Source organism: Sphingomonas sp. TX0543 (genome assembly GCF_048565505.1).
Lineage (GTDB): Bacteria > Pseudomonadota > Alphaproteobacteria > Sphingomonadales > Sphingomonadaceae > Sphingomonas.
Genome location: NZ_JBLZUS010000002.1, coordinates 500012 through 555698 on the forward strand (window position 1 = coordinate 500012; position 55687 = coordinate 555698).

59 protein-coding genes and 1 pseudogene (2 of these 60 cut by a window edge) are annotated in these 55687 nt (G+C 66.0%); 37 read left to right on the forward strand and 23 right to left on the reverse strand.

Translation table 11 applies throughout. The features are described from left to right. The 3 genes from sucC to ACM61V_RS03040 all read left to right on the forward strand — a co-directional run. Positions 1-65: the 3' portion of an ADP-forming succinate--CoA ligase subunit beta gene (sucC, locus tag ACM61V_RS03030; protein WP_137787048.1), read on the forward strand. The gene continues 1135 nt to the left of window position 1, outside the view; 65 of the gene's 1200 nt are visible here — the last part of the coding sequence; the start codon falls outside the window, past its left edge; it ends in the stop codon at positions 63-65. Between the two features lie 297 nt (positions 66-362). Then, positions 363-1112, forward strand: a complete 750-nt coding sequence (locus ACM61V_RS03035; RefSeq protein WP_137787047.1) for an electron transfer flavoprotein subunit beta/FixA family protein — start codon at positions 363-365, stop codon at positions 1110-1112. Next, positions 1109-2038 (forward strand): electron transfer flavoprotein subunit alpha/FixB family protein, encoded by a 930-nt coding sequence (locus ACM61V_RS03040; protein ID WP_137787046.1) that lies wholly within the window; start codon positions 1109-1111, stop codon positions 2036-2038. The genes ACM61V_RS03035 and ACM61V_RS03040 overlap by 4 nt, the downstream gene beginning before the upstream one ends. 179 nt (positions 2039-2217) lie before the next feature. On the opposite strand, the gene ACM61V_RS03045 is transcribed toward ACM61V_RS03040, so the two are convergent. Beyond that, positions 2218-2847 (reverse strand): TetR/AcrR family transcriptional regulator, encoded by a 630-nt coding sequence (locus ACM61V_RS03045; RefSeq protein WP_137787045.1) that lies wholly within the window; start codon positions 2845-2847, stop codon positions 2218-2220. A 119-nt stretch (positions 2848-2966) separates the two neighbouring features. On the opposite strand from ACM61V_RS03045, the gene ACM61V_RS03050 reads away from it, so the two are divergent. Then, entirely contained in the window at positions 2967-5348 is a 2382-nt protein-coding gene (locus ACM61V_RS03050) for a TonB-dependent receptor (protein ID WP_137787097.1), read from the forward strand. 79 nt (positions 5349-5427) lie between these two features. Further along, positions 5428-6687, forward strand: a complete 1260-nt coding sequence (locus ACM61V_RS03055) for a spinster family MFS transporter (protein WP_137787044.1) — start codon at positions 5428-5430, stop codon at positions 6685-6687. Positions 6688-6690: 3 nt separating this feature from the next. On the opposite strand, the gene ACM61V_RS03060 is transcribed toward ACM61V_RS03055, so the two are convergent. From ACM61V_RS03060 to ACM61V_RS03095, 8 genes are all read right to left on the reverse strand, one after another. Continuing rightward, a complete protein-coding gene (locus ACM61V_RS03060) occupies positions 6691-8217 on the reverse strand; it encodes a peptide chain release factor 3 (protein ID WP_419713797.1) in 1527 nt (508 codons plus the stop codon). Positions 8218-8269: 52 nt separating this feature from the next. Next, positions 8270-9151: an aldose 1-epimerase family protein gene (locus ACM61V_RS03065; RefSeq protein ID WP_419713798.1), complete on the reverse strand. Its 882-nt coding sequence runs from the start codon at positions 9149-9151 to the stop codon at positions 8270-8272. Next, a complete protein-coding gene (gene pheT / locus ACM61V_RS03070) occupies positions 9144-11531 on the reverse strand; it encodes a phenylalanine--tRNA ligase subunit beta (RefSeq protein WP_137787041.1) in 2388 nt (795 codons plus the stop codon). The genes ACM61V_RS03065 and pheT overlap by 8 nt, the downstream gene beginning before the upstream one ends. Next, the gene (gene pheS, locus ACM61V_RS03075; protein WP_137787040.1) at positions 11528-12610 is read right to left on the reverse strand and encodes a phenylalanine--tRNA ligase subunit alpha; all 1083 of its coding nucleotides are present in this window, start codon (positions 12608-12610) and stop codon (positions 11528-11530) included. The genes pheT and pheS overlap by 4 nt, the downstream gene beginning before the upstream one ends. Positions 12611-12724: 114 nt before the next feature. After that, on the reverse strand, positions 12725-13090 hold the full coding sequence (rplT, locus tag ACM61V_RS03080) for a 50S ribosomal protein L20 (RefSeq protein ID WP_137787039.1): 366 nt from the start codon (positions 13088-13090) through the stop codon (positions 12725-12727). A gap of 13 nt (positions 13091-13103) precedes the next feature. Beyond that, positions 13104-13307: a 50S ribosomal protein L35 gene (rpmI, locus tag ACM61V_RS03085; protein ID WP_066489358.1), complete on the reverse strand. Its 204-nt coding sequence runs from the start codon at positions 13305-13307 to the stop codon at positions 13104-13106. Positions 13308-13380: 73 nt separating this feature from the next. Further along, complete coding sequence (locus ACM61V_RS03090) at positions 13381-13635, reverse strand: hypothetical protein (RefSeq protein ID WP_137787038.1); 255 nt, start codon at positions 13633-13635, stop codon at positions 13381-13383. A gap of 2 nt (positions 13636-13637) precedes the next feature. After that, the gene (locus ACM61V_RS03095; RefSeq protein WP_137787037.1) at positions 13638-14741 is read right to left on the reverse strand and encodes a DUF2332 domain-containing protein; all 1104 of its coding nucleotides are present in this window, start codon (positions 14739-14741) and stop codon (positions 13638-13640) included. A 60-nt stretch (positions 14742-14801) separates the two neighbouring features. Here ACM61V_RS03095 and hisG point away from each other — a divergent pair, with 60 nt between their 5' ends. The 4 genes from hisG to ACM61V_RS03115 are packed head-to-tail and all read left to right on the forward strand — an operon-like array spanning position 14802 to position 17404. Beyond that, on the forward strand, positions 14802-15452 hold the full coding sequence (gene hisG, locus ACM61V_RS03100) for an ATP phosphoribosyltransferase (protein ID WP_137787036.1): 651 nt from the start codon (positions 14802-14804) through the stop codon (positions 15450-15452). Beyond that, positions 15449-16741 carry a histidinol dehydrogenase gene (hisD, locus tag ACM61V_RS03105; protein ID WP_137787035.1) on the forward strand — a complete coding sequence of 431 codons (1293 nt, stop codon included), beginning with the start codon at positions 15449-15451 and terminating at the stop codon, positions 16739-16741. The genes hisG and hisD overlap by 4 nt, the downstream gene beginning before the upstream one ends. A 34-nt stretch (positions 16742-16775) precedes the next feature. After that, entirely contained in the window at positions 16776-17228 is a 453-nt protein-coding gene (nusB, locus tag ACM61V_RS03110) for a transcription antitermination factor NusB (RefSeq protein WP_137787034.1), read from the forward strand. Beyond that, positions 17228-17404, forward strand: coding sequence for a DUF4169 family protein (locus ACM61V_RS03115; RefSeq protein WP_137787033.1), 177 nt, complete (start codon positions 17228-17230; stop codon positions 17402-17404). Before nusB ends, ACM61V_RS03115 begins: the two co-directional genes overlap by 1 nt. A 10-nt stretch (positions 17405-17414) precedes the next feature. On the opposite strand, the gene ACM61V_RS03120 is transcribed toward ACM61V_RS03115, so the two are convergent. Further along, positions 17415-18338, reverse strand: a complete 924-nt coding sequence (locus tag ACM61V_RS03120) for an ABC transporter ATP-binding protein (protein ID WP_137787032.1) — start codon at positions 18336-18338, stop codon at positions 17415-17417. 70 nt (positions 18339-18408) lie between these two features. Here ACM61V_RS03120 and ACM61V_RS03125 point away from each other — a divergent pair, with 70 nt between their 5' ends. From ACM61V_RS03125 to ACM61V_RS03150, 6 genes are all read left to right on the forward strand, one after another. Then, positions 18409-18639, forward strand: a complete 231-nt coding sequence (locus tag ACM61V_RS03125) for a zinc-finger domain-containing protein (protein ID WP_137787031.1) — start codon at positions 18409-18411, stop codon at positions 18637-18639. Positions 18640-18685: 46 nt separating this feature from the next. Then, entirely contained in the window at positions 18686-20110 is a 1425-nt protein-coding gene (tldD, locus tag ACM61V_RS03130) for a metalloprotease TldD (protein ID WP_419713799.1), read from the forward strand. Positions 20111-20199: 89 nt separating this feature from the next. Beyond that, positions 20200-20760 carry a pyridoxamine 5'-phosphate oxidase family protein gene (locus ACM61V_RS03135; RefSeq protein ID WP_137787029.1) on the forward strand — a complete coding sequence of 187 codons (561 nt, stop codon included), beginning with the start codon at positions 20200-20202 and terminating at the stop codon, positions 20758-20760. Then, entirely contained in the window at positions 20757-20957 is a 201-nt protein-coding gene (locus ACM61V_RS03140) for a DUF2007 domain-containing protein (RefSeq protein WP_419713800.1), read from the forward strand. The genes ACM61V_RS03135 and ACM61V_RS03140 overlap by 4 nt, the downstream gene beginning before the upstream one ends. Before the next feature lie 146 nt (positions 20958-21103). Continuing rightward, positions 21104-21442, forward strand: a complete 339-nt coding sequence (locus ACM61V_RS03145; protein WP_137787028.1) for a P-II family nitrogen regulator — start codon at positions 21104-21106, stop codon at positions 21440-21442. A gap of 11 nt (positions 21443-21453) precedes the next feature. Further along, positions 21454-22902: an ammonium transporter gene (locus tag ACM61V_RS03150; RefSeq protein WP_137787027.1), complete on the forward strand. Its 1449-nt coding sequence runs from the start codon at positions 21454-21456 to the stop codon at positions 22900-22902. Between the two features lie 54 nt (positions 22903-22956). Here the strand turns inward: ACM61V_RS03150 and ACM61V_RS03155 are convergent, their stop codons facing one another. The 4 genes from ACM61V_RS03155 to ACM61V_RS03170 all read right to left on the reverse strand — a co-directional run bounded on the left by ACM61V_RS03155 (position 22957) and on the right by ACM61V_RS03170 (position 25156). Next, a complete protein-coding gene (locus tag ACM61V_RS03155; protein WP_137787026.1) occupies positions 22957-23172 on the reverse strand; it encodes a hypothetical protein in 216 nt (71 codons plus the stop codon). Further along, entirely contained in the window at positions 23169-23312 is a 144-nt protein-coding gene (locus ACM61V_RS03160; protein WP_171007590.1) for a hypothetical protein, read from the reverse strand. Before ACM61V_RS03160 ends, ACM61V_RS03155 begins: the two co-directional genes overlap by 4 nt. A 116-nt stretch (positions 23313-23428) precedes the next feature. Continuing rightward, positions 23429-24202 carry a glutaminyl-peptide cyclotransferase gene (locus tag ACM61V_RS03165; RefSeq protein WP_137787025.1) on the reverse strand — a complete coding sequence of 258 codons (774 nt, stop codon included), beginning with the start codon at positions 24200-24202 and terminating at the stop codon, positions 23429-23431. Between the two features lie 138 nt (positions 24203-24340). Further along, positions 24341-25156: a cold-shock protein gene (locus ACM61V_RS03170; RefSeq protein ID WP_137787024.1), complete on the reverse strand. Its 816-nt coding sequence runs from the start codon at positions 25154-25156 to the stop codon at positions 24341-24343. Between the two features lie 379 nt (positions 25157-25535). Between ACM61V_RS03170 and ACM61V_RS03175 the strand changes: the two genes are divergently transcribed. The 5 genes from ACM61V_RS03175 (at position 25536) to rpoN (ending at position 29756) form a co-directional block, all read left to right on the forward strand. Further along, positions 25536-26156 carry a ribonuclease D gene (locus tag ACM61V_RS03175; RefSeq protein ID WP_137787023.1) on the forward strand — a complete coding sequence of 207 codons (621 nt, stop codon included), beginning with the start codon at positions 25536-25538 and terminating at the stop codon, positions 26154-26156. Beyond that, positions 26149-26787 (forward strand): LPS export ABC transporter periplasmic protein LptC, encoded by a 639-nt coding sequence (lptC, locus tag ACM61V_RS03180; protein WP_137787022.1) that lies wholly within the window; start codon positions 26149-26151, stop codon positions 26785-26787. The genes ACM61V_RS03175 and lptC overlap by 8 nt, the downstream gene beginning before the upstream one ends. 7 nt (positions 26788-26794) lie before the next feature. Next, on the forward strand, positions 26795-27355 hold the full coding sequence (locus ACM61V_RS03185; protein WP_137787021.1) for an LptA/OstA family protein: 561 nt from the start codon (positions 26795-26797) through the stop codon (positions 27353-27355). Positions 27356-27471: 116 nt separating this feature from the next. Beyond that, positions 27472-28248 carry an LPS export ABC transporter ATP-binding protein gene (gene lptB, locus ACM61V_RS03190; protein ID WP_137787020.1) on the forward strand — a complete coding sequence of 259 codons (777 nt, stop codon included), beginning with the start codon at positions 27472-27474 and terminating at the stop codon, positions 28246-28248. 29 nt (positions 28249-28277) lie between these two features. Continuing rightward, positions 28278-29756, forward strand: coding sequence for an RNA polymerase factor sigma-54 (gene rpoN, locus ACM61V_RS03195; protein WP_419713801.1), 1479 nt, complete (start codon positions 28278-28280; stop codon positions 29754-29756). A 3-nt stretch (positions 29757-29759) separates the two neighbouring features. Here the strand turns inward: rpoN and ACM61V_RS03200 are convergent, their stop codons facing one another. Then, a complete protein-coding gene (locus ACM61V_RS03200) occupies positions 29760-30623 on the reverse strand; it encodes a LysR family transcriptional regulator (protein WP_137787018.1) in 864 nt (287 codons plus the stop codon). Positions 30624-30740: 117 nt separating this feature from the next. Here ACM61V_RS03200 and ACM61V_RS03205 point away from each other — a divergent pair, with 117 nt between their 5' ends. The 9 genes from ACM61V_RS03205 (at position 30741) to ACM61V_RS03245 (ending at position 39154) form a co-directional block, all read left to right on the forward strand. After that, positions 30741-32237, forward strand: a complete 1497-nt coding sequence (locus ACM61V_RS03205; protein ID WP_137787017.1) for a CoA-acylating methylmalonate-semialdehyde dehydrogenase — start codon at positions 30741-30743, stop codon at positions 32235-32237. A gap of 34 nt (positions 32238-32271) precedes the next feature. Further along, entirely contained in the window at positions 32272-32733 is a 462-nt protein-coding gene (locus ACM61V_RS03210; RefSeq protein ID WP_137787016.1) for a hypothetical protein, read from the forward strand. 8 nt (positions 32734-32741) lie between these two features. Next, the gene (locus ACM61V_RS03215) at positions 32742-33887 is read left to right on the forward strand and encodes an acyl-CoA dehydrogenase family protein (protein ID WP_137787015.1); all 1146 of its coding nucleotides are present in this window, start codon (positions 32742-32744) and stop codon (positions 33885-33887) included. Next, the gene (locus ACM61V_RS03220) at positions 33884-34918 is read left to right on the forward strand and encodes an enoyl-CoA hydratase/isomerase family protein (RefSeq protein ID WP_137787014.1); all 1035 of its coding nucleotides are present in this window, start codon (positions 33884-33886) and stop codon (positions 34916-34918) included. Before ACM61V_RS03215 ends, ACM61V_RS03220 begins: the two co-directional genes overlap by 4 nt. 25 nt (positions 34919-34943) lie before the next feature. Then, positions 34944-35726 (forward strand): enoyl-CoA hydratase-related protein, encoded by a 783-nt coding sequence (locus ACM61V_RS03225; RefSeq protein WP_137787013.1) that lies wholly within the window; start codon positions 34944-34946, stop codon positions 35724-35726. A gap of 45 nt (positions 35727-35771) precedes the next feature. After that, on the forward strand, positions 35772-36656 hold the full coding sequence (mmsB, locus tag ACM61V_RS03230; protein WP_137787012.1) for a 3-hydroxyisobutyrate dehydrogenase: 885 nt from the start codon (positions 35772-35774) through the stop codon (positions 36654-36656). Beyond that, positions 36653-37120: a GreA/GreB family elongation factor gene (locus tag ACM61V_RS03235; RefSeq protein WP_137787011.1), complete on the forward strand. Its 468-nt coding sequence runs from the start codon at positions 36653-36655 to the stop codon at positions 37118-37120. The genes mmsB and ACM61V_RS03235 overlap by 4 nt, the downstream gene beginning before the upstream one ends. Before the next feature lie 80 nt (positions 37121-37200). Beyond that, entirely contained in the window at positions 37201-38814 is a 1614-nt protein-coding gene (locus ACM61V_RS03240; protein ID WP_137787010.1) for an MFS transporter, read from the forward strand. Positions 38815-38980: 166 nt separating this feature from the next. Further along, positions 38981-39154 (forward strand): hypothetical protein, encoded by a 174-nt coding sequence (locus ACM61V_RS03245; RefSeq protein ID WP_419713802.1) that lies wholly within the window; start codon positions 38981-38983, stop codon positions 39152-39154. Positions 39155-39221: 67 nt separating this feature from the next. Here ACM61V_RS03245 and ACM61V_RS03250 read toward each other — a convergent pair whose 3' ends face one another. Then, positions 39222-40394 (reverse strand): acetyl-CoA C-acetyltransferase, encoded by a 1173-nt coding sequence (locus ACM61V_RS03250; RefSeq protein ID WP_137787008.1) that lies wholly within the window; start codon positions 40392-40394, stop codon positions 39222-39224. A gap of 29 nt (positions 40395-40423) precedes the next feature. Next, complete coding sequence (locus ACM61V_RS03255; RefSeq protein WP_249341561.1) at positions 40424-41485, reverse strand: alpha/beta fold hydrolase; 1062 nt, start codon at positions 41483-41485, stop codon at positions 40424-40426. 14 nt (positions 41486-41499) lie between these two features. Between ACM61V_RS03255 and phaR the strand changes: the two genes are divergently transcribed. Beyond that, positions 41500-42060, forward strand: coding sequence for a polyhydroxyalkanoate synthesis repressor PhaR (phaR, locus tag ACM61V_RS03260; protein ID WP_137787007.1), 561 nt, complete (start codon positions 41500-41502; stop codon positions 42058-42060). Positions 42061-42085: 25 nt separating this feature from the next. Here phaR and ACM61V_RS03265 read toward each other — a convergent pair whose 3' ends face one another. The 3 genes from ACM61V_RS03265 to ada form a co-directional block, all read right to left on the reverse strand. Continuing rightward, positions 42086-43291, reverse strand: a complete 1206-nt coding sequence (locus ACM61V_RS03265) for an aspartyl protease family protein (RefSeq protein WP_137787006.1) — start codon at positions 43289-43291, stop codon at positions 42086-42088. A 100-nt stretch (positions 43292-43391) separates the two neighbouring features. Beyond that, complete coding sequence (locus ACM61V_RS03270) at positions 43392-44906, reverse strand: CpaF family protein (protein ID WP_419713803.1); 1515 nt, start codon at positions 44904-44906, stop codon at positions 43392-43394. A gap of 59 nt (positions 44907-44965) precedes the next feature. Beyond that, positions 44966-46021 carry a bifunctional DNA-binding transcriptional regulator/O6-methylguanine-DNA methyltransferase Ada gene (ada, locus tag ACM61V_RS03275; RefSeq protein ID WP_137787004.1) on the reverse strand — a complete coding sequence of 352 codons (1056 nt, stop codon included), beginning with the start codon at positions 46019-46021 and terminating at the stop codon, positions 44966-44968. Between the two features lie 68 nt (positions 46022-46089). Here ada and ACM61V_RS03280 point away from each other — a divergent pair, with 68 nt between their 5' ends. Next, complete coding sequence (locus ACM61V_RS03280) at positions 46090-46869, forward strand: enoyl-CoA hydratase (protein ID WP_137787003.1); 780 nt, start codon at positions 46090-46092, stop codon at positions 46867-46869. A gap of 21 nt (positions 46870-46890) precedes the next feature. Here the strand turns inward: ACM61V_RS03280 and ACM61V_RS03285 are convergent, their stop codons facing one another. Next, a complete protein-coding gene (locus ACM61V_RS03285; RefSeq protein ID WP_137787002.1) occupies positions 46891-47565 on the reverse strand; it encodes a dienelactone hydrolase family protein in 675 nt (224 codons plus the stop codon). Positions 47566-47725: 160 nt separating this feature from the next. Between ACM61V_RS03285 and ACM61V_RS03290 the strand changes: the two genes are divergently transcribed. The 5 genes from ACM61V_RS03290 to ACM61V_RS03310 are packed head-to-tail and all read left to right on the forward strand — an operon-like array spanning position 47726 to position 52558. Then, positions 47726-48295, forward strand: a complete 570-nt coding sequence (locus ACM61V_RS03290; protein WP_137787001.1) for a F0F1 ATP synthase subunit delta — start codon at positions 47726-47728, stop codon at positions 48293-48295. Positions 48296-48299: 4 nt separating this feature from the next. Then, positions 48300-49829 (forward strand): F0F1 ATP synthase subunit alpha, encoded by a 1530-nt coding sequence (atpA, locus tag ACM61V_RS03295; RefSeq protein ID WP_137787000.1) that lies wholly within the window; start codon positions 48300-48302, stop codon positions 49827-49829. 49 nt (positions 49830-49878) lie between these two features. Beyond that, positions 49879-50757, forward strand: coding sequence for a F0F1 ATP synthase subunit gamma (locus tag ACM61V_RS03300; protein WP_137786999.1), 879 nt, complete (start codon positions 49879-49881; stop codon positions 50755-50757). Positions 50758-50781: 24 nt separating this feature from the next. After that, on the forward strand, positions 50782-52251 hold the full coding sequence (gene atpD, locus ACM61V_RS03305) for a F0F1 ATP synthase subunit beta (protein WP_137786998.1): 1470 nt from the start codon (positions 50782-50784) through the stop codon (positions 52249-52251). A gap of 55 nt (positions 52252-52306) precedes the next feature. Next, on the forward strand, positions 52307-52558 hold the full coding sequence (locus ACM61V_RS03310; RefSeq protein WP_137786997.1) for an ATP synthase F1 subunit epsilon: 252 nt from the start codon (positions 52307-52309) through the stop codon (positions 52556-52558). Between the two features lie 324 nt (positions 52559-52882). On the opposite strand, the gene cas5 is transcribed toward ACM61V_RS03310, so the two are convergent. Beyond that, positions 52883-53236 carry a CRISPR-associated protein Cas5 gene (cas5, locus tag ACM61V_RS03315; RefSeq protein ID WP_137786996.1) on the reverse strand — a complete coding sequence of 118 codons (354 nt, stop codon included), beginning with the start codon at positions 53234-53236 and terminating at the stop codon, positions 52883-52885. 87 nt (positions 53237-53323) lie between these two features. Beyond that, positions 53324-55494, reverse strand: a pseudogene (locus ACM61V_RS03320) (primosomal protein N'). 81 nt (positions 55495-55575) lie between these two features. Between ACM61V_RS03320 and ACM61V_RS03325 the strand changes: the two are divergent. Further along, positions 55576-55687, forward strand: the 5' portion of a protein-coding gene (locus ACM61V_RS03325) for a tyrosine recombinase XerC (RefSeq protein WP_137786994.1). 773 nt of this gene lie beyond the right edge of the window; only the first 112 of its 885 coding nucleotides appear in the window; the start codon lies at positions 55576-55578; the stop codon falls past the right edge of the window.

A 55687-nucleotide genomic window follows, 5' to 3' on the forward strand; every position in this document is an offset into this window, starting at 1 on the left:
TGCCGGCGAACGATCTGGGCGATGCCGCAAAGAAGATCGTCGCCGAGGTCAAGCAGGTAGCCTGACCGGCGACATCGCGCCGCCCCGAATCCCGCGGCGCGGGGCTCGAGGCAGCGTACCGGAAGAAGGATTCGGCGGCGGATGCGCTTTCCGCCGCCGTTTTTGTGCCCGCCCGTATCGCGACGCGCCGCCAGCAATCGATCGTGCGGCAAGTCGCGCTTTCCGTAGCGATATTGTCGATGCGACAACCAGCGGGATAGCTGAACCACGGGTCGGCTAAAGGCGTTTGGGCTGGACTTGCGCGGATTCTCCGGCATTAGCGAACCCACTGTTCGAAGATAGCGCCAATGGAGATGTTGCCGATGAAGGTGCTGGTTCCGGTCAAGCGGGTGCTTGACTACAACGTGAAGCCTCGCGTGAAGGCGGACGGGTCGGGCGTCGACCTCGCCAACGTGAAGATGTCGATGAACCCGTTCGACGAAATCGCCGTCGAGGAAGCGATCCGCCTGAAGGAAAAGGGCGTCGTGACCGAGATCGTCGCGGTCTCGATCGGCGAGGCCAAGGCGCAGGAAACGCTGCGTACGGCGCTGGCGATGGGCGCGGATCGCGCGATCCTCGTCACCGCCGAGGACAAGGTGGAGCCGCTCGGCGTCGCCAAGATCCTCGCGAAGATCGCCGCCGAGGAGCAGCCCGGCCTCATCATCCTGGGCAAGCAGGCGATCGACGACGACAACAACCAGACCGGCCAGATGCTCGCGGGCCTGCTCGGCTGGGGCCAGGGCACGTTTGCATCGAAGGTGGAGGTGTCCGGCGAGACGGTGAAGGTCACGCGCGAGGTGGACGGCGGGCTCGAGACGGACAGCTTCAAGCTGCCCGCGATCGTCACCACCGATCTGCGGCTCAACGAGCCGCGCTATGCGTCCCTGCCGAACATCATGAAAGCGAAGTCGAAGCCGCTCGCGACGAAGACGCCCGCCGATTACGGCGTCGACGTCACCCCGCGGCTCAAGACCCTCAAGGTCGTCGAGCCGGCGAAGCGCACCGCTGGCGTCAAGGTCGCCGATGTCGACGAACTGGTCGCGAAACTCAAGGCGATGGGAGTTGCCAAGTGAAGACGCTCGTCTGGGTCGAACATGACGGTCAGGCCGTCAAGGACGCCACGCTTTCCGCGGTGACCGCCGCGTCGAAGCTTGGCGAAGTGCATCTGCTCGTCGCCGGTCAGGGCGTCGGCGGCGTGGCCGAGCAGGCCGCGAAGATCGCCGGCGTCGGCAAGGTGCATGTCGCGGACGACGCGGCCTATGCCCATGCGCTGGCCGAGAATGTCGCGCCGCTCGTCGCGGAGCTGATGGGACATCACGACGCCTTCGTCGTGCCCGCCACCAGCAATGGCAAGAATGTTGCCCCGCGCGTCGCCGCGCTGCTTGATGTGATGCAGATCAGCGACATCCTGTCCGTCGAGGGCGAGGACACGTTCACGCGCCCGATCTACGCCGGCAATGCGATCGCCACGGTGCAGACGTCGGATGCGAAGAAGGTGCTCACGGTGCGCGGCACCGCGTTCGAGAAGGCCGCGGCCGAGGGCGGTTCGGGCGCCATCGAGGCGGTCGGCGCGACCGGCGACAAGGGCCTCTCCACCTTCGAGGGGCAGGAGATCGCCAAGTCCGAACGGCCGGAGCTGACCTCGGCCAAGATCATCGTGTCGGGCGGCCGCGCGCTGCAGAACAGCGAGAACTTCCACACGATCATCGAGCCGCTTGCCGACAAGCTCGGCGCCGGCGTCGGGGCGAGCCGCGCGGCGGTGGATGCCGGCTATGTGCCTAACGATTATCAGGTCGGCCAGACCGGCAAGATCGTCGCCCCGGAAGTCTATATCGCGGTCGGCATTTCCGGCGCGATCCAGCACCTTGCGGGCATGAAGGACAGCAAGACCATCATCGCCATCAACAAGGACGAGGATGCCCCGATCTTCCAGGTGGCGGACATCGGCCTGGTCGGCGATCTGTTCAAGATCGTGCCGGAGCTTACCGAAAAGCTGTGATTCTCCGGGGCGCACTCCGTTCGCTGCCTGGCGTAGCGTGCGGGGTGCCCCGGTTCGGGTTGACTGTAAGGGCGGCTCCTCGCCTCGGGGGGCCGCCTTTCCTGTGCTGGCGTGGCCGATGAATCGCTGCGCTATCGCGACGGGCGGGCGATCGGCCGCGCACCGTCCGCAGCGCGCCGCTAGCGCTGCAAGCCGCGCGCCAGCATGGTCGCGATCTGGTCCGCGATCTCCGCGGTCGGCGCATCGTCCGCCCACACGCCGAAGCGCAGGCCGAGGAACACGTTCATCCCCATGATCGCCCAGGCATGTACCTCGCCCACCTCGTCGATCAACTCTCCCCGCGCCGCTGCCGCCTGAAGCCGTTCGCGGATGCGCTCCGCCGTGGTCGAATAATGCAGGCGGAAGCTTTCCGGGTCGACGAACTCAGCCTCGTCGATGATGCGATAGATCTCCTTGTGCCCGCGCACGAACGTCAGGAAATGCTCCAGCCCCGCGCGCTCCGCCGCGATCTGCGTGGGCGCGGCGCGGATCGCCGGGCCTACCTGATCGCGCACTTGATCGGACATATCGCGCACCAGCGCACGGAACACCGCGTCCTTGGAATCGAACCAGGTGTAGAAGCTTCCCAGCGCCACGCCCGCGCGCCGGGTGATCCCGCTGATCGAAGCAGCGTGGAAGCCGTGCTCGCCGAATTCCAGCGCCGCCGCGTCGAGAATCGCACGCTGCGTGCGCTCCCCCCGCGCCGTCCGCGGGCGCTTTGCGGCATTCTCCGACGTGGCGGTCGGCTCCTTCACCCCCGGCTGATCCATCCGACCCCCATATCCAAGTTGAATCCTGGTTCAAGTTTCATTATTGCGGTTCCGTTCGGCGCACAAGTTCGCAGGCAAGCGACGCGCCGCAAAGGGGAGGATTCGACTTGTTCACGTTCATCCGTTCGCATGCCGCGCTGCGCAGCGGCGCCGCCGCCATCGCGCTCGTGGCCGGAGCGCCTGCGCTCGCGCAGGAAGCGCCACAGGCGGCTTCCGATGCGCCCGCGGCATCCAGTGACGATATCGTCGTCACCGCGCGTCGCCGCGAGGAAACGCTGCAATCCGTGCCGGTCGCCGTCACCGCGTTTACCGCCGACAAGCTGGCGAAGAGCGGTGCGATCGACCTGACCGACATCCAGAACACCACGCCGAACACCACGCTGAAGGTATCGCGCGGCACCAATTCCACGCTCTCCGCCTTTATCCGTGGTGTCGGCCAGCAGGATCCGGTGCCGGGCTTCGAGGCGGGCGTGGGCGTATATCTCGACGACGTGTACCTGAACCGGCCGCAGGCTGCGGTGCTCGACGTGTACGATGTGGAGCGGATCGAGGTGCTGCGCGGTCCGCAGGGCACCCTCTATGGCCGCAACACGATCGGTGGCGCGGTGAAATACGTCACCAGGAAGCTGGCCGACGTGCCGAGCGCCACGTTCAAGGCCACCTACGGCAGCTATAACCAGGCCGATGGCGTCATCAGTCTCTCCACCCCGATCGGCGACATGTTCAAGGTCGGCGTTTCCGGCGCGCGGCTGACGCGCGACGGGTTCGGCCGCAACCTCAATCTCGGCATCGACAATTACAACAAGAAACTGTGGGCGGGCCGTGGAACGGTGGAGTTCGAATCTCCCGACAAGCGCCTCTTCATCCGCATCACCGGCGATTACACGCACGACACGTCCAACCCGCGCAACGGCCACCGCCTGATTCCCGGCCTGCAATCCGGCGCGCCGGTGCTACCGGATGTGTTCGATACGCGCGCGGGCCTGAACAGTCCGAAGCAGGATATCCAGGGCGGCGGGCTCTCGATGACGGTCAACGCCGAGCTGTCGGATCACTTCACGCTGCGCAGCATCAGCGCGTGGCGCAAGGATCGCTCCTTCACGCCGATCGATTTCGATTCGCTCCCGGCGGTGGATGTCGACGTGCCGGCAGTCTATCGGAACGAGCAGACCAGCCAGGAATTCCAGCTTCTCTACAAGAGCGAGCGGCTGAACGGCCTGATCGGCTATTATTATCTCGGCGCGAAAGCCTCCACCGGCTTCGATGTCCTGCTGTACACCACGGGTGGCACGGTGTTGCCGCGGCTGGACGGATATACCGCGGGTGATGTGCGGACCGAAACCAGTTCGATCTACGGCGATTTCACCTTCGATTTCACCGATCAACTCAGCCTGTCGGTAGGTGGCCGCTACACCTGGGACGAGCGCAGATCATACATCTTCAAGGCCAATTACCTGAACGGTCCAACGGCCGAATTCGGCGGCAACCCGATCCTGCTCGGCGCCCCCGCGACCAATTTCCGCGGCACGGCGAATTTCAAGAAATTCACTCCGCGCGCCTCGCTGAGCTACAAGATCACGCCGGATCACATGATCTATGCCTCCTATTCGGAAGGCTTCAAGGGCGGCGGCTTCGATCCGCGTGGCGCCGGCTCCAGCGCACCGATCACTCCGCCGGCAACCACCCCGACCTACAACCAGATCTACAACTACCTGCTGTTCAAGCCCGAAACGGTGACGAGTTACGAAGTCGGCTACAAGGGATCGCTGTTCGATCGCCGCTGGACCTACGCGCTGGACGCTTTCTATTCGAACTACACCGACGTGCAGGTGCCCGGATCGTCGGCGTGCACCGTCAATGGCGTCTCGAGCTTCTGCGGCATCACCACCAACGCTGCCAAGGCGACGATCAAGGGCGTCGAGGCCGAGACCAATATTCAGCTTGCACGGGATTTCGCGGGGGTGGGCTCGTCGTTCAATCTCGCCGGCACGCTTGGCTATATCGATGCGAAGTACAACCGCTTCCTGGCGAGCATCGCCGCCGGTCAGGCGCCGGTGGATATCTCGGGCGTCCGCGTGTTTCAGAACACTCCGCACTGGACGGCCTCCGGCACCGCAACGCTCAACCTGCCGGCAGGCGAAAGCCTGTTCACCGCGAACACCACGCTGTCATACCGCAGCCTGACGCACCAGTTCGAAACGGCGAGCCCGTTTCTCGATCAGCCCGGTTACGCGCTGCTCGACGCGGGCGTGACCTATGCGTTCGGCTCGAACCGGCGGTTCTCGCTCGGTGTCTACGGCCGCAATCTGACCGACAAGCGGTACAAGACCGCCGGCTATCAGTACATCAAGACCGATATCGCCGGTAACCCGCTGAACGCCGCCGGCCAGATCATCACCAACGGGCAGGGCTATGTCGCGACGCTGGGCAAGGAGGGTGTCGCCACCGCCTTTTATGGAAATCCCCGCCAGGTATTCGCTACCTTCACCGCGAAGTTCTGATCCGTTAGGTTGATGCAAACCGGGGCCGGCGTCCGCACTGGCGGGCGACCGGCCCCGCACATTTTCGGGAGGGCGAGGAATGATCGATCGCGAACGGCCGGGCTATCGGCGTCTGGTGCTGGCGATGCTGCTGCTGGTCTATACGTTCAATTTCCTGGATCGGCAGATCCTCGGCATCCTCGCAAAGCCGATCCAGCAGGATCTGGGGCTGGACGACGCCCAGTTCGGCGCAATCGGCGGCATCGCCTTTGCCCTGCTGTATTCGTGCCTTGGCGTGCCGCTGGCACTGCTGGCGGATCGCGTCGGCAAGACGAAGGTGATCGGCGCATCGCTGGTGGTGTGGAGCGCCTTTACCGCGCTGTGCGGCGTCGCGGGCAATTTCTGGCATCTGTTCCTCTACCGGCTCGGGGTCGGCGTGGGCGAAGCCGGCGGCGTTGCGCCCTCCTATGCGCTGATCGCGGATTATTATCCGATCGAGCGCCGCGCGCGTGCGCTTGCGGTCTATTCCATGGGCATCCCGATCGGGGTGGCCTTCGGCGTGCTGCTCGGGGCCTATATCGCCGCGCTGATCAACTGGCGCGTCGCCTTCATGATCGTTGGCATTGCGGGCATCGTGATCGCGCCCTTCTTCCTGTGGCTTGTGCAGGACAGACCACATCCCGCACCCGTCGCGGCGGTGGAGCGCACGCCGCTGTTCGCGGTATTTCCAATTCTGGCGGCCAAGCCCGCCTTCTGGCTGATGGCGCTCGGCGCCGGATGCAGCTCGCTCGCGGGATATGGCCTGGCGCTATGGGTGCCGAAGATCCTGATGCTGCGCTTCGACTGGGGCCTCATCACGGTCGGCCAGTTCATGGGATCATTGTTGCTGATCGGCGGCGCGAGCGGGGTGTTTCTCGGCGGGGTGCTGGCCGACCGGCTCGGCCGGGGCGATCGCGGCTGGTACGTGAAGCTCCCGGCCTATGCGTGGCTCGTTACCGCGCCCACCTTCGCGCTCGGGCTGCTCAGCCCCTCGCCGATGCTTGCCTGGGCGTGCCTGCTGATCCCCAATGCGCTCAACATAATGTGGCTCGGCCCGATCAACACCGCCGTTCAGAATCTCGCCCCGCCACAGATGCGCGCCAGTGCCTCCGGCGCGTTTCTGTTCATCAACAATTTGATCGGGCTGGGCATCGGGCCGTGGCTGCTCGGCGCGATCTCGGTCGGGCTGAAGGCGCAATATGGGGACGATTCGCTGCGCTATGCCGCGATCATCGGCGTCGGTTTCTATGTGGTCGCGGCAGTGCTCGGGCTGCTGGCGGTCCGCTCGCTGCGCCGGGGGTGGATCGAGCAGCCCGCCTGAGGCCTACCGCTCCCGCGTGGCCGCGAACGTCACCTTCGGATAGCGATCGGCGATATAATTCACCTCCCACGCGCTCTTGGCCAGGAATACGGGGTTGCCGTCCCGGTCCTTCGCCAGCGCGGCGCGGTTGATATCGGCGAAGTCCTTCAGCGCCGCCGCATCGTCGCTCGATACCCAGCGGGCGGTGTCGAACGGCGCGGCCTCCAGCCCCGCCGCGACCTTGTATTCCGCCTCCAGCCGCGAAATCAGCACGTCGAGCTGGAGCTGCCCCACCACGCCGATGATCCAGTTCGATCCGATTTCCGGATAGAACACCTGCGTCACGCCCTCCTCGGCCATGTCGTCCAGCGCCTTGCGGAGCTGCTTGGTCTTGGTCGGATCCTTCAGCACCACGCGGCGCAGGATCTCGGGTGCGAAATTGGGCAGGCCCGTGAAGCGCACGTCCGCCTTTTCCGATAGCGTGTCTCCCACGCGCAGCGTGCCATGGTTGGGGATGCCGATGATGTCTCCGGGAAACGCCTCGTCGGCGATCTCGCGGTCCTGCGCGAAGAACAGGATCGGCGAATGCACCGCGATCGGCTTGCCATGGCCGGTCGGGGTCAGCTTCATGCCGCGCTTGAACGTGCCGGAGCACAGCCGCATGAACGCGATCCGGTCGCGGTGCTGCGGGTCCATATTGGCCTGTACCTTGAAGACGAAGCCGGTGACCTCCTTCTCCTCCGGCCTCACCGGAGCCGGCTCGGCCGGCTGCGGGCGCGGGCTCGGCGCGTATTCGGCAAGCGCGGCGATCAGCTCGGCCGGCCCGAAATCCTTGAGCGCCGAACCGAAATAGACCGGCGTGAGATCGCCGTTGCGATAGGCTTCCGCGTCGAATTCGGCGTAGCCTGCCTGCGCCAGTTCGATCTCCTCGCGCACCGCGTCCGGCAGCACCGGCTCGGCATCCACCTTGCCCTGGAAATTGCGGCTGTCGCCCTCCGGCCGGCTGATCGACCAGCGGCGCAGATCGAGGATGCCTTCGAACGTGCCGCCCATGCCGACGGGCCAGCTCATCGGCGCGACATCCAGCGCGAGCATGTCCGCCACCTCGTCGAGCAGCTCGAATGGCGCGCGCCCCTCGCGATCGACCTTGTTGATGAAGGTGATGATCGGCACCGAGCGCAGCCGGCACACCTCGAACAATTTGCGCGTCTGGCTTTCGATGCCGCGCGCCGCATCGATCACCATCACCGCCGAATCCACTGCCGTCAGCGTGCGATAGGTATCTTCGCTGAAATCCTCGTGCCCCGGCGTGTCGAGCAGGTTGAACGTCACCCCGTCCTTCTCGAACGTCATCACCGACGAGGTGACCGAGATGCCGCGCTGCTGCTCGATCTTCATCCAGTCCGATCGCGCGCGCCGGTTCGCCCCGCGCGCCTTCACCTCGCCGGCAAGGTGGATCGCGCCGCCGACATAGAGCAGCTTTTCGGTAAGCGTGGTCTTGCCCGCGTCAGGATGGGAGATGATCGCGAAGGTGCGGCGGGGAGAGGTCATGACGGGGCTTTCAAAAAAACTGGAACAATCGCGGGAGTGCACGGCGCCCCGGTTACGATTCGGCCAGCAACGTCACCCGCATCGAGATCCGCTTCGCCGCGCCGGGCGCGACCTCGAAAACGCCGGGCTTGTCGCGAAACTCGCCCGCAAAACCGGCGGGATCGGCGATGCCATGCCACGGCTCGATACAGACGAAATGCGCGCCCGGCTTGGTCCAGATGCCCAGCATCGGCGTATCGGGAAAGGCGATCTCCAGCCGGGGGCCGCCATCGCCGTGATAGATCACGCTTTCGGAATGAAGCCGGTCCCAGATCAGCGCGTCCTTGGCGAACAGCGCATCGCGCAGCGCGAGCATGCGGCCGTCGAGCGGCGACGGGCGCAGATCGGGCGCGATCTGGCCGTCGCCGTCGATCTGGCGCAGCGGCGCCGGCTCGGCTGCGGCGAAGACGATGCGATGCGCCTCCTTCGCCCCGCCGCCGGGCAGCGGCCAGGCGAAGGCAGGGTGAAAGCCGAAGCTCGCCGGCAGCGGCACGTCGCCGGGATTGTCGATCGAAACCTCGACATGAAGCGCCGCGCGCTCGATCCGAAACGTCACCTCCAGCCGGAAAGCGAACGGGTAGCAGGCGCGCGTCTCGGCCGTATCGGTCAGCACGAAGGTCACGCGGTCCGCCGCCCGCGCCGCCACCGCGAACGACATCCGCCGCGCGAAGCCGTGCTGCTTCATCGCATAGGCGCGGCCATCGACGCGAATCGTCTCGCCCGCCGGTTTGCCGACCACCGGGAACAGCAACGGCGCGCGACCGGTCCAGAACGCCGGATCCGCATCGGTCATCAATTCGCGACCGTCAGCGTCCTTCAGGGACGACAGTTCCGCGCCGAGCGGATTGATCGCCGCCGTCAGCCCGTCGCCTGCGATCACAACCCATTCAGCCACGCAGGCTCGCCCCCTGTTTCGCCACGGCGGCGATCACCTTCTCGGCGATCGCCTTCAGTTCGGGATCGGTAAAGCTTTTCTCACCCGGCTGGAGCACGACCTCCAGCGCAACCGACTTTTTGCCATCCTCCACGCCGGCGCCGGTGAAGACGTCGAACACGCGCGCGGAGGCTATCGCCGCCTTGTCCGCGCCCTTCGCCGCGCGGGCGAGTGCATCGGCGCTCACCTCATCGGGCACGAGAAACGCGAAATCGCGCCGCACCGGCTGCAGCGCGGGCGGCGCATACGCCGGCCGCATGAAGCCCTGGGCGCCGCGCTTGGCCGGCAATGCGTCGAGATACAGTTCCACCGCCGCGACCGCGCCGTCGAGGTCGAACGCCCGTGTCGTGCGTGGGTGTAGCATTCCGAAGGCGGCCAGCACCGTCTTCGGCCCCAGCCGCAACGTGCCCGACTGGCCCGGATGCCACGCCTCGCCCGCCTCGCCGAATACCTGGAGGTTGTCGACCGGCGCACCCGCCGCAGCCAGCAGCGCCAGCGCTTCCGCCTTGGCGTCAAAGGCATCGAACGCGGCGGCCTTCCCCTCGCGCCAGCCGCGCTGGCGGCGTTCCCCAGCCAGCACCATGCCCAGCGTCGGCCGTTCCGCATCGGCAAGGTAACGCCGCCCGATCTCGAACAGCCGCACGCTGCCCGCCCCGCGCTTCACATTGCGCGCCGCCGCCGAAAGCAGGCCCGGCAGCAGCGACGGCCGCATGACCTTCAGATCCTCGCTGATCGGGTTGGCAAGCGTCCATGCGCCGCCGCCGAACGCCGCCGCTTCCTTCTCGGCAAGGAAGCTCCACGTCACCGCCTCGTCCAGCCCGCGCGCGGCAGCGGCGCGGCGCACGCGCCGCTCCAGCTTCTGCTCGGGGGTGGCGGTCGGTCGCGCAACGCCGGGGGCGCGGGCCAGCGGCACCGGGGGCACGTTGTCGATGCCCTCGATACGGATCACTTCCTCGACCAGATCGGCCGAGCCGACCACGTCGCGCCGCCATGTCGGCGGGGTCACCTGCCAATCGTCGGTCACGGTGAAACCGAGCGATTCGAGGATCGCACGCTGCCGCGCGGGCGCAACCGCCAGGCCGCCCAAGGTCTGCGCCCGTGCCGGATCATATGTGTAGCTGCGCGTGCCGAGCGGCGCTGCGCCCGCACGCGTGATCGCGCTCGCCGTGCCGCCGCAATGCTCCAGCACCAGCCGCGTGGCGATGGCCAGGCCATCCTCCAGGAACGCCGGGTCCACCCCGCGCTCGAACCGCTGGCGCGCGTCGCTGGTCAGCGCCAGCTTCTGCCCGGTGCGCGCGATATGATCGGGATCGAAATAGGCGCATTCGATCAGCACGTCGGTCGTGGCGTCGGAAACGCCCGAATCCTCGCCGCCCATGATGCCGCCGATGTCATGGACCTGGCGCTCGTCCGCGATCACGGTCATCGTCGCGTCGAGCGTATAGGTCTTGCCGTTCAGCGCGAGCACCGTCTCGCCCTCACGCGCCTTGCGGGCGACGAGCGCGCCGCGGAGCTTCGCGCGGTCATAGACGTGCAACGGACGGCCAAGGTCGATCGAGACGAAGTTGGTGATATCGACCAGCACCGAAATCGGCTTCTGCCCGATCGCCGTGAGCTTGCTTCGCATCCACGGCGGCGCGGCGCCGTTGGTGACGCCGGAAACGCATTGCGCGTAAAAGGCGGGGCACCCAGCCGCGTCCTCGATCCGCACGTCCGGCGCGGGGCCGTCGCCCGCCACCGGAGCGATTCGATCGACTCGATACACCTCGGCGAGCGAGCGCATCGTGCCAAGCCCCGCGGCCGCCAGATCGCGCGCAATGCCGCGCACGCCCATGCAATCCTGCCGGTTGGGCGTGATCGCCACATCGATCACCGGATCGTCCAGCCCGGCATAGGCGGGATAGGGCGTGCCGACCGGAGCGTCGGCGGGCAGCTCGATGATCCCGTCATGCTCGTCGCCCAGTTCCAGTTCGCGGCTGGAGCACATCATGCCGTTCGATTCGACCCCGCGAATCGCCGCGACTTTCAGCACCATGCCGTTCGCCGGCACCGTCGCGCCCGGCATCCCGAACACGCCGACGAGCCCCGCGCGCGCGTTGGGCGCGCCGCACACCACCTGCAGCGGCCCGTCCCCCGCATCGACCGACAGCACCTGAAGCTTGTCCGCCTGCGGGTGGCGTTCGGCGGTCAGCACCTTCGCCACGCGGAATGCGGCGAGCTTCTCGCCCGGATTGTCGACGGCCTCCACCTCCAGGCCAATGCGCGTCAGCGCCGCGACGATGTCGTCGAGCGATGCCTGCGTTTCGAGATGCTCCTTGAGCCAGCCCAGCGTGAACTTCATGCGCCGACTCCCCCGCTCAGCGTCGGCACGTCGAGCGCCGAGAATCCGTAATGTTTCAGCCAGCGGATGTCGCCGTCGAAGAAGGCGCGCAGGTCGTCCATGCCGTATTTCAGCATCGCCAGCCGATCGATCCCGCAGCCGAAGGCAAAGCCCTGCCACTCGTCCGGGTCCAGCCCGCACGCTGCTATTACCTCAGGGTGGACCATCCCCGACCCCAACACCTCCATCCAGCCCCCTCCCGAGCCGCCGATCACGCGCTTGCCCTTCTCGAGCGTGTAGCCCACATCGACTTCGGCCGAAGGTTCGGTGAACGGAAAATAGCTTGGGCGCAGCCGCAGCACGATATCGTTTCGCTCGAAGAAGGCCTTGAGGAAGGTCTCCAGCGTCCACTTGAGATGGCCCAGCGTAATCCCTTTGTCGATCACCAGCCCCTCGACCTGATGAAACATCGGCGTATGGGTCGCATCGCTGTCGCTACGGTACGTGCGGCCCGGCGCGATGATGCGGATCGGGGGCTTTTGGCTGAGCATCGTGCGAATCTGCACCGGCGAAGTATGCGTGCGCAGCAACATCTTGCGCTCCGCCCCAGCTTGCTCGGGGAAATAAAAGGTATCGTGCATGGCGCGCGCCGGATGCGATTCCGGGATATTAAGCGCGGTGAAATTATGCCAGTCGTCCTCGATCTCAGGCCCCGTCGCCACCGCGAAACCGAGATCGGCGAAGATTTCCGCGAGTTCGTCCATCACCTGGCTGACAGGGTGGATCGTGCCACCCGGCGTGGCGTCGACCGGGAGCGTCATGTCCAGCCGCTCGCTTGCCAGTCGCGCGTCCAGCGCCGCCGCGTCCAACACCGCCTTGCGGGTAGCGATCAAGCTGGCAACCGCCTCGCGCAGCCCGTTAACCCGCGGCCCGTGCGCCTGCCGCTCCTCCGGAGACATGCCACCGAGAGTCTTGAGCATCGTCGTGACGCTGCCTTGCTTGCCCAGCGCCTCGACGCGGATCGCCTCAAGCGCATCAGATGTGGTCGCCGCCTCGACTCGGGCGAGCAGGTCGGTCTTCAATTGGTCGAGATCAGCCATGATCATCCTGATATGCGGCGCGAACGGCGCCCGAGTGATTGAAGCGGCGATAACGAAAAGGGCGTCGGTGGCCTAGACCACCGACGCCCCGTTTTCCGTCTGCGCAAATCCGCTTCAGGCGGCTTGGGGCAGAGCCGCCTTTGCCTGTGCGATAATAGCGCTGAACGCCTCGCCCTCGTGCATCGCGATATCGGCCAGCACCTTCCGGTCCAGCTCGATGCCGGCCAGCTTGAGACCGTGCATGAACTGCGAATAGCTGAGCCCTTCCGCACGGACGCCGGCGTTGATGCGCTGGATCCACAGGCCACGGAAAGTCCGCTTCTTAACCTTGCGGTCACGATAGGCATATTGGCCGGCCTTCTCGACCGCCTGCCGCGCGACGCGGATCGTGTTCTTGCGGCGGCCGCGGTAGCCCTTGGCCTGTTCCAGAATATTCTTGTGCTTGGCGCGGGTGGTTACACCCCGTTTGACGCGTGCCATCTCTTAAGCTCCCTCAGTTCAGGCCGTACGGCGCCCAGGCTTTCACCGTGGCGGTGTCGGCCTTCGACAGGACGGTCGTCCCGCGGTTCTGGCGAATGTACTTGCCGTTGTGGCTGATGAGGCGGTGGCGCTTGCCGGCGACGCCGTGCTTCAGCTTGCCGGTGGCGGTGAGCTTGAAGCGCTTCTTGACGCCGCTCTTGGTCTTGAGCTTGGGCATTTTCATCCTTTCAGTTCGGGCGAGGTCAAAACGGCCGCGGCAGCCCTTGTGGCCGGGCCGTTCGTCATGATCCTCACGCGGGAAGCGGCGCCCCTAGCCGTGCCTGCCAAAAAAAGCAACCGGCTGCGTCGAGCCAGCCTTCGTCGCTCAGCCTGGATCGCACATCCAGATACGCCGCCGCGATCAATTCACCCAGACGTTCCTCGCCGATAGCGCCGCCGCAACGCAGCTTCACAGGCCGCATGCGCTTGCCGCCGCCTTCGAGCAAGCGCGCCGGATCGCGCCTGCTGGCCCCGCTTAACCGGAAGAGCGGATCGCCGACGGCCATGCTCAGCCCGGCTCCACCTTTGCCGAATCGGGAAGATCGAACGTCCGGCGATCCTCGTCGAAAATGCCGTTCCCGATCCATGTGCCATGGGCGTGCGCAGTCGCGAGCACCGTCCATTCATCATGCCCCGGCCAGCTCCGCACGCGAACGACCTGATGCGCGAAAGCGCGATTCGGCTCCATCATTACCCAGCCGAGCGGGCGCGCCGCCGTCGCCCGTGCGCCCGCCGCCGCCATCGCGGCGCGGATGCGATTCGCCACCTCCTCCGGCAGATACTGCCACACCACAGAGTGCATCAGCACGCGGGTCACGCCCGCCGCCTGCGGCTCCGCCAGCCGGGCCTCCAGCCAGTCGGCGGCATCGGCATGCGCCAGATCGACGCCGCGCGCGCGCTGCATCGCAATCGCATGGCCGAGCCGCTCCGCCCGCGCCGGCGTCTCGGGCCAGACATAAGCGAGCAGCCGCGCCGCCACCGCCGGATCGGTCGCATCCAGCGGCTGCACGTCGCAGCCGCGCACCGAGACGAACTCCACCCGCACCGGCGCGGGCGCCTCGCCGCGCCATTCCGGGCGGATCGTAACAGGCGAATCGGCCGGCCCCATCGCCACCCCGCCGAGATCGAAGGCGTAGCGATCGATCAGCAGGTTCAGCCCCGCGCTCGATCCGATCTCGAGCAGCTCGATCGCGGGCGCGTGCCGCCGGGCGATCTCCATGAGGCCCAGCATCAGCGCGCCGGACCGCCCCGGCTCGTTGGTCTGCGGCGGCCCGTCGAGCCACGGCAGCAGCGCATCGTCGTGCGCGACCAGCGCAGCATTGAGCGCCGCCGCGATCGACACCGGCTCGGCAATCTCGCCGGAGAAGATCGCCGCCAGCCGCGCGTCCTTCCGCTCCCGCACCAATGCATGCAGCCCGCCGCACAGGCGCAGCGGCAGCGCGTCCCGCGTCGGCTCCCCCGGCCAATCCAGCACGCGCGCGCCGGTGCGGCTTTCCCGCGTCAGCCCCTGAGCGATCGCCGCGCACAATCGCGCATACATCGGCGCATCCATCTGCCGGCAATAGAACTCCTGAATGCGAAACGCCTCGCGCACTTCCATCTCGGTCGCCATCGGGCCGCCCTCCTGCGCTTGTATTGCGCCGCCAGCGCCCCCCGCGTAAAGGCCGCGCCCGTGAGCGAACCGATCGTCATCGCCGTCCCCAAGGGCCGCATCCTGAGCGAGGCGCTGCCGCTGCTCGCGCGCGCCGGTATCGTGCCCGAATCCGCGTTCGCCGACGAGGACAGCCGGGCGCTGCGCTTCCGCACCGAAACCCCGACGATCGAGCTGATCCGCGTCCGCGCATTCGACGTCGCCACCTTCGTTGCGCACGGCGCGGCCCAGCTTGGCATCGTCGGATCGGACGTGCTGGCGGAATTCGCCTATTCCGAGCTTTATGCCCCGGTCGATCTCGCCATCGGCCATTGCAGGCTGTCGGTCGCCGAGCCGGCCGAACTGGCGAAGCGCGACGACCCGCGCGGCTGGAGCCATGTGCGCGTCGCGACCAAATACCCGCATGTGACGGCCGAGCATTTCGCGCGGCGCGGCGTGCAGGCCGAGTGCATCAAGCTCAACGGCGCGATGGAGCTGGCGCCGACGCTGGGCCTTGCGCCGCGCATCGTCGATCTCGTCTCATCGGGCCGCACGCTCAAGGAAAACGGGCTCGTCGAGGTCGAGGAGATCATGCAGGTTTCCTCACGCCTGATCGTCAACCGCGCCGCGATGAAGACGCGCGCCGGCGTGGTCCCGCTGGTCGAGGCCTTCCGCCGCGCGGTGGAAGCGTGATCCGGCTCGACGCTTCGGCGCCGTCATTCGCGGCGGATTTCGCGGCGCTCGTCGATGCACGGCGCGAGGCGGACGCCGATGTGGCGCGCGACGTTGCCGCGATCCTTAAGGCGGTGCGTGACGGGGGCGATGCGGCGCTGCGCGACTTCACCCGGAAGTTCGACCGGCACGATCTCGACGCGACCGGATGGAGCATATCCGCGAGCGAATGCGCGGCGGCGTTCGCGGCGCTCACGCCGGAGCTGCGCGACGCGCTCGAGCTCGCGGCGTCGCGGATCCGGGCCTATCATGAAAAGCAGCGGCCCGGCGATCTCGCCTTCACCGACGAAGCAGGCGTGCGGCTCGGCGCGCGGTGGCGGGCGGTGGATGCGGCGGGGGTCTATGTCCCCGGCGGGCGGGCGGCCTACCCTTCCACGCTGCTGATGAACGCGATCCCCGCGAAGGTGGCAGGGGTCGAGCGGCTGGTGGTGGTGACGCCGACACCCGATGGCGTGGTCAATCCGCTCGTGCTCGCCGCCGCGCATCTGGCGGGCGCGGACGAAGTGTGGCGAATCGGCGGCGCGCAGGCGATCGCCGCGCTCGCCTGGGGCACGGAACGGATCGCGCGCGTCGATGTCGTCACCGGCCCCGGCAACGCCTGGGTCGCGGAGGCCAAGCGGCAGGTCTTCGGCGTCGTCGGCATCGATATGGTGGCGGGGCCGAGCGAGATCGTCGTGATCGGCGATGGCGCGAACGATCCCGAATGGATCGCCGCCGATCTGCTCAGCCAGGCCGAGCATGACGTGACCACGCAGTCCATCCTGTTCACCGACGATGCCGCGTTCGCCGATCGCGTCGCGGACGCGGTGGAGCGGCAGCTCGCGACGCTGGCGACCGGGCAGACCGCGCGCATCGCCTGGGAGGCGAACGGCGCGATCATCCTGGTGCCTGCGCTTGCCGATGCCTGCGCGCTCACCGATGCGCTCGCGCCCGAGCATGTCGAGATCGCCACCGACGATCCGCGCGCGCTGTTCGACCGGCTGCGCCACGCCGGCTCCGCCTTCCTCGGGCGCCATACGCCGGAAGCGATCGGCGATTACGTCGCCGGGCCGAATCACGTCCTCCCCACCGGGCGCCGCGCGCGCTTCGCCAGCGGGCTCGGCGTCACCGATTTCATGAAGCGGACGAGCTTTCTGGAGCTGGACGCCGCCGCGCTGGAGCAGCTCGGCCCGGCGACGGTGGCGCTTGCTCATGCGGAGGGGCTGCCCGCACACGCCGCCTCGGTGGCCCTGCGACTCGCCAAGGGGTGACGCGGGCGCGTCTCACGCCTAAAGGCTCTGCCCCATGTCCCGTACCGCAGCACGATCAAAGGCCCGCGCCGCCGCGCGCCTCGCCGCCGTCCAGGCGCTTTACCAGCACGAGATGGAAAAGACGCCCGTCCCCACGCTGCTTCACGAATTCCACCAGCACCGGCTGGGCGCGACGATCGAAGGCGTCGAATATGCCGAGGCGGACGAGCAGTTCTTCGACGATATCGTGCAGGGCGCCACCGCGCGCGCCGGAGAGATCGACCTGCTGATCGAGCCGAAGCTGCAGGGTTGGACGCTCGCGCGGCTCGACAAGCCGATGAAGGCGATCCTGCGGTGCGGCACATACGAGCTGCTGGCGCGCAAGGATGTCGCGGTCGGCACGGCGATCAGCGAGTATGTCGATGTCGCGCACGCCTTCTACGACCGGCGCGAGGCCGGCTTCGTCAACGGTCTGCTGGATGCGATCGCGAAGGACGTGCGGGCCTGATGGGCGAAGTCGTCAACCTCCGGCTGGCGCGCAAGGCGAGACGGCGCGCGGCCGGAGAGGCGATCGCCGCCGCGAATCGCAATGCGTTCGGCCGGACGAAAGCGGAGAAAGCGGCGAGCCGAATCGAGCGCGAACGCGTCGACCGCGCACTCGACGGGGCCAGGCGCGAGGATTAGCCCGCGCTGATCAGGCGTTGGCCGCGCGTGTCAGGTTGAGGAACACATCCTCCAGATCGGCTTCCTTGGTCGAAACGTCGACGATCCCCAGCCCGGCGCCCTGCACCGCCGCGAGCACCTGCCCGGCATTCACCTTGTCCTTCTGATAGGTGATTTCGAGCGTCCGGGCGCCCTTGAGCACGATCTTGCCGAAGCTGGAGGATTGCGGCGCTTCGGTGAGATCGCGGTCGACAGTGACCGCGACGATCTTCTCCTGCGCCTTGCCGACCAGTTCGCGCGTCGGCTCGTTGGCGATGAGCCTGCCGTGGTTGATGATCGCGATCCGGTCGCAGAGCTCCTCCGCTTCCTCGAGATAATGCGTGGTCAGTACCACGGTGACGCCCTGATCGTTAAGATGGCGGACGTAACTCCACAATTGCTGGCGCAGTTCGATGTCGACGCCGGCGGTCGGCTCATCGAGCACCAACACCGGCGGCGAATGCACCATCGCCTTCGCCACCATCAACCGCCGCTTCATGCCCCCTGAAAGCGTGCGGGCATAGGCGTTGGCCTTGTCTTCCAGATGCACCGCGCGCAGCAGATCCATCGAATGCCGCTGCGCCTTGGGGAGGCCGTACAGCCCGGCCTGTATTTCCAGCGTCTCCAGCGGGGTGAAGAAGGGATCGAACAGGATCTCCTGATTGACGATCCCGATCGACGCCTTGGCATTGCGCGGATGCTGATCGATATCGAAGCCCCAGATTGCGGCGGTGCCGCTCGTCTTGCGCACCAGCCCGGCGAGGATATTGATGAGCGTGGATTTGCCCGCGCCGTTCGGGCCGAGCAGGCCGAAGATTTCGCCGGCGGGAACATCGAACGTCACATCGTCGAGCGCGCGCTTGCCGCCCTCATAGGTCTTGCAGAAATTCCGGATGGCGATGGCGGCTTCTGTCATGATGCGTCTGCGTTTACGGCTGACCGCAAATGATTGCTAGGGCGCGCGCGCCTTGCTAATCGCGCGAACCATGTTGCCGCCACCCGAAGTCACCCGCGTCTCCCACCGCCGCGTCGCCTGTGATGGCGCGCATGACGGCATTCCAGCCGCGCTCGGCCATCCGCGCGTGTGGCTGGAGATCGACGATACGGGCTATACCGACTGCGGCTATTGCGACCGCCGCTTCGTGCTGATCGGCGGCCCGGCGGACGGCGCGGACCAGTCCACCCTCCCCGATCACGGCGACGCGGCGGGGCGGTGAACCGCGGCGGCTTTGCCGTGGCGCGTTTCGCGCCTATCTATCGGTAATGACCGCAACCGATCCACGCTCGTTCATCTACCGCGACACACTCGACCCCGAGGCCGCGAAGCGACTCACCGCCAATGCGCTGGCCGCCGCCGACGATGGCGAGCTGTATCTGCAATATCGCAAATCGGAGGCCTTCGGCTTCGATGACGGGCGGCTGAAGACGGCGAGTTACGACACGCATTCCGGTTTCGGCCTGCGCGCCGTTTCAGGCGAGATGACGGCGTTCGCCCACGCCAACGAACTGTCCGACTCGGCGATCAGGCGCGCCGCCGAAACGATGGCGTTGATCGATCCCGCGAAAGGCGCGAAGGCCCCGCCCCCGCAGGGCACCAACCGCCACCTCTATACCGACGCCGATCCGCTCGATCTCGTCCGGTTCGCCGACAAGGTGAATCTGTGTCAGGCGATCGACGCCGCCGCGCGCGCGCGCGATCCGCGCGTCGCGCAGGTGTCGGTCGGGCTGTCCGGCACGTGGAGCGTCGTGGAGATCGTGCGGCCGGATGGCTTCGTCGCCACCGATGTCCGCCCGCTGGTGCGTCTCAACGTCCAGATCGTCGTCGAACACAACGGCCGGCGCGAGACCGGAACGTTCGGAATCGGTGGGCGGTATCTCTACGATTCGCTCTTCGACGAGAAAACGTGGAACCGCGCGATCGACGAGGCGCTGGCACAGGCATTGGTGAACCTCGAGTCGGTAGATGCGCCGGCGGGTGAATTCACCGTCCTGCTGGGGCCAGGCTGGCCCGGCGTGTTGCTGCACGAGGCGATCGGCCATGGGCTGGAGGGCGATTTCAATCGCAAGGGCACGTCCGCCTTCTCCGGCCGGATCGGCGAGCAGGTCGCCGCGCGCGGCGTGACCGTGGTGGACGATGGCTCGATCCAGGATCGGCGCGGTAGCCTGTCGATCGACGACGAGGGGACGCCGACCGGCGAAACGGTGTTGATCGAGGACGGCATCCTCAAGGGCTATATGCAGGATCGCCTCAACGCGCGGCTGATGGGCGTGGCCCCCACCGGGAACGGGCGGCGCGAAAGCTTCGCCCATGCACCCATGCCGCGCATGACCAACACCTTCATGAAGGGTGGCAGCGACGATCCCGCCGAGCTGCTCGGCCGAGTGAAGAACGGCATCTTCGCCAAATCCTTCGGCGGCGGGCAGGTGGATATCGTTTCGGGCAAGTTCGTCTTTTCGTGCACCGAGGCCTACAAGATCGAGGACGGCAGGCTCGGCGCGCCGATCAAGGGCGCGACGCTGATAGGGGACGGCCCGACCGTGCTGACCAAGGTGCTCGGCGTCGGCAATGATTTTGCGCTCGACGAGGGCATCGGCATGTGCGGCAAGGGCGGGCAGAGCGTGCCCGCCGGCGTCGGTCAGCCGACGTTGCTGGTTTCGGGGCTGACGGTCGGCGGGACGGCGGCCTGAGGGCGGCACGCGAGGCCAGCCGAGCGGCAACCGGCGCCCCGGTGCCATAGCGCGTTGCGCGCGCTTGCGCGCTCATGAGGAGAGGCTGGATGTCCGATTTCTTTCCCGCGCTCGATGACGAGCATCGCGCATTCATCGGCAGACAGCCGGTCTTCTTCGTCGCGACGGCGGCGGACGGCGCGCGGATCAACCTGAGCCCCAAGGGGATGGATACGTTCCGCGTGCTCGATCCGGGCACGGTGGCCTATCTCGATCTGGGCGGATCGGGAAACGAAACCCAGGCGCATCTGGCCGCCGACGGACGCATCACCATCATGTTCTGCGCCTTCGACAATCCGGCGTTGATCCTGCGCATCTACGGGCGCGGCCGGTTCGTCGTCGCCGGGGATGAAGGCTATGCCGCGCTTGCCGCCCATTTTCCGCCGCTGCCGGGACAGCGGCAGGTGTTCGTCATCGCGGTGGACAGCGTGCAGACATCGTGCGGCTGGGGTGTGCCGCGCATGACGCTCGCGGCGGAGCGGCAGACCCTGGTCAAATATCATGCGCAACAGGAGCAGGGCCCGCGGCTCGCCAAGATCGCCGGGCGCACGCGCAGTATCGACGGGCTGCCCGTGCGCGTGCAATCCGAGATCCCGCGGGTGAAGGCGTGAGCCTCGTCGAACTTGGCCGTTACGACCGGAACCTCGCCAATATCCTCGTCGGCCGCCTGGAGAGCGAGGGCATTCCGGCCATGGCCTTCGATCAGGGCGCGAGCATCGCGGACGGAAGCTGGTTGCTGATCCCGGTGCGCGTGATGGTCGATGCCGAGGATCTCGATATCGCGCGCCGCGTGGTGGGTGCTGCCTGATTCTTGGGCAGCGTTTCGCGACTGCACAAAAACTTGTCGCGCGGTCTGGGCGTGACAAACCCTAACAAAGCCTGAAGCATCATCGTTTCGCCATCTGGCACGACAGTTGCGAAGCGCTCCTGCGGGTAATCCGAAGGGGGCGCGTGATGAAGCTGGTTATTGCCATCATCAAGCCGTTCAAGCTCGAAGACGTGAGGGAAGCCCTCACGACATTGGGCGTTGCCGGCATGACGGTCACCGAGGTCAAAGGGTTCGGCCGCCAGAAGGGCCAGACCGAAATCTACCGGGGGGCCGAATACAGCACCAACATGGTGCCGAAAATCCGCATCGAGGTGGTCTGTCCCTCGTCGATCGCGGACCGCGTCGTGGAAACGATCCAGACGACCGCCAACACCGGCGCCATCGGCGACGGCAAGATCTTCGTCCTCGATGTCGGCCATGCCGTGCGTATCCGCACCGGCGAAACCGACGATACCGCGCTGTGAAGGGGGATATGATGAAGCAAAGCACGAAATTCCTCGGGCTAGGCCTGGTCGCGGCGGTCGCCGTTGCCGCCGCGCCCGCCTGGGCCCAGCCGGTCGCGGCCGCGGCCTCCCCGATCCCGCCGGCGACGGTGAACAAGGGCGATACCGCCTGGCTGCTCGTCTCCTCGCTGCTCGTCCTGATGATGTCGGTGCCGGGGCTCGCGCTGTTCTACGGCGGCCTGGTGCGCACCAAGAACATGCTGAGCGTCCTCACCCAGGTGTTGATGATCGTCTGCATGGTGGCGGTGATCTGGGTGACCTACGGCTATTCGATCGCGTTCACCGGCGGGAACGCGTTCTTCGGCGGCCTCTCAAAAGCGCTTCTGATGGGCGTCGACGCCAACAGCCAGGCGGCGACCTTCTCGAACGGGGTCTATGTTCCCGAGCTTGCCTATATCTGTTTCCAGATGACCTTCGCCTGCATCACGCCGGCGCTGTTCATTGGCTCAGTGGCCGAGCGGGTCAGATTTTCGCCGCTGATGCTCTTCACCGCGCTGTGGGTGACGCTCGTCTATTTCCCGATCGCGCACATGGTGTGGTATTGGGGCGGCCCGGACGCGATCGCCGCCGCCGCGCTCAAGGGCGCGAACGCGCTCACGGCGCAGAATCTCGACGCTGGCTACCTGTTCCAGAAGGGCGCGCTCGATTTCGCGGGCGGCACGGTGGTGCACATCAACGCCGGCATCACCGGCCTCGTCCTCTGCATCCTGCTCGGCAAGCGGATCGGCTTCCCGAAGGAGGCGATGCCGCCGCACTCCCTGACCATGACCATGATCGGCGCCTCGCTGCTGTGGGTGGGCTGGTTCGGGTTCAATGCCGGGTCGAACCTGGAAGCGAACGGCGTCACCGCGGTCGCATTCATCAATACCTTCGTCGCTACCGCCGCCGCCGGCCTCTCCTGGCTGCTGGTGGAACAGATCGTGCGTGGCAAGCCCTCGCTGCTCGGCGCGGCGTCGGGCGTGGTCGCCGGCCTTGTCGCGGTAACACCCGCATCCGGCTTCGCCGGGCCGATGGGTTCGGTGGTACTGGGCCTCATCGTCTCGCCGATCTGTTTCTTCTTCGTCTCCACGGTGAAGTCGAAGTTCGGTTACGATGACAGCCTCGACGTTTTCGGCGTCCACTGCATCGGCGGGATCACCGGCGCGCTGGCGACGGGCATCCTCGTCGCGCCGAGCCTCGGCGGGCAGGGCATTGCCGACTATTCGACCAAGCCGGGCACGATGGTGGCGGGCAGCTACGACATGCTCGGCCAGCTCTGGATCCAGCTTCAGGGGGTTCTCATCACCCTCGTCTGGTCCGGCGTCGGCGCGGCGGTCCTCTTCTTCGTGATCGACAAGCTCTGGGGCATGCGCCCGACCGCCGATGTCGAACGCGAGGGCCTCGACATCGCCGAACATGGCGAGCGGGCCTACCATTATTGAACGGATCGGGGCGGGCGGCGCCCGCCCCCCACGTTGTTCCTCCTGCGGACGATCCTATGCCCGGTGTGCAGACACCGGGCACTTTTTCATTCCGGCGCCCGTTTCGGCCAAAGCCAGCGTCGCGATCGCTTCGGCATGCAATGTCGTGGTGTCGAACAACGGCACCGCGCTGCCCTCGGAGCAGATCAGCAACATTATCCCGGTGCAGCCGACAATCGCCGCTTGCGCGCAGGCCGAAACCCAGCGCGCAATCGCCTCGCGGTAGATCACGCGCGATTCAGGCCACACATCCCGGCGACCGGTTCGTCATGGATGATGCGATGGATGGCCATCCGATCGGCTGCGCCCGGCATCAGCCTCTCGATCTTGTAGCGCTCGTGCGACCGCCCTTTGTAGAACGGCGGCTCCATCGCGAAATGAGGCGGTGATAGTGTGCAGAGCTTTCGCGGCTCATCCCGCCGTCAGACCGATCATCTTCATGCGACGACTGGATAGGGGGGCCGCAAGGGAGGCCGGCGCATCGCGCTCAGCCGGCGGGCAGCTTGATTTCGAACAATGTCGGCCAGCGCTTGCCGGTGATGAACAGACGGCGCCTCGCCGCATCCCATGCGATGCCGTTCGCGACCGCCTCGATATCGTCCGCGATGCCGATCTCACCGACGATCGCGCGCAGATCGATGATCGCGTTTACCCGCCCGCTCGCCGGATCGATGCGGACGATGAATGGCGAGCGCCAGACGTTCGCGAGGATCGCGCCGTCCACCGCTTCCAGCTCATTGAGCTGATCGAGCGGCTTGCCGTTCAGCGTCACCGCGATCCGGCGCCGGACCGCGAAGGTGGCAGGATCGTGCACCGTGAGTGTCGACGAGCCATCGGAGCGGACAAGCGAATCGCCGAGCGTCGTCAGCCCCCAGCCCTCGCCGCGATAGCGCATGCTGCCGACCCGTTTCAGCCTTGCGCCGCTCCAGCGATACGCGATGCCGCCGTGCCAGGTGAGGCTTACCAGCCCATCCTTCCAGCCCGTCAGCCCCTCACCGAACATGTCGGCGGGAATCGTCGATCGCGCCTGCACGCGTCCCGTCGCGATATCGACGCAGCGGACGTCGGATCGCCCTTCCAGACCGACGCTTTCGTACATTTTGCCATGGTGCCAGACGAGCCCCTCGGTGAACGCGGCGCGATCGTGCGGAAAGCGCGCTACGACCACCGGAATCAGCACGGCAGGGGTGGCCGGCGGCGGATCGGCCGCCACGGCCGCAGGGATCGCCAGCAGGAACAGCGGGAACCAGCGCACGGTCATGCCGACCACTCCATACACACAATCGTTCCCTGCCAACGCATCGACCGCTCAGCCGCCGTTGAGCTGGGCTTCACCGAAAACGAGAGCGGCCCGCCCGACATGAGTCGGACGGGCCGCCATGGACCGGAGACGGGCCGATCAGCTCGACTGCTGAAGGTTCACTGCGGCATATTTGCCGCGACGATCCACCTCGATCTCGAACGACAGGCGATCGCCCTCGTTCAGACTGCCGAGGCCGGCGCGCTCGACTGCCGAGATATGGACGAAGGCATCAGGCTGGCCATCATCGCGCTGGATGAAGCCGAAGCCCTTCATCGCGTTGAAGAACTTGACCGTGCCGGTCGCCTTCTCGCCGGTAAGCTGGCGCTGCGCGCCGCCGGCGGCACCGCCGCGCGGACCGCCGAAGCCGCCGTCGCGCGGGCTGTCGAAACCGCCCTCGCGTGGCGCACGTTCCTGGACCGGCATCGGCTCGCCATCGATCTTCAGCTCGGTAGCCGAAATACGGCCGCCACGATCGACGAGCGTGAAGCCGAGCGGCTGGCCCTCGGCAAGGCCGGTGAGCCCGGCCTGTTCGACTGCGGAGATGTGCACGAACACGTCCTCGCCGCCGTCATCACGCACGACGAAGCCGAAACCCTTCTGCGCGTTGAAGAATTTTACGACGCCCGTGCCTTCGCCGACAACCTGGGGCGGCATACCGCCACCACCGCCGCCACGGAAACCACCGCCGCCGCCGCCGCCGAAGCCGCCACCGCCGCCGCGGAAACCACCGCCGCCGCCGCCGCCGAAGCCGCCACCGCCGCCACGGAAACCGCCGCCGCCGCCGAAGCCGCCACGATCACCGAAACCACCACCGAAGTCGCCGCCGCCGCCGAAATCATCGCCGCCGAAACTATCGCGCTTGTCGCGGCCGCGTCCGCCACGTTGCCCGCGGTTACCTTTGTCGAAACCCATAAACCCCGTTCGTCTTCCCGTCCGCCCGACTTAGCCGTCAAGGGGTGCGCGCTGGACGGCGAGCAGCAACCACACCTCTTCGGGCGCCAAACCTTTCGCGCCTCAATCGTGGTCATAGCCCAGCTTTGTCTCAACCGCGAACGGAATCGTGTGCGACAGGGCGCTCAACATCGCGTTACTTACGATACTGTCGCATCATAAGCACAGGTGGGCGCACATGAGGAGAGGCTAACCAACAAATATAGCTTCCGTTTTTCGTCGGCCCGCTGGCTGAAACCCAAACCTCTCCCGCCGATTCGCGGTATTTCACCGCATCACTTTCGCCCGCACGACTTCGGGGGCCATTGAGCGACGCCCTCCGCATCGCTAGGGCAGCATGATGACCGTTCATTTCCACGAGGAAGATCTGCCGGGCGACGTGTTCGCGCCGGGCGCGGCGATCGCCGTCGATACCGAGACGATGGGGCTTATCACGTCGCGTGATCGCCTGTGCCTCGTCCAGCTCTCGGATGGGGCCGGTGACGAGCACCTCGTGCGATTCGCGCCGGCCTCCGATTATGCCGCGCCGAACCTGCGCGCGGTGCTGGGCGATCCGGAGCGGCTGAAGCTTTATCATTTCGCCCGTTTCGATGTCGCCGCGATCAGGCACTATCTCGGCGTCGTCGCGGCGCCCGTATATTGCACGAAGATCGCCTCGCGGCTGGTCCGCACCTATACCGATCGGCACGGATTGAAGGAACTGGTGCGCGAACTGCTGGGACAGGACATCTCAAAGCAGCAGCAATCATCGGACTGGGGCAGCCCGGAATTGTCGGAAGCGCAGAAAGACTATGCCGCATCCGACGTGCGCTTTCTCCACCGGCTGAAGGAAGAATTTGACCGGCGGCTGGCGCGCGAGGGACGCGCCGCGCTGGCACAGGCCTGCTTCGATTTCCTGCCGCATCGCGCCGAACTTGATCTGGCGGGCTGGCCGGAAATCGATATTTTCGCCCATGCCTGATTCAGCAGCCCAGGCGCTCGACGCGCGCCAGCGGTGGGCGCGGCCTGGCGGCCCGCACGATCGCGTCGTCGCCGCCGCCAATTGGGCGCTGCCGGTGCTGATCGGCGTTCTCAGCGCCTTTCTGGTAATGGCGCCGCTGACGACGGGCGGCGATGTCTCCTTCGTGCTCGACAAGAACAAGGTGGAGGTTGCGCGGGAACGAATGAAGATCCAGGCGGCGCGGTATCGCGGGGCTGACGGCAAGGGCCAGCCCTTCGAGCTGACCGCCGGTTCGGCGATCCAGAAAAGCTCGGCCGAGCCCATCGTCCAGCTTCAGCAGCTGGCCGCCAACATCCGGCTGAACGACGGCCCCGCCTCCCTGGTCGCGGATCGCGGGCGCTACAACATGGATAACGAACAGGTGCAGGTCGACGGGCCGATTTCGTTCCGCGCGCCCGACGGCTATACGCTCGACACGCAAGACGCGCTGGTCGATCTCAAGACGCGCCGAATGCAATCGGGCAAGGCCGTGACGGGCACCGTACGCCAGGGCACGTTCAGCGCCGACAAGCTCGATGCCGATCTGGATTCCCATACCGTGACGCTCATCGGCAACGCGCGCTTGCACATCTCGCCGAGACGAACGAAATAGCGCCGTGATGAACCGCCCAGCCCTGCTCCTGCTGCTCGTCGCCGGAACGGCGCATGCGCAGACGCGTCATGATTCCACCGCACCGATCGATTTCGGGGCCAATCAGATCCAGTTGCAGGACAAGGCGAATCGCGCGGTGCTGACGGGCAACGTGGCGGTGAAGCAGGCGGAGATGACGCTGAACGCCCAGCGCATGACCGTCGCCTATACCGGTCAGGTCGTCGACGGAAATCCCCAGGTCTCTCGGCTCGATGCCGCGGGCGGCGTCGTCGTCAGGCGGCCGAACCAGGTGGCGAAGAGCCAATATGCGGTCTACGATCTCAACCGCAGGATCATCACGATGATCGGCGGCGTCTCGCTTGAACAGGGCGGGTCGAATACCGTGAATGGCGGAAGATTGACGCTCAACCTCGATACCGGGCGAGCGGTGATCGACGGCTCCGCCGCGCGCGCGGCCAATGGCCCCGTCAGCGGCGGCACCGTAACCTCGGCTCCGTCGGGTCGGGTATCGGGGACGTTTTCCGTGCCGAAGCGCGCGAACGGCGCGTCGACCGACAGCAAGAACTGACGGCGCGGGGGCTTTCATAATTGCGCCGGCTCGGGCAAAAGAGCCATGCATGAATCCTGCCAACTGCGCGCGCATCGGGCGGGCGGCATCCACGAAGCTGCGAGATCGGCGCGAATATGAATGACGTGACGAGCATGGACACGATCGAGCCGATCGCCGAACCGTTCGTAGCCAGCGGGCTGCAAGTGGTGTCGATCGCCAAAAGCTACGACAAGCGCGTCGTGCTGAGCGACGTCTCCGTCTCGGTCGGGCGCGGCGAAGTGATCGGGCTGCTCGGTCCCAACGGCGCCGGCAAGACGACCTGCTTCTATTCGGTGATGGGGCTGGTGAAGCCGGATGCCGGGCGTATCATGCTCGACGGGCAGGATATCACCGGGCTGCCGATGTATCGCCGCGCGATTCTCGGCCTCGGGTATCTCCCGCAGGAAACCTCGATCTTTCGCGGTCTGACGATCGAGAAGAATATTCTCGCGGTGCTCGAGCTCAACGTTCGCGATCCGGCGCTGCGTCAGCAACGGCTCGATCAGCTTCTGGACGAGTTCGGCCTCACCCGTTTGCGCGCCGCGCCAGCGATGGCCCTGTCCGGCGGTGAGCGGCGGCGCGCGGAAATCGCGCGGGCGCTGGCCGCCGACCCCAAGATCATGTTGCTCGACGAGCCGTTCGCCGGCATCGACCCCATCTCGATCGCGGACATCCGCGATCTGGTGAAGGATCTGAAGCGCCGCGATATCGGCGTGCTCATCACCGACCACAATGTGCGCGAGACGCTCGATATCGTCGACCGCGCCTATATCATCTATGATGGCCGGGTGCTGTTCACCGGCTCCCCGGAAGAACTGGTGGCCGACGCGAATGTCCGCCGCCTCTATCTGGGTGAGGGATTCTCCTTGTGACGCGCCGGGCCGATATCGCGGAATAGCTGATGTCGCTCGCCCCGCGCCTCGATCTGCGACAATCCCAGTCGCTGGTGATGACGCCGCAACTTCAGCAGGCGATCAAGCTGCTGGCGCTGTCCAACCTCGAGATCGAGGGTGTCATCGCCGAGGAACTGGAGAAGAACCCGCTCCTTGAGGCAACCAGCCCCTCCTCGGACGACGCCCCGATCGCTGAGCGCGAGCCGGTCGACGCGCCGCGCGACGAACCGGCCGGCGCGGACGAACTGGTGATCGCCGGGGAAGCGGCTGGCGAAACCCTGGACGTGGATATCGCCGCCGAGCGCTTCGACGATGGCGCGAGCGATTCGATCGGGCTTGGCGGGGCAGGCCCGGGCAGCATCGCGAGCGAGGACGGCCCCGACCTCGACGCCTTCGCCCAAAATCCCCCCAGCCTTGCTGATCATCTCGGCAATCAGGCCGGAAACGTCCTGTCCGGGGCGCAACTCACGATCGCGCAACATCTGATCGACCTGATCGACGAGGCGGGATATCTCACCGCCAACCTGCTCGATATCGCGACGCGGCTTGGCGTGCCGCTCGCGATGATCGAGGATGTGCTGGCGGTGATCCAGACGTTCGATCCCACCGGCGTGGGCGCGCGCGATCTCGCCGAATGTATCGCGCTGCAGGCCAGGGAGGCGGATCGATACGACCCCTGCATGGCGCGACTGATCGATCACCTCGATCTGCTCGCGCGGGGCGAGATCGCGCGGCTGAAGCGCATCTGCCAGGTGGATGACGAGGACATGGCGGACATGATCCGCGAACTGCGCGGCTATGATCCGAAGCCCGGCTGCCGATACGGCGGGGACCCGGCGCCTGCGGTGGTGCCCGATCTCTTTGTCGCCCGCACGCACGCCGGCTGGGTGATAGAATTGAACAACGCGACGCTGCCGCGCGTGCTGATAAACCGTCGATACTATAGCGAGCTGGCCGCCGGCCCACAGAACAAGGCATCGAAGGCGTGGCTGAGCGATTGCCTCGCCAGCGCCAACTGGCTGGTGAAGGCGCTCGATCAGCGCCAGCGCACGATCATCCGCGTCGCGACCGAAATCGTGAAGCAGCAGGAAGCGTTTTTCCTGAAAGGCGTCGCGCATCTGCGCCCACTCACGCTGCGACAGATCGCCGATGCGATCGAGATGCATGAATCGACTGTCAGCCGCGTGACCAGCAACAAATATCTGAGCTGCGCGCGCGGGCAGTTCGAGCTGAAATATTTCTTCACGTCCGGCATCGCTGCGGCGGACGGCGGCGATGCCGTGTCCGCGGAAGCGGTGAAGGCGGCGATCCGCGGCTTGATCCAAGGCGAGGGCGCGAAGATCCTGTCCGACGATACGCTGGTCGAACTGCTCAACGCCAAGGGCTTCGACATCGCGCGCCGCACCGTTGCGAAATATCGGGAAGCGCTGGGCATCGGCAGCTCGGTGCAGCGCCGCCGGCAGAAAGCCCTGGAGGGCGCCGGCTGACCGTCACCCGCGCTCCACCGTTTCGCGCAGCCATGCCACCACCGCCTGAATACGCGGTGTCGCCAGCCCGTCGGCATGGGTGACGAGCCAGAACGCGCGTATAAGCTCCAGCGGCGGAAGCTCCGGAACGAGCCGCGGATCACGCGCGGCGATGAAATCCGGCAGAATGCCGATCGCCGCTCCTGACGCCACTGTCGCGTGCTGCACATTGATGCTGGTGCTGCGCAGCCGCGCGACAAGGCCGTCGTGCAGCTCCGAAAGATAATCCAGCTCGGGCGCGTGAAGATGTTCCGGCACATAGCTCGCCAGCACGTGGCGTTCGAGCGCGGCGGCGGTATCCGGCATCCCGGCTGTCGCCAGATAGCCGGGCGTCGCATAGAGCCGGAGGCGATATTCGACCAGCCGGACCGCGGTAAGCTGCCGGTTGCGCGGCCGCGCGAGCATCACCGCGATATCCGCCTCGCGCTTTGACGGGTCGAGCAGGCCCGATGCGGTGATGAGATCGAGCCGGATGCGCGGATTGGCCGACGCGAAGCGCGGCATCGCCGGGGCGAGCACATGGGTCGCCAGGCCCTCCGCCACGCTCAGCCGCACATGGCCTGCCACGCCCTTTGCCACCTTTCCCTCGGTCGCCGCGGATATTGCCGCATCGATCGTCTCGGCATGCGGGAGCAAAGTCTGCCCGCTTTCCGACAGTCGTCGTTCGCCCGCGACTGTCTCGAAAAGCGGCGCACCGACGGCTTCTTCCAGCCGCGCCAGCCGCCGCGCGACGGTGGTGGCGTCAACGCCGAGCGCCCGCGCGGCAGGCGCGATGCGCCCGGCGTGCGCCACCGCAAGGAACATGCGCAGATCATCCCAATTCCGCATCAGCTCGCCCTTTCCGTGCAAAAACGCAGCTCACCCCGGCAAATTAAACGGGTTGAGCGCATAATTGCCGTGCGTCTACAAGCCGGCGCAACAACGAATCCCCTGGAGAGGCTTCCCATGCGCGTCATCGATCATCTCATCGCCGGCCATTCCGGCGGCGGCGCTGGCCGCACCGCCGACGTGTTCGATCCGAACACCGGCAAGGTGCAGGCCCGGGTCACGCTGGGTACCCAGGCCGATCTCGATCGTGCGGTGGCGGCGGCGCAGGCGGCGCAGCCCGCATGGGCGGCCACGAATCCGCAGCGCCGCGCACGCGTCATGTTCCGCTTCAAGGAACTGGTCGAGGCGAACATGCAGAGCCTCGCCGAACTTCTCGCGTCCGAGCATGGCAAGGTCGTCGCCGACGCGAAGGGCGATATCCAGCGGGGGCTGGAAGTGGTGGAGTTCGCCTGCGGCATCCCGCATGTCCTGAAGGGGGAATATACCCAGGGTGCGGGGCCGGGGATCGACGTCTATTCGATGCGCCAGCCGCTTGGCATCGGAGTCGGCATCACGCCGTTCAACTTCCCGGCGATGATCCCGCTGTGGATGGGCGCGGTGGCGACCGCGTGCGGCAACGCCTTCATCCTGAAGCCGTCCGAACGCGACCCGTCTGTGCCGGTGCGCCTGGCCGAGCTGTTCCGCGAGGCGGGGATACCGGAGGGTATCTTCCAGGTCGTCCATGGCGACAAGGAAATGGTCGACGCGATCCTCGATCATCCGGCGATCGCGGCCGTGAGCTTCGTCGGCTCCTCGGATATCGCCCACTACGTCTATCGGCGCGGCGTGGATGCGGGGAAGCGCGTGCAGGCGATGGGCGGCGCGAAGAATCACGGCATCGTGATGCCGGATGCTGACCTGGATCAGGTGGTCGCGGATCTTTCCGGCGCTGCCTTCGGCTCGGCGGGCGAACGCTGCATGGCGCTTCCGGTGGTGGTGCCCGTAGGCGACAAGACGGCCGACGCGCTGCGCGAAAAGCTGATCCCCGCGATCGACGCGCTGCGCGTCGGCGTCTCTACCGATGCCGAGGCGCATTACGGCCCGGTCGTGACGGCACAGCACCGCGAGCGGATCGAGAACTGGATCCAGACCGGCGTCGATGAGGGCGCCGAGCTGGTGGTCGATGGGCGCGGCTTCAAGTTGCAGGGGCATGAGGAGGGCTTCTTCATCGGCCCGACGCTGTTCGATCATGTCACGCCGCAAATGTCCGCCTACAGGGAGGAGATCTTCGGCCCGGTGCTCCAGATCGTCCGCGCGCCCGATTTCGAGACGGCGGTGCGCCTGCCGAGCGAGCATCAATACGGCAATGGCGTCGCGATCTTCACGCGCAATGGTCATGCCGCGCGCGAATTTGCGGCACGCGTGAATGTCGGGATGGTCGGCATCAACGTGCCGATCCCGGTGCCCGTCGCCTACCATAGCTTCGGCGGCTGGAAGCGCTCGGCGTTCGGCGACACCAACCAGCACGGCATGGAAGGCGTCAAGTTCTGGACCAAGGTGAAGACGGTGACGCAGCGGTGGCCCGACGGATCGACAGACGAGGGCAACGCGTTCGTCATTCCGACGATGGGGTGACAAGCCAACCCTGCCGACGCCGGGAGAACGACCGATGAAACGCGCCATTGCCCTTATGATTCTTGTTGCGCTCGGCGCGTGCAAGGCGCCCGTTGCGGAGCAACGCAGCGCCGCGCCCGATCCGGGCATCGCGAACGACGCCGCGACCGCTTCCGGGGCGTTGCCAACGCAGGCGCCAAGCCCCATCCCGGACAAGCGGATACCCGTGTCCTTCCAGGGGCGCTGGGGCCTCGTGCCCGCGGATTGCACCACCACCAACGGCGACGAAAAGGGGCTGATGACGGTGACTGCCGACCGTCTCAGCTTCTACGAATCGCGCGCGACCATCACGAAGCTGGTGGCCGTTTCTCCGACCGTGCTGGACGCCACGCTCGCTTTCTCGGGCGAGGGACAGACGTGGGAGGAGAAAACGCCGCTGACGCTGTCGGAGAACGGCACGGTGCTGAGCCGTGTCGCTGACGGACAGACCTTGCGCTACACCCGTTGTGCGGCTTGAGAGGAAAGATGACCAACCAGTTCGACCTCACCGACGACCAGCGCGAAATCCAGGAGCTCGCGCGCCGCTTCACCGCCGACCGGATCACCCCGTTCGCGGCGGAGTGGGACGAGAAGCATCATTATCCCGTCGATGTTTGGAAGGCGGCCGGCGAACTCGGCTTTGGCGCGATCTACGTCGCGGAGGAATCGGGCGGTATCGGGCTGGGCCGGCTGGAAGCGGCCCTCATCATGGAGGCGATGGCCTATGGCTGTCCCGCGACGAGCGCCTTCATCTCGATCCACAATATGGCGACGTGGATGATCGATCGCTTCGGGGATCAGGCGCTCCGGGATCGCTTCCTGCCCGATCTTGTCGGCATGAACAGGATCGCCAGCTATTGCCTGACCGAGCCGGGCTCCGGCTCGGACGCCGCCGCGCTCAAGACAAGCGCGCGGCGCGACGGCGATCATTACGTGCTCAACGGCACGAAGCAGTTCATTTCCGGCGCGGGCTATAACGACATCTATGTCTGCATGGTACGCACCGGCGACGAGAAGTCGAAAGGCATTTCCTGCCTCGTGATCGAGAAGGATACGCCGGGCCTGTCGTTTGGCGCGCCGGAGAAGAAACTCGGGTGGAACGCCTCGCCGACAGCGCAGGTGATCTTCGAGGATTGCCGCGTGCCGGTGGAGAACCGCGTCGGCGCGGAAGGCGACGGTTTTCGTTTTGCGATGGCCGGGCTTGACGGCGGCCGGCTCAACATCGGCGCGTGCTCGCTGGGCGGGGCGCAGCGCTGCCTCGACGAATCGGTGAACTACGCCAAGGAACGCCAGCAGTTCGGCCAGCCGATCGCCGATTTCCAGAATACGCAATTCACGCTCGCGGACATGGCGACCGATCTGGAGGCCGCTCGCGCGCTGCTGTATCTTGCCGCGGCGAAAGTGAACGCCAACGCTCCCGACAAGTCGCGCTTCTCGGCAATGGCCAAGCGGCTGGCGACGGACAGCGGATCGAGCATCGTCGATCGCGCGCTCCAGCTCCACGGCGGCTATGGCTATCTGCGCGATTATCCGATCGAGCGCTTCTGGCGCGATCTTCGCGTGCATTCGATCCTTGAGGGCACCAATCAGGTCATGCGGATGATCGTCGGGCGGGAGTTGACGCGGCAATGACCGGCGATCTCATTGTCGAAACCGACGGCGGCGCAGGGCGTATCCGCCTGAACCGCCCCAAAGCGATCCATGCGCTCAACACCGCGATGTGCCAGGGCGTGCTGGACGCGCTTGAAACCTGGCGTGCCGACGATGCGATCCGCGTCGTCACGATCGATCATGCCGAAGGCAGAGGTTTCTGCGCAGGCGGCGATATTCGGATGCTTGCCGAGAGCGGCGCGAAAGACGGGGCGGAGGCGCGCCACTTCTTCCACACCGAATATCGCATGAACCACCGGCTGTTCACTTACGCGAAGGACACGGTCGCGTTCATGGACGGGATCACGATGGGCGGCGGTGTCGGCATCTCGCAGCCGTGCCGCTATCGCGTCGCGACCGAGAACACGCGGCTCGCCATGCCGGAGACGGGCATCGGGCTGTTCCCCGATGTCGGCGGCGGCTGGTATCTCTCGCGACTGCCGGGACGGATCGGGCAGTATCTGGCGCTGACGGGGCACCGCCTGGATGGCGCGGAATGTTTCGCACTTGGCCTCGCCACCCATTATCTGCCGGCCGATAAGCTGCCGGAGGCAAAGGTGCGGATCGGCGAAGGGACGAAAGCGGCGCTCGATTCGCTCGCCGTGCCAGCGCCTGATGCCGCGATAGTCGCGCGCCGGGGCAAGATCGACCATCTGTTCGCCGCCGACCGGCTGGAGGATATCTTCGCCGCGCTCGCCGCCGACGACAGCGATTTCGCGCGCGAGACGCTGGCGACGCTCAAGACCAAATCGCCGCAGACGATGAAGGTCAGCCTCAAGCTGTTGCTCGACGGCAAGGCGATGCCGACGTTCGAGGACGAGATGCGGCAGGAATATGCGGTCGGCAGCCGCGTCGTGCAGCGCCACGATTTCCTCGAAGGCGTCCGCGCGGTGATCGTCGACAAGGATAATGCGCCGAAATGGAATCCACCCACGCCGGAGGAGGTGAGCGATCATCTGATCGATCAGATTTTCGCGCCACTGCCGGATGGAGAGGCGTGGACGCCGGCCTGAACCGACCCGATCAGTGGAGAGAATGATGCCTGATTACGCCAATATCCTGGTCGAGCAGCGCGACGCCGTCACGCTTGTGACGCTCAATCGGCCGCAATCGCTGAACGCGCTCAATTCAGATGTGCTGGCCGATCTCGCCGCCGCTTTCGGCGCCTATGACAGGGATGACAGCCAGCGTTGCCTGGTCCTCACCGGTGCGGGGGAGAAGGCCTTCGCCGCCGGCGCGGACATCAAGCAGATGGCGGATATGGCGGCGGCCGATTTCTTTCTCCAGGATTTTTTCGCCGGCTGGCAGACAGGCGTGGTCGCCACCCGCAAGCCGTGGATCGCGGCGGTCAACGGTTTTGCGCTGGGCGGCGGATGCGAGCTGGCGATGATGGCCGATTTCATCATCGCCGCCGACACCGCGAAGTTCGGCCAGCCCGAGATCAAGCTTGGCGTCGCGCCCGGCATGGGTGGATCGCAGCGGCTGACGCGCGCGATCGGCAAGGCGAAGTCGATGGAAATGTGCCTCACCGGGCGAATGATGGATGCGGCCGAGGCGGAGCGCTCGGGCCTGGTCGCCCGCGTCGTGCCGCTTGCCGATCTGGTCGCGGACGCGCTGAAGACGGCCGCGACGATCGCGTCCATGCCGCCGATGGCCGCGATGGTGAACAAGGAAATGATCAACATGGCGTTCGAGACCAATCTTGCGCAGGGCATTCTGACGGAGCGCCGCCTGTTCCAGATCCTCACCGCGACAGAGGACAAGGCCGAGGGGATGGCCGCCTTCATCGAGAAACGCGCGGGCGTGTGGAAGGGCCGGTAACCTCCCGCCGATCCGGGCTACGACGACACAAGAGAGGATGTGAAGATGGCGCGCGTTGGTTTCATCGGGCTGGGCAACATGGGCGGCGGGATGGCCGCGAACCTAGCGCAGAAGGGGCACGACGTCCGCGCCTTCGACCTTTCCACCGAGGCGCTGGACAAGGCAAAGGCGGCGGGCTGCCTGCCGGTCGGGTCCGCGCGTGAGGCAGCCGAGGGCGCGGAAGCGGTTATCACGATGCTGCCCGCCGGCCGGCATGTCGAGCAGGTGTACGCCGATAGCGTCCTCGATGTCGCGTCGCCCGTCGCGATCCTGATCGATTGCTCGACGATCGACGTCGCCACCGCCAAGCGCGTCGCCGAAATGGCGGCGGCCAAGGGAGTGACCGCGGTCGATGCGCCGGTATCGGGCGGGATCGCCGCCGCGAACGCCGGTACGCTCACCTTCATGGTCGGCGGATCGAGGGAGGCATTCGATCGCGCCCAGCCCTTCCTCGCCGATATGGGCAAGGCGGTGATTCACGCCGGCGTGGGCGGCGCCGGGCAGGCGGCGAAGATCTGCAACAACATGATCCTCGGCGCGGAAATGATCGCGACATGCGAGGCGTTCGTGCTGGCACGCAAGCTTGGGCTGGCACCACAGGCGTTCTTCGATATCGCCAGTGTCTCGTCGGGGCAGAGCTGGTCGATGACCAGCTATTGCCCGGTTCCCGGCGTGGGCCCCGAAACCCCGGCCGATCGCGATTATCAGGGCGGTTTCGCCGCCGCGCTGATGCTCAAGGATTTGCGGCTGGCGATGGAGGCGGCCGCAAGCGTCGATGCGCAGGTGCCGATGGGAACGCGCGCGCGCGAACTTTACGAAGCCTATGCCGGCGCCGGCAACGGGGAGCGCGATTTCTCCGGCATCATCAGGATGCTGGACGCGGCGCCATGAGCGTCGCGTTCCGCCGCGAGAGCGACGAGGAGCACAAGGAACCGCGCTTCGAGCTGCCGCTCCCGTCCGGTGCCAATATCGTCACGCCGCGCGGACGGGCGCTGATCGACGAGCGGATCGCACGACTGGAGGCCGAGCAGTGCACCGCCGACGAGGCGCGCCGTACGGAGATCGCGCGCGAACTGCGCTACTGGCAAACGCGGCGTGTCACCGCGATCCTGGCGCCATCGCCGCCGGCTGACGAAATTGCGTTCGGCAGCCGCGTGCGCTTCACGCTCAACGGACATACGCGGACGATCGAGATCGTCGGAGACGACGAGGCCGATCCGGCGGCGGGCAAGCTCGCCTTTTCAGCGCCGCTCGCACGCGCGCTTATCGGTGCCGGGGAAGGCGATGTTTTGCCCTTCGCCGGCCAGGCGGAGGCGATCACCATCCTCTCGCTGGAGCCAGCGTTCACACGCTGACGCTGGAGACTTGCCGCGCGCTTCGACCGCGTTACAGCTAGCTGCCGGGCCGCCGGCCCGAATGGGGGAGCAGGGCCAGGATGGCGAATATCGCGGATCAGGAGAGTGCCTGGCACGATCACGACGCGGATCCTTCGGCGGCGGACATCCGGCTCGTCATCTCGGCATCGGCGCTAGGCACCGTGTTCGAATGGTATGATTTCTTCATCTACGGCACGCTCGCGGCATCCGGGATCATCGGCCGCACCTTCTTTCCCGCCGGAAACGAGACGTTGCAGACGCTGCTCGCCTGGGCCGGCTTCGCGGTAGGCTTCGGTTTCCGCCCGATCGGCGCGGTGTTGTTCGGCTATCTCGGTGACCGGCTGGGGCGCAAATATACCTTTCTGGTGACCATCACCCTGATGGGCGTCGCCACCGCCGGCGTCGGCCTCGTCCCATCCTACCAGGATATCGGGATGGCGGCGCCGATCCTCGTGCTGCTGCTCCGTATCGCGCAGGGGCTGGCGCTGGGCGGCGAATATGGCGGTGCGGCCGTGTATGTCGCGGAACATTCCCCACCCGGCAAATCCGGCTTCTACACCAGCTTCATCCAGGCCGGCGTGATCGGCGGCTTCATTCTCAGCATCGCGGCGATCCTGTTCTTCAAGGCGACGCTGGCCGGCGCGTGGGAGAGCTGGGGCTGGCGCGCGCCATTCCTGTTCTCCGTGGTGCTGCTCGCGATTTCCTTGTGGATGCGGCTGAAACTTTCAGAGAGCCCGGTTTTCAAGGCGATGCGCGCTGCGGGAGAGCGGGCGAAGAATCCGCTGGTGGAAAGCTTCACCTATCCCGGCAACCTCAAGCGGATGCTGGTCGCGCTGTTCGGCATCGCTGCCGGGCTGACGGTGATCTGGTACACGGCGATGTTCTCGGTCCTCTCCTTCCTTCAGACGACGATGCGGCTGGACGAGACGATGGCGCAGCTCATCACCGGCGCGGGCGCGCTGATGGGCGTCGGCTGGTTCGTGCTGTTCGGCTGGCTGTCCGATCTCGTCGGGCGCAAGAAGCCGATCGTGATCGGCTACATCATGACGCTGATCCTGCTGTTTCCGATCTTTCAGGTGATGGGCGCTGCGGCCAATCCCGGGCTGGCGCGCGCGGCGGAGCGGGCGCCCGTGGTAGTGTCCGGTCCGCATTGCGCTTATTCCCCCTTCGCCTCGAAGCAGGCGGACGATTGCGCACGGCTTCTGGAATATTTCTCGAAGAAGGGCGTCGCCTATACCCAGCAGAAGACGCCTGTGACCAGCGTTTCCATCGGGGGCGAGCCAGTCGCGGATCATACGCCAGCCGGGCTGGACAAGGCGCTGGCGGATGCCGGATATGACCTGAAGCGGGTGACGCCCGGCGCACGCAACATCGCGCTGATCCTGATCGCGATCCTCGCCATCACCGCGCTTTCCGGGATCACCTACGGCCCGGTCGCGGCACTGCTGTCAGAGATGTTTCCACCCGCGATCCGCTACAGCTCGCTATCGATCCCATATCATCTCGGCACGGGTTATTTCGGCGGATTCCTGCCGTTCATCAGCCAATATATCGTCGCGCGCACCGGCAACCCGTTTGCCGGGCTTTGGTATACCTGGATCATCACATTGATCGCGCTGATCGTCACGGTTCTGTGGCTCAAGGAAGATCGCCACGGCCATATCGTGACCTAGCCGATGATCCACGCCATGGCGCGCGCCCGCTGGCCGGTGGCATTGAACCAATCACCCTGCCGCCCGTCGCTTGATGCCGTTGCGCTCGTCCACAACTGCCGTCTGCTCGATCGGATGAGCGGCGCGGCGTCGTGCGGCGGCTGGCGGACCCGGGGTGCCGTGATTCTTGATCGCGAACCGGGCGGAGGCGCGCGCGCTGGTGGATACCGGCGTGACCGTTTCGGTGTTTCACGGCGTCCGCGCCGGGGATATGGCGCTGGCCGACCGGCCCAACGCCCGGCCTGCGCGCAACACGCCTACGCAGGTGAAGCGCTGGAAACAGGCCGGCGCTGGCCTTTGAGACGTCATGGTGAATACCGGGACGAACGGGCCAGGCGCATCGGCCCCGCCGATGCGGAGACGGTCGATCATCGCTCCACGCACATTGCGATGCCCATGCCCCCGCCGATGCAAAGCGTAGCCAGCCCCCGCTTCGCATCGCGGCGCTGCATTTCGTAGATCAGGGTTGTCAGCACGCGTGCCCCGCTTGCGCCGATCGGATGGCCGATCGCGATCGCGCCGCCATTCACGTTCACCTTTGCGGCATCCCAGCCCAATTCCTTGCCCACCGACAGCGCCTGCGCCGCGAATGCCTCATTCGCCTCGATCAGGTCGAGGTCCGCGAGCGTCCAGCCGGCCTTCTCCAGCGCCCGCTTTGTCGCCGGTACGGGGCCGATTCCCATGATCGATGGATCTACTCCCGCCGACGCCCAGGAGCGGATCGTGGCAAGGATCGGCGCACCGCGTCTCTCCGCTTCGGCGCGGCTCATCACCACCAGCGCCGCCGCACCGTCGTTCAGCCCGCTCGCGTTCGCGGCGGTGACGGTGCCGTCCTTTTTGAACGCCGGCCGCAAGCCTGATACGCTATCGATCGTCACACCGTCACGGATATATTCGTCCGCCTCGACGATCGTGTCGCCTTTGCGGCCCTTGATTGTGACCGGCGCTATTTCCGCAACGAAACGCCCAGCAGCCCTGGCGGCGGCTGCCTTGTTCTGGCTGCCGACCGCAAACTCGTCCTGTGCCTGACGCGTCACCTGATACTCAACCGCGAGGTTTTCTGCCGTCATTCCCATATGATAGCCGTTAAAGACGTCGGTCAGGCCATCCTTTATCATCGTGTCGATCAATTCGATCGCGCCCATCTTCTGTCCAGCGCGCAGCGCCTGCGCGTGGTTCGAGAGCGACATGCTCTCCTGCCCCCCAGCCACTACGATCGTCGCATCGCCCGTCTGGACCGCCTGCGCCGCAAGCGCGACCGCGCGCAAGCCGGAGCCGCACACCTGATTGACTCCCCAGGCCGGCACCTCCTTCGGCACGCCGGCCGCCATCGAAGCCTGACGGGCGGGATTTTGCCCCTGCGCGGCGGTAAGCACCTGGCCCAGGATCACCTCGCTCACCTCGTCGCTTGCCACTCCGGCCTGCGCGAGCGCTGCCTCGATCACCACGCGCCCCAGTTCATGCGCCGGAACCGTGGCAAAGGCCCCGAGGAAGCTGCCGACAGGGGTACGTTTGGCGGCGGTGATGACGACTTCGGTCATGACGGATGCTCCTGAATGATGGTTGCCCGCTACCTACCGACCGCTACGGCGCGAAGCCAGTCCCGCAGCGGGTCCCACAATTGCGCGCGCGCGCCGCTGCCGACGATCATGCCGACATGACCGGCACCGAGATCACGTCGCGACGCCAATCCCGCCGCCGTCGCCGCCGGTACGATCCGGTCGGAAAGCGAAACGAACTCCATTGCCGGGCAATCGAGTCGCCCCGGTCCGACGATGCTGCCACCGACCGACCACCGGTCCTGGCCGGGCAGATCCTGCGCGATCATCCCATCGAACAGTTCGGCCCCGGCTGCGTAGGTCAGCGGCTCCCCCCCGTTGGCCCAATCCTCGAGCGCGACGAACCTGGCTGCACTCGCCTCATCCATCGCCGCAAGCGCTTCGAACTTCGCGATGGTCCGTTGAGGGTCGATCCGCCAGAAGCCGGATTGCAGAACCTCCATCGGCACGAGACCGAGCTGGCGGCAGCCTGGCCCCGCCGTCGCCCATAACTCAGCAATGTCGGCGGCAGCTGAACCGTAGCCTGAGAAGTGCCAAGGCGCGGCGATGGTCGCCAGCCCTGCTATTTTCATCCGGCACGCCACCGCCATCGTCATTGTGCCTCCGAGGCAATAGCCGACTAATAGCGGCGGCGCGGGCAAGCGCGCGAGCAGCGGCTCCAGAATACGCTCGACGTGCGCCGCAATATCAAGCTCGCGGTCGGCGGGATCGGTCACCCCCCAATCGACCAGCCATGCGTGGAACCCCTGCGTCGATATCCACCGCACGATCGAGGTCTCCGCCGTAAGATCGAGCACGACCGGCGAATTGATGAGGGACGGCACGAATACCACTGGCGGCCCTTCACCACCATAATCGCGAAGCCGCGCACGCCGCCTGCGAAAGCGCGCGGGCGCCAGGCGGCGCGGCCTTCCCCGATCCGCGTCCTGGTAGCGGCGCAAACCGGCCAGCGCTGCGGCGGCGCGTTCGGGCGATGCTGCGGTTTCGCTGCGCAACATCTCCAGGAACAACGGCAACGGGCGCGGGCCGTGTTGCAGCGCGGCAGAATGTGCTGTACCGCGATAAATTCTCATTGCGGGAGCTTTCGATGAAGAAGCAGCATTCCGGTGACGGCGCGGTGATTATCAAGAAATACGCGAACCGTCGGCTCTATAATACCGAAAGCTCCTCATACATCACACTCGATCATCTTGCGCAGATGACGCGCGAAGGCCGTGAATTCCGCGTGGTCGATGCCAAGACCGACGAAGACATCACACACAATGTGCTGACGCAGATCATCATGGAGGAAGAAAGCCGGGGGCAGACGATGCTGCCGGTGAATTTCCTTCGCCAGCTGATCTCGATGTATGGCGATTCTATGCAGGCGATGGTGCCCGCCTATCTCGATGCTTCGATGGAGAGTTTCCGCCGCAACCAGGCGCAGTTCAAGTCCGCGGTTGAGGGCGCGTTCGCCAACTCGCCGTTTGCGGAAATGGCCAAGCGCAACATGGCGATGTTCGAGGTCGCGGCCAGCGCTTTCAAGCCGGGCAGCGGCGGCGCCTCCGATTCACCTGCGCCCGTCGCCGGGAGCAAGGACGACGAGATCGCCGCGCTGAAAGCAGAACTCTCGCGTCTGCAGGACAAGGTCGAGAAGCTCGGGCATTGAGCCCGCGGCGAAAGTCGGCGGCCGCTCAGTAGAAATCGGACAGCGTCAGCTTCCGCGCCGAACCATCGCACATGCCAAGCGAAACGATCCGCCCCGCGCGGCCGGCGGACCACGTGGCGAGCGGGCTTTCGGCATAGTCGCGTGCGATCGGCTGGCCATCGATCATGCAGATCAGGTCGCCCTCGCGCCAGCCCGCCGCAGCCGCAGGCCCGCCGCGCATCACATGCAGCACGCGCAGCCGCTCCGGCTCGATCCCGAGAAGCAGACCGCTGGTGGAGCGTAGCGGCGGCTCGTCCGCCCCGGCCTCAGGCGACAGCACCATCCGCCCGGCGGCGGGATCGAGCAGCACGCGGTAATTCTGCAGAAAGCCGGATCCAATCCGCCCCGCCGCGCCGATCGCTTCTGAAAAACCGCCGACGGGCTCGGCGCGCACCTCGACATTGCGCGCGACCAGCTGGCCGACCGCAAGCTGCGGCACGATGCCGATCGTGCTCACTACCGAACCGGCAAGCCCGAAGGAGATGGCGGTCGTAGTGCGGACGCCCGGCAAGCGCGCTTCGCGCCAGCCGCCGGACGTGACCGTGATCGACGAGCCGTCGCCGGTATCCACCACCATCGGTCGCAGCCGCGCCCCGCCCAGCGTCACTTCACCGATATAGACGCGCTTGTCGCGGGAGATGGCCAGCGGCGCCACCGCGCCGCGAAACGGCAACCGGCCCGAGCGCAACAGGCGAAAGCGCCGCGCGCCGTAATCGATGTCGATCGCATAGTCCCCGGTCAGGTCACGGCCGACAAGCAGATCGACCGGCCTTGCGCTGCCCGTCGCTATGGCGGGCAGATCGGCGACGCTAAGGCCGCCGCCGGTTCGCGTCAGGCCGCCAAGCACCAGATCGCGCGTCACGACCCAGCCGATATCAACCGCGCCGCCGATCGCGGTCGCGCTGCCGCCAGCGGAGATCGGCAGCTTCGCCGATTCCGCATAACGACGCGCCAGCACCGAATAGCTCACGCCAGTATCGAGGATCGCGGTCAGCGGCTTGCCGTCGACCGTCATGTCGAAGCGGATCTGGTTGCCCGGCGTCAGATCGAACGACACCCATCGCCCCTCGGCATCCGGCGACAATCGCGAAACGCCGGCGGCGCGCGCGCCGGGAGGCATGGCGGGCAGCGGCGCGAGCGCGGCAGGCGTGCCGGCAGCAAGGATCAGAGAAAGGATCGACGCGATCGCCATCCCACGCCAATGCACGTCCCGCCGATGAAATGCCACCGTCCGTCGCACGGCTGATCGCATTTGCCGCGAGGACCTCGCGCGGCGCCAAATCCCGAAAAGCTTACAGGCAGGCCTCAAGGAAGGGCTGATCGAAACCGAACTGCTTGGCCTTCTCCAGTGTATAGGGCCGCAGCCCCATCGCGCGATATTCGCCCAGGATCTTCCCGTCGGCGGTTTCATCGAGATACTCGAACTTGAACAGTTCCTGCGTCACGATCACCGGGCCTTCCATCCCGATCACCTCGGTGACATTCGTGACGCGACGCGATCCGTCGCGCAGGCGCTTCACCTGAATGATCATGTCCACCGAGTCCGCGATCTGGCGACTGATCGCCTCCTTCGGCACCTTGATGTCGGACATCATCACCATGTTCTCCATACGCGCCAGCGCCTCGCGCGGGCTGTTCGAGTGGAGCGTACACATGGAGCCGTCGTGGCCGGTGTTCATCGCGGCGAGCATGTCGAAACACTCGGAGCCGCGAATTTCGCCCAGGATGATGCGATCCGGGCGCATACGCAGCGCATTCTTCACAAGATCGCGGATCGAAATCTCGCCCTGGCCTTCAAGGTTCGCCGGGCGCGTTTCCAGCGGCAGCCAGTGCGGCTGCTGGAGGCGAAGCTCGGCCGCGTCCTCGATCGTCAGCACGCGCTCGCCAGGATCGATCATCTTGGAAAGCGCGTTGAGCATCGTCGTCTTGCCCGAGCCGGTGCCGCCCGAGATGACGATGTTGAATCGGCACGCACCAGCGATCTTCAGCGCGGTCGCCATCTTCGGGCTCATCGATCCAAAGCCGGCCATCATGTCCAGCGTGATCGGCTTCGCCGAGAATTTACGGATCGAAATAGCGGTGCCACGCAGCGACAGCGGCGGCACGATCACGTTGACACGGCTGCCGTCCTTCAGACGGGCGTCGGCCAGCGGCGTGGTCTGGTCGACGCGGCGGCCGACCGAGTTGCAGATGCGCTGCGCGATCTGGAACAGATGCTCCTCGTCGCGGAACTGGATCTGCGCGAGCTGAAGCTTGCCCTTCTTTTCGACGAACGTCTGATCCGGCCCGTTGACCATGATGTCCGACACGTCGGGATCGGCCAGCAATTCCTCCAGCGGTCCCAGGCCGAGCAGTTCGTCGACCAGCACCTTCTCCAGCGCGAATTGCTCGCGGCGGTTGAGCGTCAGCTTGAGTTCGGCGAGCACTTCGCCAATGATCGGGCGGAATTCCTCGGCAAGCTCGTCCTTGCCCAGCGTCGCGGCAGCCTCGGGATCGACGCGTTCCAGCAGGCGTGGCAGCACCTGCTCCTTGATTTTGTGAATCGACGCCTCGAAGCCGTCGACCTTGCTCGACCCGGCCTCGCCACTGGCATTCTGCCGGTCGGCCAGGCGTTGCATCGCGTCGAGCTGGGAGGCCGGCACGCCCGGCTCGGCGCTGGCCGGCAGCGGCAGGGTCTCGATCGGCGGAAACTGATCGCCACCATCGGAACGCGGCGGCGCGCCCCCGCCCTGCATGGGCCGCGCGACCCCGAAGCCCGGCCGCGTGCCCCCGCTGCCGGCACCATTGCGACGCCCAAACGCGCTCATACCCTGTCCGTCCCAAAAGTCATGGGTCGACGAGGTAAGCAGGAAGAATTTACATTTGCCTAACCACGCCGCGCCCGCTCGCGACCGTCATGTTCGCGCGCCCGAAGAACGCGCTTACGCTCAAGGCCATAAGCATAGCCTCCCTCCCCGCCATCCGCACGTTGCGCCCGATGGCATGGGATGACGACCGCGACCGGATTCGCGCCACAGGCCGTTCCGGCCGCGCGCACCGCGCCCGGGCTGCCCGCGATCGCCGCGAGTTCGGCATAAGAGCGCGTCTCCCCCGCCGGCACGTCGCGCAGCGCCTGCCAGATCGCCTCCTGAAAGGCGGTGCCCCTTACGTCCAGCGGCAGATCGTGGTCGCGATCGGGCGATTCGACCGCCGCCACGACGCGCGCCGCCAACTCGGCCAGCGCCACACCGCCAGGCTCGATCCTCGCGTGTGGAAAGCGGGCCGCCAGCGCCGACGCATCTTCCGCGAAGGACACGCGGCAGAGCCCTTTTTCGGTCGCCGCGATCAGCAACGGGCCAAGGCTCGTGCCCGCGATCGTCCAGCGGATCGTTTCTCCCGCGCCGCCGCGAACCCACGCGCCGGGCGCCATGCCGAGCCGCTTGGCCCCATGCGCATAGAACCGGCTCGGAGCGGAATAGCCTGCTTCGTAGATCGCGGGCGTTACCGAGCTCTCACCGCTCAACGCTTCCGCCACCCGGCGCGCTTTCAACCCCCGAGCATAGGCCGCCGGCGTGATGCCGGTCGCCCGCTTGAAAAGCCGGTGGAAATGATGCGGTGCATAGCCGACGCGCGCCGCAAGATCGTCTAGCGCGATCGCCGCCGCATCGTTTTCCTCGATCGCCGCCACAGCCTCGGCAACGGCGACACGATCGCGCGCCACCGCATCCGGCTTGCAGCGCAGGCAGGCCCGATAGCCCGCCGCCGCCGCCGCCGCGCCATCGCGATAGAAAGACACATTCTGCCGCTTCGGATGCCGCGCCGGGCAACTTGGCCGACAATAGATGCCGGTGGTTGCGACAGCGACGACGAACCGCCCGTCGGCGTTGCGATCGCGCGCGGCAAAGGCTTCCCAGGCGGCGGCCGTGTCGATGGTATCGGTCATGCGCTTGATGTAGGCGCTGCGCGAGGCCACGACATCCCGGTGCTTGCGATCAAAAGCTGGAGAGGGACATGAGCGAACTGGTTCTGGTCGAAATCGCCGATGGCGTCGCGACGATCACATTGAACCGCCCGGAGGCGATGAACGCCCTGTCGATCGCGCTGCGCCGCGCGCTTCATGACGCGGTGCGCCGGGTGGACGACGACGAAGCAGTGCGCGCCGTGGTGCTGACCGGCGCCGGAACGCGCGCCTTTACAGCCGGGCTCGATCTCAAGGAGCTGGGCTCACAGGTGGGGGCGCTGGGCGCGGCGAATGCCACCGACGCCTCGGACAATCCCGTGAAGGCGATCGAAGCCTGTCGCAAACCGGTGATCGGCGCGATCAACGGCGTTGCCATCACTGGCGGGTTCGAGGTGGCGCTGGCCTGCGACATTCTCATCGCCAGCGATAACGCGCGCTTTGCGGACACCCATGCCCGCGTCGGCGTGATGCCCGGCTGGGGGCTCAGCCAGAAACTGTCGCGACTGATCGGGATCGCCCGCGCAAAGGAACTGTCGCTGAGCGGCAACTTCCTCGACGCGGCTACCGCCGAACGCTGGGGACTGGTGAACCGCGTCGTACCCGCTGCCGATCTGCTGGCCGTCGCGCGGCGCCTCGCCGCAGACATCGCCTCTGCCGACGGCGAGTTCATCATCGCTTACAAGCAACTGATCGATGCGGGCCATGCGCTGCCGTTAGGCGAAGCGATCGCACTGGAGCATCGTGTGTCGTCCGCCGCCAATGCACAGGTCACGCCCGAATCGGTGGAGGCTCGCCGCGCGGCGGTGCAGGCACGGGGCCGCGCGCAATAGCCCCGATCACACCGCCGGCACTCATCCGCCGTTTGCGTGGAACAATGCCAGCGTACGCTCCTTCGCCAGATCGGCCGACGGCTCATGATAGTCTTTGCGCCGGTCGGAATTGAAGCCATGCCCTGCCTCGTAGACATACACCTCGGCGCGTGGCCACGCCTTGGCAGCGAGCTTTTCCACGCCCTCCATCGGGATACCGGAATCATGCCGGCCGAAATGCAGGACCACCGGCACCCTGGGCTCCTCTTCCGCCGCGGCTGGAATCAGGCTGCCATAATAAGCGGAAGCCGCCGCCACGCCATGCATCCGCGTCGCCGCGAACCAGGCGATCGAGCCACCGTAGCAATAGCCGACCACAAACACCGGCCCTTGCGCCTTCAGGGCATCGACGCAGCTTTGCACATCGGCGAGTGACTGTTCGAACGGATGCGCCTCGCGCGCCAGCCTGACGCCCTCGGCCAGCCCTTGTGCGTCATAGCCGCCTTCGAATCCCGGATGCTCGCGATCGAAGAGCGCCGGCGCGAGCACTTCATATCCATCGCTGGCATATTCATCCGCAAGATCGCGGATATGGTCGGTAACGCCGAATATCTCCTGCACCAGCACCACCCCGCCGCGCCGCTCTCCGACGGCGGGAACGCGATACACCGCGATATCGGCACCATCGCTCATCGACATCGCCATGAATTCACCCATCGTGATCCGCTCCTGCTTTTTGCTTTGTGCAACGAGTTATGACGCAAGGATTGCATAGCCGCGACCCCTTTGCTACGCGCCCCACAACCCAAGCGAGGTGCCGTTCGTGCGCCATTCGTTCGCTCGGGGCCAACCCGTGTCGACGAGGAAAGCGAATCGCGTGGATAGTTCCAGCGGTAATCTAGGTGGCAGCATCCAGGCGAGTCTGGGCGGACGTTACGCGACCGCGCTGTTCGAACTGGCGAAGGACGCCAAGGCGATCGACGCTGTCGAGGCGAGCGTCGCCAAGGTGCGCGCGGCTCTTGAGCAGTCGGATGATTTCAAGGCGCTGACGACCTCCCCGGTCGTCGCGCGTGAAGCGGCGACCAAGGCGGTGCTCGCCACTGCCGCGGAACTGGGCGTCGATCCCACCACCGCCAACTTCCTTGGCGTGCTGGCGCACAATCGCCGGCTGGCCGAGCTGCCGTCGATCCTCCGCGCCTTTCGCGCGCTCGTCGCGAGCCATCGCGGCGAGACGACGGCGGAAGTGACCAGCGCCCATCCGCTTTCCGACGATCAGGTGGCGGCGCTCAGGCAGCAGCTGCGCCAGCGCATCGGCCGCGAAGTATCGGTCGATCTCGCGGTCGAGCCCGCATTGCTTGGCGGGCTTGTCGTCCGCATCGGTTCACAGATGATCGATTCGTCGATCCGCACCCGTTTGAATGCGCTCGCCAGCGCGATGAAAGGCTGACGTAATGGATATCCGCGCCGCAGAAATCTCGAAGGTCATCAAGGACCAGATCGCCAATTTCGGCACCGAGGCACAGGTCAGCGAGACCGGCCAGGTGCTGAGCGTCGGTGATGGCATCGCGCGCATCTATGGCCTGGATAATGTCCAGGCGGGCGAGATGGTCGAATTCGCCAATGGCGTGCAGGGCATGGCGCTCAACCTTGAGGCCGACAATGTCGGCGTCGTGATCTTCGGCACCGATTCGGAGATCAAGGAAGGCGATATCGTCAAGCGCACCGGCACGATCGTTGACGTGCCCGTCGGCAAGGGTCTGCTCGGCCGCGTGGTCGATGGTCTTGGCAATCCGATCGACGGCAAGGGCCCGATCGAATCGACGGAGCGCCGCCGTGTCGAGGTCAAGGCGCCCGGCATCATCCCGCGCAAGTCGGTCAATGAGCCGGTGCAGACCGGTCTGAAGGCGATCGACGCGCTCGTGCCCGTCGGGCGTGGCCAGCGCGAGCTCATCATCGGCGATCGCCAGACCGGCAAGACCGCCGTCGCGATCGACACCTTCATCAACCAGAAGGGCCCGAACAAGAGCGACGACGAAGCGAAGAAGCTCTACTGCATCTATGTCGCGATCGGGCAGAAGCGCTCGACCGTCGCGCAGATCGTCCGCCAGCTCGAAGAAAATGGCGCGATGGAATATTCGATCGTGGTCGCCGCGACCGCGTCGGAGCCGGCGCCGCTGCAGTTCCTCGCGCCCTATACCGGCTGCGCGATGGGCGAGTATTTCCGCGACAACGGCATGCATGCCGTGATCGTGTATGACGATCTTTCGAAGCAGGCGGTGGCCTATCGCCAGATGTCGCTGCTGCTGCGTCGTCCGCCGGGTCGCGAAGCCTATCCGGGCGACGTCTTCTATCTCCACTCGCGCCTGCTGGAGCGCGCGGCGAAGATGAACGACGCGAACGGCAACGGCTCGCTTACCGCGCTGCCCATCATCGAAACGCAGGCTGGCGACGTGTCGGCGTACATCCCGACCAACGTGATCTCGATCACCGACGGCCAGATCTTCCTCGAAACCGATCTGTTCTTCGCGGGCATTCGCCCGGCGATCAACGTCGGCCTGTCGGTCAGTCGCGTCGGCTCGGCCGCGCAGACCAAGGCGATGAAGAAGGTATCGGGCTCGATCAAGCTGGAGCTGGCGCAGTATCGCGAGATGGCCGCATTCGCGCAGTTCGGCTCGGATCTCGATGCCTCGACGCAGCGCCTGCTGAACCGCGGCGCGCGCCTGACCGAACTGCTCAAGCAGCCACAGTTCAGCCCGCTGCCGTTCGAAGAGCAGACCGTGTCGATCTTCGCTGGCACCAACGGCTATCTTGACAACGTCGCGGTGCAGGATGTCGTTCGGTACGAGGCGGCGATGCTCGCGCACATGCGTGACGCGCATGCCGGCGTGCTGGCTGAAATTCGCGACAGTCGCGATCTCGGTGACGGCCCGAAGGCGAAAGTCAAGGAAGCGCTCGACGCATTCGCCAAGACGTTCGCTTGAAACTGATTGCCTTGGCTCCCGCTGCGGCGGGGGCGGATGAAGGAAGAAGATGGCTAGTCTGAAGGCCCTCAAGATCCGCATCGGCTCGGTGAAGTCGACGCAGAAGATCACCAAGGCGATGAAGATGGTCGCCGCCGCGAAGCTGCGCCGTGCGCAGGAAGCCGCCGTACAGGGCCGCCCGTATGCCGAGCGGCTGGGCGCGGTGATGGCGTCGCTCGCCAGCAAGGTGACGGTAAGCGAATCGTCACCGAAGCTCCTCGCCGGCACGGGCAGGGATCAGGTTCACCTGCTGGTGGTCGCGACATCCGAGCGCGGCCTGGCCGGTGCATTCAACACCAATATCGTCCGCGCCGCGCGCCGCAAGGCAGTCGAGCTGGAGGCCGCCGGCAAGACGGTGCGCTTCTATATCGCCGGCAAGAAAGGCCGCGTGCTTCGGCGCTTCTACCCGAACGGCATCGCCGCGGATCATGAGATGGGCGCGATCAAGACCGTCGCTTTCGACGACGCGCGGGTGATCGCCGATGATCTGATCCGCCGTTTCGAGGCGGGTGAATTCGACGTCGCGCACCTGTTCTTTGCCAAGTTTCAGTCTGCGCTGGTGCAGGAACCGACCGGCATCCCGATCATTCCCGTCCCGGTGCCCGCCAGCATCGAAAGCGCCAATGATGGCGGTGCGGCCGTAACCTATGAGCCGGACGAGGAATCGATCCTCGCCGATCTGCTGCCGCGCAACGTGGCGGTGCAGATCTTCCGCGCGCTGCTGGAAAATGCCGCATCGGAACAGGGCAGCCGCATGACCGCGATGGACAATGCGACCCGCAATGCCGGCGATATGATCAAACGGCTCAGCATCCAGTATAACCGCGCCCGCCAGGCCGCGATCACGACCGAACTGGTGGAAATCATCTCCGGCGCGGAAGCGCTCTAAGCATCGACAAGCAGGAAGCAGAACATGGCTACCGTCCTCGAAAACCGCCCTGCAACGGGCACCAATAGCGTCGGCCGCATCAGCCAGGTGATTGGCGCCGTCGTCGACGTGCATTTCGACAATAACCTGCCCGCGATCCTGTCGGCGCTGGAAACCAGCAACAACGGGCAGCGGCTGGTGCTCGAAGTTGCGCAGCATTTGGGCGAGAATACCGTCCGCACGATCGCGATGGACTCCACCGAGGGTCTGACGCGCGGCCAGACCGTGACCGATACCGGTGCACAGATCACCGTGCCGGTCGGCCCGGCGACGCTCGGTCGCATCCTCAACGTGATCGGCGAGCCGATCGACGAGCGCGGCCCGGTCAATTCCGCGCATCACGCGCCGATCCACGCGGAAGCACCGCTGTTCGTCGATCAGTCGACCGAAAGCTCGATCCTCGTCACCGGCATCAAGGTGATCGATCTGCTCGCGCCTTACGCAAAGGGCGGCAAGATCGGTCTGTTCGGCGGCGCGGGCGTCGGCAAGACGGTGCTCATCCAGGAACTCATCAACAACATCGCCAAGGGCCATGGCGGCACCTCGGTGTTCGCGGGCGTCGGCGAGCGCACCCGCGAGGGCAACGATCTGTATCATGAGTTCCTCGATGCAGGCGTCATCGCCAAGGATGCCGACGGCAATCCGACGAGCGAGGGCTCGAAGGTCGCGCTGGTGTTCGGCCAGATGAACGAGCCGCCGGGCGCGCGTGCGCGTGTCGCACTTTCGGGCCTCACGATCGCGGAATACTTCCGCGATGTCGAAGGACAGGACGTGCTGTTCTTCGTCGATAATATCTTCCGCTTCACCCAGGCGGGTGCTGAAGTGTCGGCGCTGCTCGGCCGTATCCCGTCGGCTGTGGGCTATCAGCCGACGCTGTCGACCGACATGGGGGCGCTGCAGGAGCGCATCACCTCCACCAACAAGGGCTCGATCACCTCGGTGCAGGCGGTGTACGTGCCGGCCGATGACATGACCGACCCGGCGCCGGCCACGTCGTTCGCCCATCTTGACGCGACGACCGTGCTCAACCGCGCGATCTCCGAGCTTGGCATCTATCCGGCGGTCGATCCGCTCGATTCGTCCTCGCGCGTGCTGGAACCGCGCGTTGTCGGCCAGGAGCATTACGAAACCGCCCGCGCAGTGCAGGCGACGCTGCAGAAGTACAAGTCGCTGCAGGACATCATCGCCATCCTCGGCATGGACGAGCTTTCCGAAGAGGATAAGCTCACGGTCAGCCGGGCGCGCAAGATCCAGAAGTTCCTCAGCCAGCCGTTCCACGTCGCCGAGGTATTCACCAACATCCCGGGCAAGTTCGTGCAGCTTGAGGATACCGTCCGCTCGTTCAAGGCGGTGGTGAGCGGCGAGTATGACCACCTGCCGGAGAACGCCTTCTACATGGTTGGCGGGATCGACGAGGTCGTCGCCAAGGCCGAGAAGCTGGCGCAGGAGGCGTAAGCCACCCGGGCCTGCCCACCCCCTCCCCGCGCGGGGAGGGGTTAAGGAAGACAAGATGCTGCACTTCGAACTGGTTACCCCCGAGCGGCTGGTCCGCTCCGAGGATGTCTATATGGTCACCGTGCCCGGCTCCGAAGGTGACTTCGCGGTGCTTGAGGGGCATGCGCCGCTGATGTCCACGATCCGCGACGGCGAGCTGTTGCTGCAGCGGTCCGCCGGCAGCGCTCCCGAGGCAATCGCTATCCGTGGCGGCTTCGCGGAGGTTAACGCCAAAGGCCTGACGGTGCTGGCGGAGCATGCTGACTGAGTTTGACGACAGTCGCACGGCATATGCTGTTCTGGCGATGGATCCGCATCTGACAGGACAAATTCTCTAGCGCAGATACAGATAGTCGACCGACGTGCGGCTCTCGAGTTTAGCTCGCACGCATCAAACGATCTTGTCGGGCGAAATCAATTTCCCCGTCGTTCATGAAAAGTCTAGCAAACTGCCCCCGCGTGCCTTTGCCTGTGTCGGACAGAACCCAGCCAAGATCGATCGAGCCAGTGCCTATCAGGCGCGATCTTGGCAATGCAGCGGGCGGGGGCAGCGATAGTAATGCTGGGAAATCGGTCAAGCCCAGATGTGCTTTCACATTCGGCGAAAAAAATTCGCGGAAATCGACTGTAAATCGATGCCCGGCTGATCCGCGCTACTGGGCAACAGGGTTGCTTGGACAAGATATGCTACATCCAGCAATACCAATGCGCGTCGCAACCCGCGGGCAGTCCTAATTTCTTTCCACCTGCTGGATATCGGATTCATCACCGTTATCTTGCTGACGTAAAGTTCGTTGGCAATGCTGGGAAATGCGACATCTATGAGGCGAGCAGCGACGACCGGTGGCATCACGTCATATGTCACAAGATCGTCAGAGAATTCCGGCCGGCGAAAACAGGCGACATTCCCTTCGACCAGGAAATTGATCGTTTTCTCTTCGTTCACCCGGTGTTCTGCTCACGGTAACGATCCGGGCGTCTTTTAGCGTGAAAACGCCCTCATCGGGCGCCAAGCGGATGACGAAACGCGTGTTTAAAGAAAGCTGTACGGATCCACGTCCACCACGACTCTGACCTTCGCTGGCCATTCCAGCCCACCAAGCCATTCCCGTATCACGTCCTGCACGTCCAGCGTTCGCTTCGCGTGTACGAGCAGGCGATAGCGATGCCGCCCGCGTAGCATCGCCAGCGGTGCTGGCGCGGGGCCATAGACATGAATCCCCTCCACCGCGGGCGCGGCGCGTTCGATGAGGCGGGCGATCTCGTGCGCGGCTTGTTGATCCTCGCTCGACACAACGATCGCGGCATACCGCCCGAACGGAGGCGCCCCGGCCTCTCGCCGCGCTTCAGTTTCGGCGGCGTAGAAAGCGTCAGCATCCCCCGTCACCAGCGCCTGCATCACCTGTGCCTTCGGGCTATGCGTCTGGATATAGACGTGACCGGGCTTCTCCCCCCGCCCGGCACGCCCGGAAACTTGCCGAATCTGCTGAAAGGTGCGCTCCGCCGCGCGCAGATCGCCGCCTTCAAGCCCGAGATCGGCGTCCACCACGCCCACCAATGTCAGATTAGGAAAGTGATAACCCTTCGTCACAAGCTGGGTGCCGACGACGATATCGATATCCCCCGCCTCCATGCGGTTGACGAACTCGGCCGCCTTGGCGGGAGACCACATCGTGTCGGACGTGACGACCGCCACTCGCGCGCCGGGAAACAGCCCTGTCACCTCATCGGCGATCCGCTCCACACCGGGCCCGCAGGCGACGAGCGTATCCTCCTCCTTGCACTCCGGGCAAACCCGCGGCACCGGCTCGACATGCCCGCAATGATGGCAGGCGAGCCGCCGCGTCAGCCGGTGCTCGACCATCCAGGCCGTGCAATTTGGGCATTGGAAGCGATGCCCGCAGGTGCGGCACAACGTGAGCGGGGCATAGCCGCGCCGGTTCAGGAACAGCAGAGACTGCTCGCCGCGCCCAAGCGCTTCCTCGAGCGCTTTCACCAACGGCGGGGCGAGCCAGCGTCCGCGATCAGGCTTGTGTTCGATTAGGTCGAGAGCCTCGATCGTCGGCAGTTCGGCTGCGCCATAGCGTCCGGGAAGCTTCAGCTCCGCATAGTTGCCTAGCGCGACCTGTTGTCGCGTCTCGATCGCAGGCGTGGCAGAAGCAAGGATTACCGGGCACCGCTCGAACTTGCCGCGCATCACCGCCACATCGCGAGCGTGATAATGAACGCCGTCCTCCTGCTTGAAGCTCGTCTCATGCGCCTCGTCCACCACGATCAGCCCGAGATTGGCATAGGGCAGGAACAGCGCGGAACGCGCGCCCACCGTCACGGATGCGTGGCCGGACACGATCGCGCGCCACGCGCGCCGCCGTTGCGAGGAGCGCAAACCGGAATGCCACGCCACCGGCTCGCAACCGAAGCGATCGTGGAAGCGTTTCAGGAATGGTTCGGTCAGCGCGATTTCGGGCAGCAACACAAGGCATTGCCGCCCGGCCCGTATCGCCTCCGCCACCGCCTCGAAATAGACCTCGGTCTTGCCCGAACCGGTCACGCCATCGAGCAGCGTGGGGCGGAAATCGTGCGCACGAACGTCCGCGATCAGCGCATCCGCCGCGACCTGTTGCTCGGCGGCCAAGGCGGGGGGCGCGTGATCCGGATCAGGTGAAGCGTAAGGGCTGTCGATATCGACCTCCACCCCCTCGATCGCACCGGTCTTCACCAGCCCCCGGATCACGCCATCGGATACATCCGCGATCGTCGCCAGCTCGCGGATCAAGCCCTGCCGGTCGCCGATCCGTTCCAATGCCTGTGCCCGCTGCGGTGTAAGGCGATCCGGCACATCCCCGGTCGCGCGATATTCGACCACGAGCTTTTGCCCCTCCAGCGCAGCGGTGGAAGCAAGCGCCATGCGGGCTACGGCGGCGGGGGGGAGAGGTAATAGCCCGCGGTCCATTCGATCAGCCGGCGCAGCGGCGCGCGCAGCGGCGGAGCATCGGCCACCGCGATCAGATTGCGCAGCCGGTTGTCCCCCACCTCCGCATCGGACGGCATCCGCTCAGGCTCCCACACCACGCCAAGGAGCTGGCGCGGCCCCAGTGGCGCGACGACGATCGAGCCCGGCTCGACCGCCATCCCCTGCGGAACGCGATAATCGAGCGGGCCGAGCGCGGCATTGAGCACCAGGACGCGGGCACGGGATGACATGGCCGCCATATGGCGTGGCGACGCCGCAGGTGCAAAGGCCGCCGCTGGACCAGAACGCCGATCGGCCCTAACCCACGCGCGATGACCGCGCTCGTTCCCGATTATGGCGCACACCTGCGGCGCGACCGCCGCCGCTCGGCCCACACGGTGCGCGCCTATGAGGCGACCGCCAACCGGCTGCTCGCGTTTCTCG

Coding starts and splice junctions, on each gene's coding strand:
- ACM61V_RS03035 (WP_137787047.1), top strand. CDS start 363: ATGAAGGTGCTGGTTCCGGTCAAGCGGGTGCTTGACTACAACGTGAAG.
- ACM61V_RS03045 (WP_137787045.1), bottom strand. CDS start 2,847: ATGGATCAGCCGGGGGTGAAGGAGCCGACCGCCACGTCGGAGAATGCC.
- ACM61V_RS03055 (WP_137787044.1), top strand. CDS start 5,428: ATGATCGATCGCGAACGGCCGGGCTATCGGCGTCTGGTGCTGGCGATG.
- ACM61V_RS03060 (WP_419713797.1), bottom strand. CDS start 8,217: ATGACCTCTCCCCGCCGCACCTTCGCGATCATCTCCCATCCTGACGCG.
- pheT (WP_137787041.1), bottom strand. CDS start 11,531: ATGAAGTTCACGCTGGGCTGGCTCAAGGAGCATCTCGAAACGCAGGCA.
- pheS (WP_137787040.1), bottom strand. CDS start 12,610: ATGGCTGATCTCGACCAATTGAAGACCGACCTGCTCGCCCGAGTCGAG.
- rplT (WP_137787039.1), bottom strand. CDS start 13,090: ATGGCACGCGTCAAACGGGGTGTAACCACCCGCGCCAAGCACAAGAAT.
- rpmI (WP_066489358.1), bottom strand. CDS start 13,307: ATGCCCAAGCTCAAGACCAAGAGCGGCGTCAAGAAGCGCTTCAAGCTC.
- ACM61V_RS03090 (WP_137787038.1), bottom strand. CDS start 13,635: ATGGCCGTCGGCGATCCGCTCTTCCGGTTAAGCGGGGCCAGCAGGCGC.
- ACM61V_RS03095 (WP_137787037.1), bottom strand. CDS start 14,741: ATGGCGACCGAGATGGAAGTGCGCGAGGCGTTTCGCATTCAGGAGTTC.
- nusB (WP_137787034.1), top strand. CDS start 16,776: ATGTCCCGTACCGCAGCACGATCAAAGGCCCGCGCCGCCGCGCGCCTC.
- ACM61V_RS03115 (WP_137787033.1), top strand. CDS start 17,228: ATGGGCGAAGTCGTCAACCTCCGGCTGGCGCGCAAGGCGAGACGGCGC.
- ACM61V_RS03120 (WP_137787032.1), bottom strand. CDS start 18,338: ATGACAGAAGCCGCCATCGCCATCCGGAATTTCTGCAAGACCTATGAG.
- ACM61V_RS03125 (WP_137787031.1), top strand. CDS start 18,409: ATGTTGCCGCCACCCGAAGTCACCCGCGTCTCCCACCGCCGCGTCGCC.
- tldD (WP_419713799.1), top strand. CDS start 18,686: ATGACCGCAACCGATCCACGCTCGTTCATCTACCGCGACACACTCGAC.
- ACM61V_RS03135 (WP_137787029.1), top strand. CDS start 20,200: ATGTCCGATTTCTTTCCCGCGCTCGATGACGAGCATCGCGCATTCATC.
- ACM61V_RS03145 (WP_137787028.1), top strand. CDS start 21,104: ATGAAGCTGGTTATTGCCATCATCAAGCCGTTCAAGCTCGAAGACGTG.
- ACM61V_RS03150 (WP_137787027.1), top strand. CDS start 21,454: ATGAAGCAAAGCACGAAATTCCTCGGGCTAGGCCTGGTCGCGGCGGTC.
- ACM61V_RS03160 (WP_171007590.1), bottom strand. CDS start 23,312: ATGGAGCCGCCGTTCTACAAAGGGCGGTCGCACGAGCGCTACAAGATC.
- ACM61V_RS03165 (WP_137787025.1), bottom strand. CDS start 24,202: ATGACCGTGCGCTGGTTCCCGCTGTTCCTGCTGGCGATCCCTGCGGCC.
- ACM61V_RS03170 (WP_137787024.1), bottom strand. CDS start 25,156: ATGGGTTTCGACAAAGGTAACCGCGGGCAACGTGGCGGACGCGGCCGC.
- ACM61V_RS03175 (WP_137787023.1), top strand. CDS start 25,536: ATGACCGTTCATTTCCACGAGGAAGATCTGCCGGGCGACGTGTTCGCG.
- lptC (WP_137787022.1), top strand. CDS start 26,149: ATGCCTGATTCAGCAGCCCAGGCGCTCGACGCGCGCCAGCGGTGGGCG.
- ACM61V_RS03185 (WP_137787021.1), top strand. CDS start 26,795: ATGAACCGCCCAGCCCTGCTCCTGCTGCTCGTCGCCGGAACGGCGCAT.
- lptB (WP_137787020.1), top strand. CDS start 27,472: ATGAATGACGTGACGAGCATGGACACGATCGAGCCGATCGCCGAACCG.
- rpoN (WP_419713801.1), top strand. CDS start 28,278: ATGTCGCTCGCCCCGCGCCTCGATCTGCGACAATCCCAGTCGCTGGTG.
- ACM61V_RS03200 (WP_137787018.1), bottom strand. CDS start 30,623: ATGCGGAATTGGGATGATCTGCGCATGTTCCTTGCGGTGGCGCACGCC.
- ACM61V_RS03205 (WP_137787017.1), top strand. CDS start 30,741: ATGCGCGTCATCGATCATCTCATCGCCGGCCATTCCGGCGGCGGCGCT.
- ACM61V_RS03210 (WP_137787016.1), top strand. CDS start 32,272: ATGAAACGCGCCATTGCCCTTATGATTCTTGTTGCGCTCGGCGCGTGC.
- ACM61V_RS03215 (WP_137787015.1), top strand. CDS start 32,742: ATGACCAACCAGTTCGACCTCACCGACGACCAGCGCGAAATCCAGGAG.
- ACM61V_RS03220 (WP_137787014.1), top strand. CDS start 33,884: ATGACCGGCGATCTCATTGTCGAAACCGACGGCGGCGCAGGGCGTATC.
- ACM61V_RS03225 (WP_137787013.1), top strand. CDS start 34,944: ATGCCTGATTACGCCAATATCCTGGTCGAGCAGCGCGACGCCGTCACG.
- mmsB (WP_137787012.1), top strand. CDS start 35,772: ATGGCGCGCGTTGGTTTCATCGGGCTGGGCAACATGGGCGGCGGGATG.
- ACM61V_RS03235 (WP_137787011.1), top strand. CDS start 36,653: ATGAGCGTCGCGTTCCGCCGCGAGAGCGACGAGGAGCACAAGGAACCG.
- ACM61V_RS03240 (WP_137787010.1), top strand. CDS start 37,201: ATGGCGAATATCGCGGATCAGGAGAGTGCCTGGCACGATCACGACGCG.
- ACM61V_RS03250 (WP_137787008.1), bottom strand. CDS start 40,394: ATGACCGAAGTCGTCATCACCGCCGCCAAACGTACCCCTGTCGGCAGC.
- ACM61V_RS03255 (WP_249341561.1), bottom strand. CDS start 41,485: ATGAGAATTTATCGCGGTACAGCACATTCTGCCGCGCTGCAACACGGC.
- phaR (WP_137787007.1), top strand. CDS start 41,500: ATGAAGAAGCAGCATTCCGGTGACGGCGCGGTGATTATCAAGAAATAC.
- ACM61V_RS03265 (WP_137787006.1), bottom strand. CDS start 43,291: ATGGCGATCGCGTCGATCCTTTCTCTGATCCTTGCTGCCGGCACGCCT.
- ACM61V_RS03270 (WP_419713803.1), bottom strand. CDS start 44,906: ATGAGCGCGTTTGGGCGTCGCAATGGTGCCGGCAGCGGGGGCACGCGG.
- ada (WP_137787004.1), bottom strand. CDS start 46,021: ATGACCGATACCATCGACACGGCCGCCGCCTGGGAAGCCTTTGCCGCG.
- ACM61V_RS03280 (WP_137787003.1), top strand. CDS start 46,090: ATGAGCGAACTGGTTCTGGTCGAAATCGCCGATGGCGTCGCGACGATC.
- ACM61V_RS03285 (WP_137787002.1), bottom strand. CDS start 47,565: ATGGGTGAATTCATGGCGATGTCGATGAGCGATGGTGCCGATATCGCG.
- atpA (WP_137787000.1), top strand. CDS start 48,300: ATGGATATCCGCGCCGCAGAAATCTCGAAGGTCATCAAGGACCAGATC.
- ACM61V_RS03300 (WP_137786999.1), top strand. CDS start 49,879: ATGGCTAGTCTGAAGGCCCTCAAGATCCGCATCGGCTCGGTGAAGTCG.
- atpD (WP_137786998.1), top strand. CDS start 50,782: ATGGCTACCGTCCTCGAAAACCGCCCTGCAACGGGCACCAATAGCGTC.
- ACM61V_RS03310 (WP_137786997.1), top strand. CDS start 52,307: ATGCTGCACTTCGAACTGGTTACCCCCGAGCGGCTGGTCCGCTCCGAG.